At 56.6% G+C, this 43,371-nt stretch carries 36 protein-coding genes and 1 tRNA gene; 19 read left to right on the top strand and 18 right to left on the bottom strand.

Annotated elements, in window-relative coordinates; all coding sequences use genetic code 11:
• Positions 1-759: IS110 family transposase (locus AB1644_05750; protein ID MEW6050549.1), on the top strand; the 759-nt coding region annotated here is incomplete at its 5' end.
• A gap of 305 nt (positions 760-1,064) precedes the next feature.
• A complete protein-coding gene (gene hypE, locus AB1644_05745; GenBank protein MEW6050548.1) occupies positions 1,065-2,132 on the top strand; it encodes a hydrogenase expression/formation protein HypE in 1,068 nt (355 codons plus the stop codon).
• Positions 2,133-3,015: 883 nt separating this feature from the next.
• On the opposite strand, the gene AB1644_05740 is transcribed toward hypE, so the two are convergent.
• Positions 3,016-3,088: transfer RNA gene (locus tag AB1644_05740), tRNA-Glu, on the bottom strand.
• A 147-nt stretch (positions 3,089-3,235) separates the two neighbouring features.
• Between AB1644_05740 and AB1644_05735 the strand changes: the two genes are divergently transcribed.
• The 5 genes from AB1644_05735 (at position 3,236) to AB1644_05715 (ending at position 11,814) form a co-directional block, all read left to right on the top strand.
• Positions 3,236-4,564 (top strand): HAMP domain-containing sensor histidine kinase, encoded by a 1,329-nt coding sequence (locus AB1644_05735; protein ID MEW6050547.1) that lies wholly within the window; start codon positions 3,236-3,238, stop codon positions 4,562-4,564.
• A 2-nt stretch (positions 4,565-4,566) separates the two neighbouring features.
• Complete coding sequence (locus tag AB1644_05730; GenBank protein ID MEW6050546.1) at positions 4,567-5,913, top strand: sigma-54 dependent transcriptional regulator; 1,347 nt, start codon at positions 4,567-4,569, stop codon at positions 5,911-5,913.
• Positions 5,914-6,089: 176 nt separating this feature from the next.
• On the top strand, positions 6,090-7,130 hold the full coding sequence (locus AB1644_05725) for a hypothetical protein (protein MEW6050545.1): 1,041 nt from the start codon (positions 6,090-6,092) through the stop codon (positions 7,128-7,130).
• A gap of 30 nt (positions 7,131-7,160) precedes the next feature.
• Positions 7,161-8,426 carry a hypothetical protein gene (locus tag AB1644_05720; protein ID MEW6050544.1) on the top strand — a complete coding sequence of 422 codons (1,266 nt, stop codon included), beginning with the start codon at positions 7,161-7,163 and terminating at the stop codon, positions 8,424-8,426.
• 787 nt (positions 8,427-9,213) lie between these two features.
• Positions 9,214-11,814: a T9SS type A sorting domain-containing protein gene (locus tag AB1644_05715; GenBank protein MEW6050543.1), complete on the top strand. Its 2,601-nt coding sequence runs from the start codon at positions 9,214-9,216 to the stop codon at positions 11,812-11,814.
• Positions 11,815-12,328: 514 nt separating this feature from the next.
• On the opposite strand, the gene AB1644_05710 is transcribed toward AB1644_05715, so the two are convergent.
• From AB1644_05710 to AB1644_05700, 3 genes are read right to left on the bottom strand one after another with little or no spacing between them, the layout of a single operon-like run.
• Positions 12,329-12,676 carry an SH3 domain-containing protein gene (locus AB1644_05710; GenBank protein ID MEW6050542.1) on the bottom strand — a complete coding sequence of 116 codons (348 nt, stop codon included), beginning with the start codon at positions 12,674-12,676 and terminating at the stop codon, positions 12,329-12,331.
• A 36-nt stretch (positions 12,677-12,712) separates the two neighbouring features.
• Positions 12,713-14,575, bottom strand: coding sequence for a DUF3857 domain-containing protein (locus AB1644_05705; GenBank protein MEW6050541.1), 1,863 nt, complete (start codon positions 14,573-14,575; stop codon positions 12,713-12,715).
• Positions 14,576-14,577: 2 nt separating this feature from the next.
• Complete coding sequence (locus AB1644_05700) at positions 14,578-16,500, bottom strand: DUF3857 domain-containing protein (GenBank protein MEW6050540.1); 1,923 nt, start codon at positions 16,498-16,500, stop codon at positions 14,578-14,580.
• Between the two features lie 188 nt (positions 16,501-16,688).
• Between AB1644_05700 and alr the strand changes: the two genes are divergently transcribed.
• A complete protein-coding gene (gene alr / locus AB1644_05695; protein MEW6050539.1) occupies positions 16,689-17,849 on the top strand; it encodes an alanine racemase in 1,161 nt (386 codons plus the stop codon).
• 98 nt (positions 17,850-17,947) lie between these two features.
• Here alr and rsmB read toward each other — a convergent pair whose 3' ends face one another.
• The 6 genes from rsmB to AB1644_05665 form a co-directional block, all read right to left on the bottom strand.
• The gene (gene rsmB / locus AB1644_05690) at positions 17,948-19,315 is read right to left on the bottom strand and encodes a 16S rRNA (cytosine(967)-C(5))-methyltransferase RsmB (protein ID MEW6050538.1); all 1,368 of its coding nucleotides are present in this window, start codon (positions 19,313-19,315) and stop codon (positions 17,948-17,950) included.
• A gap of 5 nt (positions 19,316-19,320) precedes the next feature.
• Positions 19,321-21,822 carry a TIGR03960 family B12-binding radical SAM protein gene (locus AB1644_05685; GenBank protein MEW6050537.1) on the bottom strand — a complete coding sequence of 834 codons (2,502 nt, stop codon included), beginning with the start codon at positions 21,820-21,822 and terminating at the stop codon, positions 19,321-19,323.
• Between the two features lie 641 nt (positions 21,823-22,463).
• Positions 22,464-23,426 carry a KpsF/GutQ family sugar-phosphate isomerase gene (locus AB1644_05680; GenBank protein MEW6050536.1) on the bottom strand — a complete coding sequence of 321 codons (963 nt, stop codon included), beginning with the start codon at positions 23,424-23,426 and terminating at the stop codon, positions 22,464-22,466.
• A gap of 3 nt (positions 23,427-23,429) precedes the next feature.
• Positions 23,430-23,960: an HAD hydrolase family protein gene (locus tag AB1644_05675; protein MEW6050535.1), complete on the bottom strand. Its 531-nt coding sequence runs from the start codon at positions 23,958-23,960 to the stop codon at positions 23,430-23,432.
• A 3-nt stretch (positions 23,961-23,963) separates the two neighbouring features.
• Positions 23,964-24,761, bottom strand: coding sequence for a 3-deoxy-8-phosphooctulonate synthase (gene kdsA, locus AB1644_05670; protein ID MEW6050534.1), 798 nt, complete (start codon positions 24,759-24,761; stop codon positions 23,964-23,966).
• Between the two features lie 203 nt (positions 24,762-24,964).
• On the bottom strand, positions 24,965-25,339 hold the full coding sequence (locus AB1644_05665) for a DUF4430 domain-containing protein (protein ID MEW6050533.1): 375 nt from the start codon (positions 25,337-25,339) through the stop codon (positions 24,965-24,967).
• A 129-nt stretch (positions 25,340-25,468) separates the two neighbouring features.
• Here AB1644_05665 and AB1644_05660 point away from each other — a divergent pair, with 129 nt between their 5' ends.
• Together AB1644_05660 and AB1644_05655 are read left to right on the top strand one after the other, a co-directional pair.
• Positions 25,469-26,344: a hypothetical protein gene (locus AB1644_05660; protein ID MEW6050532.1), complete on the top strand. Its 876-nt coding sequence runs from the start codon at positions 25,469-25,471 to the stop codon at positions 26,342-26,344.
• 62 nt (positions 26,345-26,406) lie between these two features.
• Positions 26,407-27,528 (top strand): PDZ domain-containing protein, encoded by a 1,122-nt coding sequence (locus AB1644_05655; GenBank protein MEW6050531.1) that lies wholly within the window; start codon positions 26,407-26,409, stop codon positions 27,526-27,528.
• A 36-nt stretch (positions 27,529-27,564) separates the two neighbouring features.
• On the opposite strand, the gene AB1644_05650 is transcribed toward AB1644_05655, so the two are convergent.
• Genes AB1644_05650 through AB1644_05640 form a run of 3 tightly spaced genes read right to left on the bottom strand, consistent with a single transcriptional unit; the run spans position 27,565 to position 29,950 of the window.
• Positions 27,565-28,329, bottom strand: coding sequence for an inositol monophosphatase family protein (locus AB1644_05650; protein MEW6050530.1), 765 nt, complete (start codon positions 28,327-28,329; stop codon positions 27,565-27,567).
• 36 nt (positions 28,330-28,365) lie between these two features.
• The gene (locus AB1644_05645) at positions 28,366-29,418 is read right to left on the bottom strand and encodes a 3-oxoacyl-[acyl-carrier-protein] synthase III C-terminal domain-containing protein (GenBank protein MEW6050529.1); all 1,053 of its coding nucleotides are present in this window, start codon (positions 29,416-29,418) and stop codon (positions 28,366-28,368) included.
• A 46-nt stretch (positions 29,419-29,464) separates the two neighbouring features.
• Positions 29,465-29,950: a DinB family protein gene (locus AB1644_05640; GenBank protein MEW6050528.1), complete on the bottom strand. Its 486-nt coding sequence runs from the start codon at positions 29,948-29,950 to the stop codon at positions 29,465-29,467.
• A gap of 117 nt (positions 29,951-30,067) precedes the next feature.
• Between AB1644_05640 and AB1644_05635 the strand changes: the two genes are divergently transcribed.
• Complete coding sequence (locus tag AB1644_05635) at positions 30,068-31,783, top strand: NFACT RNA binding domain-containing protein (protein MEW6050527.1); 1,716 nt, start codon at positions 30,068-30,070, stop codon at positions 31,781-31,783.
• An 85-nt stretch (positions 31,784-31,868) separates the two neighbouring features.
• On the opposite strand, the gene AB1644_05630 is transcribed toward AB1644_05635, so the two are convergent.
• Positions 31,869-32,399, bottom strand: coding sequence for a cytochrome c family protein (locus AB1644_05630; GenBank protein ID MEW6050526.1), 531 nt, complete (start codon positions 32,397-32,399; stop codon positions 31,869-31,871).
• Positions 32,400-32,644: 245 nt separating this feature from the next.
• Here AB1644_05630 and AB1644_05625 point away from each other — a divergent pair, with 245 nt between their 5' ends.
• The 7 genes from AB1644_05625 (at position 32,645) to AB1644_05595 (ending at position 39,712) form a co-directional block, all read left to right on the top strand.
• Positions 32,645-33,808 (top strand): glycosyltransferase family 4 protein, encoded by a 1,164-nt coding sequence (locus AB1644_05625; protein MEW6050525.1) that lies wholly within the window; start codon positions 32,645-32,647, stop codon positions 33,806-33,808.
• 80 nt (positions 33,809-33,888) lie between these two features.
• Complete coding sequence (locus tag AB1644_05620; GenBank protein MEW6050524.1) at positions 33,889-35,316, top strand: aminotransferase class V-fold PLP-dependent enzyme; 1,428 nt, start codon at positions 33,889-33,891, stop codon at positions 35,314-35,316.
• A gap of 12 nt (positions 35,317-35,328) precedes the next feature.
• Complete coding sequence (wecB, locus tag AB1644_05615; GenBank protein ID MEW6050523.1) at positions 35,329-36,423, top strand: UDP-N-acetylglucosamine 2-epimerase (non-hydrolyzing); 1,095 nt, start codon at positions 35,329-35,331, stop codon at positions 36,421-36,423.
• 177 nt (positions 36,424-36,600) lie between these two features.
• Positions 36,601-37,218 (top strand): LemA family protein, encoded by a 618-nt coding sequence (locus AB1644_05610; GenBank protein MEW6050522.1) that lies wholly within the window; start codon positions 36,601-36,603, stop codon positions 37,216-37,218.
• 7 nt (positions 37,219-37,225) lie between these two features.
• Positions 37,226-37,960 carry a TPM domain-containing protein gene (locus AB1644_05605; GenBank protein ID MEW6050521.1) on the top strand — a complete coding sequence of 245 codons (735 nt, stop codon included), beginning with the start codon at positions 37,226-37,228 and terminating at the stop codon, positions 37,958-37,960.
• 14 nt (positions 37,961-37,974) lie between these two features.
• Positions 37,975-38,607, top strand: a complete 633-nt coding sequence (locus AB1644_05600; protein ID MEW6050520.1) for a hypothetical protein — start codon at positions 37,975-37,977, stop codon at positions 38,605-38,607.
• A 73-nt stretch (positions 38,608-38,680) separates the two neighbouring features.
• Entirely contained in the window at positions 38,681-39,712 is a 1,032-nt protein-coding gene (locus AB1644_05595) for a hypothetical protein (protein ID MEW6050519.1), read from the top strand.
• A 127-nt stretch (positions 39,713-39,839) separates the two neighbouring features.
• On the opposite strand, the gene AB1644_05590 is transcribed toward AB1644_05595, so the two are convergent.
• The 4 genes from AB1644_05590 to AB1644_05575 all read right to left on the bottom strand — a co-directional run bounded on the left by AB1644_05590 (position 39,840) and on the right by AB1644_05575 (position 41,913).
• Positions 39,840-40,160 carry an antibiotic biosynthesis monooxygenase gene (locus AB1644_05590; GenBank protein ID MEW6050518.1) on the bottom strand — a complete coding sequence of 107 codons (321 nt, stop codon included), beginning with the start codon at positions 40,158-40,160 and terminating at the stop codon, positions 39,840-39,842.
• A 15-nt stretch (positions 40,161-40,175) separates the two neighbouring features.
• Complete coding sequence (locus AB1644_05585; protein ID MEW6050517.1) at positions 40,176-40,445, bottom strand: cytochrome c; 270 nt, start codon at positions 40,443-40,445, stop codon at positions 40,176-40,178.
• Entirely contained in the window at positions 40,442-41,155 is a 714-nt protein-coding gene (locus tag AB1644_05580) for a hypothetical protein (protein ID MEW6050516.1), read from the bottom strand. Before AB1644_05580 ends, AB1644_05585 begins: the two co-directional genes overlap by 4 nt.
• Positions 41,156-41,412: 257 nt before the next feature.
• A complete protein-coding gene (locus AB1644_05575; protein MEW6050515.1) occupies positions 41,413-41,913 on the bottom strand; it encodes a hypothetical protein in 501 nt (166 codons plus the stop codon).
• Between the two features lie 805 nt (positions 41,914-42,718).
• On the opposite strand from AB1644_05575, the gene AB1644_05570 reads away from it, so the two are divergent.
• Positions 42,719-42,922, top strand: a complete 204-nt coding sequence (locus AB1644_05570) for a hypothetical protein (GenBank protein MEW6050514.1) — start codon at positions 42,719-42,721, stop codon at positions 42,920-42,922.
• The last annotated feature ends 449 nt before the right edge of the window (positions 42,923-43,371 follow it).

The following is a 43,371-nucleotide window of genomic DNA, read 5'->3' as shown; positions in this document are numbered from 1 at the left end:
ATCGCGGAGAGTCGGTGCAAGACTGACCGGATTGATGCCAGGATATTGGCGGATCTGCTGCGCATAGGGTATTTGCCAGAGGTCTATCAGCCGAGCGCTCGATGTCGGTCGTGGCGGCAACTAGTGTCTGAACATCGCGCTTTGATGTCTGACCAAGTGCGCTTCTGCTGTCGGGCCAGGATGCTTCTGTCTCGGGAGGGTGTGCTCGTGCAGGCGACTGACTGTTTTGGCAAGAAGGGGCGAGCTTCGATTGCGGCTGCGGCTTTGTCACTTCAGACGCGGCGACAGATCAATCGACTCATCAAGCTGTACGACAATTTGAACGAAGAGATGTTGGAGGTCGATACGCAGATCGAGCGGGTGGCAGCCGGTGATCGGATCGCGTCGCTGCTCATGACCATTGATGGCATCGGAGCTTTGACAGCTTTGGCGCTCCGGGCACACATTGGCGATATTCGGCGATTTGGTTCTCCCAAAGCGTTGGCCGCCTACAGCGGCCTCATCCCGTCTCTACGGCAGTCGGCCGAGACGGTTCACCACGGACATATCACCAGGCAAGGACCATCGGTTCTGCGCTGGTTGTTGATACAGGCAGTCCCGCACGCGGTCAGAACGACGCCGTATCTGCGGCGACTGTATAGTCGGTTGTGTTATCGCACCTCAGTCGCAGCGGCGAAAGTAGCGGTGGCCCATGCGTTGATCCGGATCGTGTGGCATGTCTGGACAGAAGCACGTCCGTATTATCGGGTGGCGAGTTAAGCGTACTGATGTACTGTCGGTGGGCCCGAGGCCGAAGCTGGGCAATATGGCCCGTGAGATTGAGTTGGGTACCGACAGGCAGGTCAAAATCATAGGCGGCACGTGGTGCTGGGCCTGAATAGGTGCTTGAGTTCCAGTACGCAGGCAAGAGGAACAAAAAAGGAACTTGACGTCGGCCTTTACATAGGTGCTTCGGCGAAGCGCCTCGCAATGACGGGCATAGATAGATATAGATATTGAGTAGTTGTGTCAGGTCCTGATGTCGTCCGCCCGGGCGACGATGTGACCTGACACACTATAAGACCATGAACAAGCCGCTTGCTCCTGAAGATTTCGCCAACTGCCCCCTTCCCATCAGCGCTCACGACACGGTGCAGCTCAGCCACGGCTCCGGCGGTCGCATGATGAACGACCTGATCACCAAGCTCTTCAATTGGGCGTTCGATAATCCGGCACTTGGTAAGCTCGATGATCAGGCAGTGCTGGAGCCGCCAAAGGGGAAACTGTCATTCAGCACCGATTCGTTTGTGGTGGACCCAATCTTCTTCCCCGGCGGTGATATCGGTGACTTAGCGGTCAACGGGACGGTCAACGACATTTGCTTGTGTGGCGCCCGTCCGCTGTACATGAGCGCCGGGTTTATCCTTGAGGAAGGCCTTCCCCTTGAAGACCTCAAGCGAATAGTACTTTCGATGAAACGTGCGGCGCAGAATGCTGGGGTGTCGATAGTCACTGGTGATACCAAAGTTGTGCCGAAAGGGAAAGCGGACAAACTGTTCATCAACACGAGCGGGGTGGGCGTGATCGAACACAATTGGACGATCTCATCGCGGAACCTTCAGATCGGAGACAAGATCATTCTGAGCGGCTCGATCGGGGACCATGGGATAGCCGTGCTGTCAAAACGCGAGGGGCTGGCATTCGAAACGAGCGTGCAAAGTGACACCGCCTCGCTGCACGAACTGGTGCAGGTTATCCTGATGGCCGGCGACGGCGCTGTGCATGCCATGCGAGACCCCACGCGGGGTGGTGTGGCGGCGACGCTGAATGAGCTCGCTGAGAACTCGAATGTCGGCATTCGCATATACGAGCCGCAGATTGTCGTTCACCCGCCGGTAGCCGGGGCCTGCGAAATGCTTGGGTTTGATCCGCTCTATGTTGCTAACGAAGGAAAGCTGATCGCGGCAGTCGCACCCCATCGCGCCGAGCCGGTGCTGGCCGTGATGCGGGTCCATCCGCTCGGCAAAGAAGCATCGATCATTGGTGAGGTGGTGGCGGCTGAGTCATTCGTACGCGTGACTATGCAGACCCGTATCGGCGGCTGGCGGGTGGTGGACATGCCGGTGGGAGAGCAGTTGCCGAGGATTTGCTGACCGACTTGTCGGTTTTACCGCTGCGCGTCGAATGAGGTTTCGAAGATAACCGGAAGTGATTGGCCAGATCAATCAGTTCACACCCGTTGGGTAAGTTACAAACCGCAATACCATTGAAGAGGGAATCATGTCCGTAACAGTAGTATGTCCTAAATGTGGCAAAGTGATGGTTATTCACGGAGGCTCTGTGGATAAGTGTTCGTATTGCAATGAAACTTTCCCTACCGATTTGAGTCGTAGTGCTACATCGGAGTTGGCATGCCAGAGCGCTCCGCGGCCACTCTTTCTAACTCTCGGTATGATCTGTTCGGGCTTGTGGGGAATAGCAGCCTCCATTCTCCTGATCCTCGCTCCCTTTGACATAGCATCCTATTCGATAAACGACGCACCGGTTAGCGGGGCAGAATTTCTTCGCAGGGCTGGAGTCAATTTTGGTTTCGTTGCTCTTCTCTGCCTCGCCGTCAGTTATGGTATTTGGCGCGAACAACTATGGGCTCGTCCGGCAATGCTGTTCTTTTGGGCAGGAATCGGCGTCACGATAGTCTTGCCAGCGTTGAATGGAACATCAACACTTGATGTGGTGAGTCTTGTTTTCTGTGCTGTTACCTCAGGAGTCGCGGCTTGGTATTTGTATGGAAATGCGAAGGTAAGAGCTTACTACAGGCGTTGGAAAACAAATACGGTGAAAACAAGTCCACGTAGCGCGGAACCGCTTCTGGTTCCGCCGGCATAGGAATGCCAGAACCACCAAGGGGTTCTGCTATATGGCAACTCGGTCGAACAAGAACTCTCTTCACGGAAAAAAGGAGTCGACACGCCGCGTGAGATCCCCAGTCCATTCACCACCCCTCTTTACGCGTCAGAATAAGAGTGGCAAATCCACTGACCCCAACGGGAGTCGAACCCGTGTTACCGCCGTGAAAGGGCGATGTCCTAGGCCACTAGACGATGGGGTCATCGAAATAGAAGCTTCAACCGGCCCCAAGTATACAGATTTCGGGTGGTATGTCAACCGATTTGGGAAATCGAACCAGCCTTTGGCATTATGGCTTGTGCCAATCCAAATGGTTGACTCCACGCCTTGTTAGACAATTACTTCCCCCATGCTGGCCCGCTCCAAACGGTATGTCGCGGTTGCGCTGTTCACGGTGGTTCTGGTTCTGCTTGTGAATCTCGCCTGGTGGTACTATTACCAGCATACCGAGACACTCCTTGAACAGCAACTCGCTCGCCGACTCCGCTCGGTCGCCCAGACCAGTGCGGCAGGCCTATCCGCGGCCGCTGTCGACAGTCTGACCCACGGCAATATCGAGGCGTATCTTGAGGTAAACCGCTACCTGGACCGGATTCGGCTGGAGGACTCACTATCCGAGTTGTTCATTCTCGACGACAATTACAGCTATCTGGCCACCACCTTAGAGGAGCCGGACACGCTCTATTTCCTGGCTGGTCTCAACGGACCGTTCATCGATTCACTCTTTTACAGCAGTCGGCATGCGGCGATCGTGACACCATCGTATCAAACCGGCGCGTTCTACCTCAAATCAGCGTTCGCACCGCTGGTTGATACTATGGGTATTACGCTGGCCGTGCTTGGTGTGGAAGCCAGTGTGGACTATTTCGATTCGCTGGTCAGTCTGAAAGAAAACCTCACCTACGCCACGCTCTTTTCGCTGATCGCGGGGTTTCTATTGGGATTTCTGTTCCTGCTCTTGCAGCGGAACCTCAACCGCGCCGAACAGCATCTGTTTCTGGCGCAGACCCACGGCTATCTTGGTCGGATGGTTGCCGTGGTGGCGCATGAGATTCGGAATCCTCTGATGATCATTCGCGCGTCAGCAGAGCGGCTGCACAAGAAATCACAGGCCGATGAAAGCCGGTATATCATCGAAGAGACGGACCGTCTCAACAGCATTGTCTCCGGATACCTGGAGTTCGCGAAAGCAGAAGGACAGCTCCTATCCGGCGAACCACCGGAGCAGTTCGACCTGACCGAGCTATTGGCCAGCAGCAAACGTCATCTTTCCGAGAAGTATGCATCCCACGAACTGATCTGGTTCGGCAGTCCGCCGTCGTCGGTCATGCCAATGACCGGTCACCCGCGTTCGCTTCGCCAGGTGATCCTGAATCTCCTCATCAACGGCGCCGAGGCTTGCCTTGCCTCCGATAGGCCGATGGCGATCGGACTGTCAGCGGATGAGGTCGGCAACACTGTTATTATCAGAGTTTCTGACCACGGGCCGGGAATAGGCAAAAAAGAGCTTAAGCGGCTGTTTGAACCGTTTTATACTACGCGGCAAACCGGCTCAGGGCTTGGGCTCTATGTAAGCCGCAAGATCATTGAGGAGATGGGCGGAACTCTGAGACTTGACAGCCGTGAAGCTACCGGCACGACTGCTATAATCGAACTGCCGAAACGGACGACAACATAGCCATGGCGCGCATACTGGTCGTCGATGACGAACCCAAAATGACTTCCCTCATCTGCGGAACGCTCGAAGATTCGGGGCATACCGTCACCACCACCACCAAACCAGCCGAAGCGCTAACACTCCTGGCAAAACACGCGTTCGATATTGTCATCACCGATCTCTCCATGCCGGAGATCTCGGGAATGGTCGTACTTGAGAAGGCGCTCGAAAAGGAGGGGACCGAGGTGGTCATGATGACCGCCTACGGGACAGTCGAAAGCGCCGTCAGCGCCATGAAAAAAGGGGCCGCCGACTATCTCCTGAAGCCTTTTTCGCTCGACGAACTCACCCTGTTGGTCAAGAAACTCGTAGATCAGCAAAAGCAGCGATCCCTCAGCGACCACTTTCGACAGGTGGCCGCCGCCGGATTCGCCGACCGGTTTATTGGGACATCACCAGCGGCCGTCAACGTCCGCAGATTAGTTGAACAAGTGGCCCGAACCGAGACCACCGTTCTCCTGACCGGCAAGTCCGGCACCGGTAAAGAACTGGCCGCCCGGATGATCCATGATCTTTCACCACGTCACTCGCAGCCGTTCATAGCCGTGAACTGCGCCGCCATCACCGAGACCCTTTTGGAATCGGAGCTATTTGGCCATGAACGGGGAGCCTTCACGGGCGCGGTGGCCCGCAAACGGGGTCGGTTCGAATTGGCCGAGGGGGGGACGATCTTCCTCGATGAGATCGGCGAGATGTCCCCTAACATGCAGTCCAAGCTTCTTCGGGTCATCGAAGAACGGAAGCTGGTGCGGGTAGGGGGCCTCGATACGGTCGCTATCGATGTCCGGATAATCGCGGCCACCAACCGTGATCTCAAAGAGGCCACCCGGACAGGCGCGTTTCGCGAGGACCTCTATTTCAGGCTGGCGGTTTTTCCGATCAATATGCCATCGCTGTCGGAACGAGAGGACGACGTCCTGGAACTGGCGGAATATTTTCTGGCCCGGCAACAGTTTCCACACGCCCGTCTCAGTGCCGGGGTCAAGGAACTGTTTCGTCACTACGACTGGCCCGGCAATATACGGGAGCTTCGCAACGTGCTTGAGCGGGCGGTGATCCTGGCGGCCGGTGAGCCGCTGGAACCGGAAGATTTTTCGCTTGAGATCGATGATGCTCCCGTAATTCGTGCTCCCGATATCGTGGGAGCACCACATGCTCCCGGTGCGGGACTCGAGCAGAGCGAGAAGGAGATGATCCTGTCGGCGCTGACCCGCGCCAAAGGGAACAAAACCGATGCGGCCAGGCTGCTCAAGATAACCCGGCGGCGTCTGTATAGCCGAATGAAAGTCCATGGGATTCCATTGGAATGAATGGCCTTGCCGCCACAGGTGCGCCACAAGGGACAAACACACGTACCGGATGGTACAAAGTGGCACGATTGAGCCCGTTTGGTAATATGCAACTTACTTGCAGGCAAAGGCTTAGCCGGGCGGCCTTGACGGGCACAGCGTTTGATTGCTATCCTCGTGAATCGAGGTGAATGATAATGAACCGGTTGAAAATACAAATCCTTCTGCTGGCGGCGCTTCTTGTAGCCCTCGCCGTTCCCGCAATGGGCCAGCAGGGAATGGGCCGCGAAGTGGTCCAAATGGAGATGGACCGGACTCAGGATATGCTGGACCGAGCGAAGGAAGTTGCCCGGACCTATGATTGCCCGCTGGCCGCAGCACCTCTTGAACAGGCTCGCAAACGGCAGGAAGAAGCCGAGCAGGCATTCGCGCAGAACACATTGTTGGGTACTCAGACCGCTCATGTGCTCACCCAGCGCGCCCGGGATCTGATCAAGATGGCTCTTGCCAATTGCCGTCAGGCCGAGCAGAACGAAGCGGTCGTACAGCGAATGATGGAACGAGCTGCCGAGTTGATCGATCGCGCCGGAGCCGCTGTCGCCGATAGCCAGGACCGGAACCTGGTAGCGATCTACGAGGCAGCCAAGGACAACCTGACCCGCGCCTGGGAGTTCTACCGCCAGAAACAGTATCGTCCGGCCCTCAAACTGGCCGATCAGGTTGAAAAGATGGCGTGGAAGATCCTTGGAGCGGAGCATCGCCAGAATCAGCGTGAAGAAAGCTACGACCGGCGCCACGAAAATGTCCGCCAACTGCTCGACCGGGCCAGGTCAGCGGTCAGCGACTGCGGTTCCGAATCTGCGCAGACCATGCTCCGTCAGGCGAACGAGACCTTTGCTCTGGCTGAGAATCTGTTTGGACGGGGCCAGGTGGTCGCAGCCCTTCAGACCCTCCTCAAAGCCCGCGAATTCGCTCTCAAGGCCACTCGCGAATGCGAAGGGACAGACCAGCTGCAAGCCCGCCATGACCGCCTCAAGAGACGGCTCGACCAGCTTTCTGACCAGAGTTCCGGTCTGTCCGGAGAATCCCTCCAGAAGGTGCAGGAACAACTGCATCAGGCGGCCGAACAACTCTCACTCGCCCAGGAGGCGCTGAATTCCGGCCAGACTGACAAGGCCATCGCCGCGCTTCAGGCAGCCCAGCTCGTTATTCGCCAGGCGGAGGCCTTTTTCCAATAATCTCCACCCCTCGCTCTTAGGATAGCGGTTTTGACAAGGATCTGGGTCGCGGCAATTTTCCTTGGTATAGTCGGTGGCACGTACCACTCCCCCTCAGCCACCGATTTTGGCATCAAGGCCGGTATCGGCTACGATTTTCTCTCGCAGGAGTACTTCCTGGATTCTCTCACCCAGGCAGGAGTCGATTCCTTCCTGACAGGATGGTCCCTCAAGACGAACTACCTTGATGATTTCCGGGGGATGCTGGAACTCCGCATGAGCTCATCGGACTTCCGCAAACTGGACTTGCGGGCGGTCTATGAACAGGGGTCGGAGAAGCTTCGCCTGAAGCTCTACCCGGCCTGGCGCCCTAAGTTGGGGCAGTTCAAACTCGATGCCAGTGGCGAACTTGACTGGCGGAATCGGTATCGGGGCGAGGTCGAGCCGGGAGACAGCTACCTTTCCGGGACCGGTCGGGCCAAGCTCAAACTGCCGATTGACGAGAGATTCACTCTTTGGGTCCAAGGGCAAGGGGAGCTGGTCAGGTTTGCCGATCCGAGCGCGGTGGCTTTTGATTATCAGCGTTTCGGAGGCAAGCTGGGAACAGATCTGTTCGCCGGGCTGTCGCTGGCCAGCCTCGACGTTTTCTACCTGGCTCGTAACGTGACCGACTCCGGCGACTTGAACTACGCGAACTTCGGGCTGGAAGCCGCCTGGTTGGCATTGGCCAGCCGGGGAGATATTGACTTGGCTGCCCGGTTGGAACGAAAAGACTACCAGCGGTTGGACCGGTCCGACGACTACAGCCGGTTAGAGTTTGGGGGACGGGGCAAGCTGCTTTTGGGGAGCGGCTGGTTTGGGCGGCCCGAAATCGAGTTCGAGGCAAACTGGTTCAATGCTGAAGACCTGGTGAACTCGAACTACACCAAAACCACTGCCTCGGTGGTGGCCGGGTACGGTTTCGATGGCCTGGAGGTTGGTCTGGGCCCTGAGATGGAATGGCTGACGATGGCTCAGGATTCTCTGCAGGACGGGGAGGACTATCTTGAGACGGGGGGAAAAGGGACCATCGATTATTCGAAGCTGGGGAGATTTTTCGGTACTCTGGACTACCATCTGGGATACCGCCGCCTGACCAACCCAAGCGACCTCCAGACCAGTTTCACGTATCAACGGCTAAACCTGATAGGCGACTGGCGAGTAGTGGGAGGGTTCAATTTCAACATCCTGCTGGGGCTTGAGTGGGAGTGGCATACCCGGGCGGAGGACAACAACCGGCTGGTGCTCCTGTCGTCGAGCTTGACCTACGCGTTCTAACGGATCCGACCAACAGACGGCAGATCGTCTGTGAAAATCTTCACAATCTTCTTTTTTCAGCGATGCAGGAAATCAGGAGAGGTCGGATCGCCAAGTTTGTGAAAACAGTCACAATTTTATCAACGCGTTATTCGGACGGGAGAATGCTTCTGCAGGAGGCGTCGACAGTGCCAGGAAAAGCAGATCAGGTCTCATGAACCGGGCCAATGGGCGACTCCAGATGCCCCCTTTTTCGCATGGTACTGTTCTCCGAACGCTGAGGTAGGCTGGCTACCGTGGTTGCGGCTGGACAGGTCAAGGAGCACGATTCCGTTACTACATGCTGTCGTTTTTGGTAATCTGCGTCTCAATTCAAAGATTTCTCTTGACAAAAAAGGGGGGAGGTGCTATGTTGCTGGCGTCTAGGGAAATAGTTGTGTAGCACAAACGCTTCTGTTTTGAGTCCCAAGCACCTTTAACAACGTTAAGCAGAACTTGACGTTGGGCCAACTCGAACGCTTCTTTCAGGTTTCAACAAGAGATTTGTAAACCAAACCGGTGGATTATATCCGGACGGTTTTCGTTTTTTCTCTCATCCTTTTCCCCAGTCTCATTAGAGGAACAGTTCAGCGGTCAATATCTTTTGGGCTTATTGATCAACGAGCTGGGAATCTGGTGATTAACTGGAGGGCTCCGATAGCCGGTCTTCACAGACTAATATCGGAACTACAGGGTCAATGTTTCTGACTAAAGATCAGGGATATTACCCGAAACTTGAATGACCTTTTGGTTATTAAAGGAGCATTAAATGATGCAAAAAAGAAACTTATATTCTTTGCTGCTGATCTCCTTTATAGCGGTACTTGCGTTTTCAACATCGTTTGCTCAGACGGTGACATTCGAATCGAAGAACTCGCTCCGCTGTGATAACGGCGTGGCGAACATCAACCTGAGTGTCGCCGACTCGACAGGCGCGGTCGAAATCGTGTTCGTGATTGCTTCCGGCTCTGGTGGAGCAGCATTCGACAACTGGTCCGTTGCGTTCGATGCTTCGTTCACGAAGCTGAATCTCCGGGTTGTCGATACCACCAGCATGGCGGATCACGTATTACCGGACACGATTCGCATATCTGCTATAAAAACTGGCCCAAGCGACGTTTTATTGGCCGGCAACTATCTGATTGCTAAGGTCAATTTCCATACCAACGATGTGTGCAGCGGCACGGTGACAATGACCGGTTCGACGTTTGCATACGCCGGCGGCGCTTGTGGTTTCGGCTGCGGGATGGCAGTCCCTGTAATCCAGACCCAGTTCGCAAATGCCAGTGGCACCGCAGTTAGCCCAGCGGTGGTCACCACCGGTACCATCACCATCGTCAACACGCTTCCGACCATTGCGTCGATCCCGAATGCCACGCTGCATTGGGGTCAGACCTTTGTCGACACCGCGGTTGGCAGTGATGGCGATCTGGCCAAGGGTTGCGAGGTCCTGTCCTACAGCAAGGTCAGTGGCCCCAGCGCTCTGAACGTGAACTCCAGCACCGGCGCTATTTCCTGGACCACCACCGGCGCGGATGTTTGCACCCATACCGTCACGGTGAAAGTGACCGACAAGTGCGGAGCCTCGGCGCAGACCTCGTTTGATATCTGTGTCCAGAACACCCCGCCGGTTATCACTTGCCCGGCGACCCCGATCAAGATCGTTCTTGGCGACACCGCCTTTGCGACGATCACCGGGACAGATGCCGATTTCGGCCCGAAGCCGCTGATCTACAAAATAGTCAGCTTCTCCGGTCCCGGAACTCCGGTCATCAATCCGGCGACAGGTGCTTTCTCCTGGCCGACAGTATACGATGACATCGACTTCCTCGGTACTTTCACGGCATGCGTCGAAGTGACCGACAGCGCCAACGTCTGCAGCCCCTGCAGCCCGTCGAACGCTGATACCTGCTGCTTTACCATAACGGTAGACTGGGGTAAGGTTGTCATCGAGAAAGTGCACAACCAGATTCAGGGTCAGTACACGACGGTTGACATCACCCTGGGTACCAACTACCCGGTGGGCGGTTTTGACCTCCTGATCCAGTATGATCAGTCGGCTCTGACGTTCACCCAGGCGTTGGTGGGTGGATTCCTGACCGATTGCGGCTGGGAATACTTCACCTACCGCACTGGTCCGTTTGGCAACTGCGGTACCGGCTGTCCGACCGGCTTGATTAAGCTGGTTGCAATTGCCGAGACCAACAACGGTGCCAATCATCCCGGCTGCTTCACCAACTATCCGCCGCCTCCGGGTGTCGATAGCGTGATTGCGCAGTTGGAGTTCCTGGTTTCCAACGACTTCACGCTGGAATGCCAGTTTGTGCCGATCAAGTTCTACTGGCTTGATTGCACCGACAACGCCTTCTCGAACCTCAAGGGTGACTCGCTCTTGATTTCCCGCAAGGTGTTCGACTATGTCGGCGGCGGTGGCTCTGACAGCTATTACGAGATCACCGATCCGACCTTCGGCTTCCCGACCTGGTATGGCGCGCAGGCCGAATGCGATATCGTCAACCCCGACAAGCCGGAAGTCTGGCGTATTATCGACTTCTTTGACGGTGGCATCGACATCGTGTGCGCCGACTCGATCGACGCCCGCGGCGATATCAACCTGAACGGCTTGGCGTACGAAATCGCCGACGTGGTCAACTTCACCAACTACTTCATCGTCGGTCTGGGCGCCTTCACGGTCAACGTGAACGGCCAGATTGCGGCGACTGATGTAAACGCTGATGGTCTGACCCTGTCGGTAGCCGACCTGGTTTACCTGATTCGTGTAGTGGTGGGTGACGCTCTGCCGTATCCGAAGATCAGCCCAGAGGCCGTGAACTACACGGTCGAGAATGGCGTGGTTTCGGTTGAGGGCAACATGGGCGCAGCCTTCATCGTGGCCGAAGGGAACGTTACTCCGACCCTGCTGGCCAACAACATGCTGATGGAAGCCCAGTTCGACGGCCAGAATACCCGCATCCTGGTCTACCCGCCGTTTGACGGTGTAAACCACACTGAGAGCTTCACGGGTGAGTTCGTGACCGTCCCGAGCAGCATCGTCTCTATCGAGATGGCTACTGCCGAGGGCGCTCCGGCGGCTCTGAGATCGGTACCGAAGACGTACTCGTTGTCTCAGAACTACCCGAACCCGTTCAACCCGACGACAACCATCGAATTCGCTCTGCCGGTTGCCGGTTCGTATGACCTGGCGATCTACAACGTGAATGGTCAATTGGTCCAGACCTTCACGGGCACCGCGGAAGCCGGTTATCAGAAGGTTGAGTGGAATGCTTCGAACGTCGCAAGTGGTATGTATATCTACAAGCTGACGTCCGGTAGCTTCTCCGCCTCTCGGAAGATGCTCTTGGTGAAGTAAGCTGTACTTCATCAGGATTTGATTCCTGGAAAGCCCTGTCGCAAGACAGGGCTTTCTGTTTGGTGGGCAGATATGGTGCGCAGGCCCGGGTGTTGTTTGTCCGGTTGTATCTGCACTGCCTGGTCACCAGCATTCCGTAGTGTCGCGGTGAGCGGAGTCGAACCGCGAAGCGAGCCAGCGTTGCTCCGTTTCCCACACTCGGCCTTCGACTCCGCTCAGGCCGACGATACGTGGCTAAGGATCCCTCCCCATGAACCGCAGACCTCCCGGTTGCACTGTGCCGTCAGCCGTCTCTGGCTGACGCCCGCCTCATGCGTGACGGAAGTCGGGCGGAGACGCCCGACTTCACAGCCGCATTCCCGGTCTGCCGGCTGTCGGCACACGAGGACGTGTCCTGTTTATTTGGGTGGGTAGCCAGCGTGCCACAGATGCTCCCGAGAGCATACTGGGAGCATGAGAGAACGGTATCGGGTTTCTCGGTCGAGGCGACCTCGGAACACGACCTACGATTGAGTTAGCTCAGCCTGTCGATTGGCAGCCATCCGGCACGACCGTCAGAGGCAAGGCACCAGACCCAGCCGGATTCTTCAAACAGGACGGTGACACACTCGCCGACGTCGACAGTCAGCTCGGTGGCGTCATAATCGCGGGACATGATTCCCTTGTCACCTTTCCACTCAAGGTACTTTTCCGGCACCCAGCCACTTTTGCCGGATTTTGCCGTACACCAGAGCCAGCCTTGGTACTCCGAGTCACGTCTTCCGACTTCAACTATCTCGTTTTCCGAGACTATCAAGGGGTCGGTATAGGTTGCGGTATGGGCTGATTTGACCAGCCGTTTCTTCACTTCAGACTCTGCCATACTCTTGCTCGCGCTGCTTCATAGCACGAAGGGGCGTCACTTGACAAACACCCTGATAGGGGCATCGATCTGCTTCCGCCGTTCGGACAAGAAAACCCCGAACGCCGGCAACTGTTCAACCGGAACCGATGCTCCCGTATAATTGACGTCGTAGCGAGCAAACGCCGAGTCGTTTCCCCTGCGATATCGCCAGGAAGCGTGTCCGCCGTAAAAATCAGCCGAGAAGTCTGGCGGAAAGAGCATTGAATCGGCCCAGGCGATCAAGGGGCCGGTGACTATGATGCTGTCGCTGATCGTCCTTGCGTAGCCGAGCTGGAGTGGAGTCGTTCGTTCGGTCAGTTTGGCCCCGCCGTAGATATCGCGGTCCGTGAATAGAAACGGCGGGAGGTAGGCGATGCCCCGGAGGCGATCGATTGGCTTGACGGCATGGTACGCGGCCTCCAGGTGCAACGGCACATCGGGGTTGTCCAGATCGCGCAGTTCGAACCTGGCGAGTTCGAACTTTCGAGAGTCTCCCCAAAACCACTCCTTGACATACCGCTCCGTTTTCTCACGGTCAGCCCCCTCGAAATATGCTCTGAGCGAATGGGCATGGTTGCCGGTAACGTCGGCAGAAGCGGCTACGCTCACCCGGCCAGTAGTGTCGATTGTCACCACGGCGGTCCTGCGGACCGTATTCTGCTCGGCCGTGGAGAGCGGGGTGGTCACGACTACTCCTCCCGTATCCGTGATCACCAGTACCGGGATCCCTTCGTCTCCATCGGGAAGATCACCCGGGGGACAGTTGCTACAGGTCGGGTCAAACCAGAGCGTATCGCCACCGACTACGGCCATAGTGATCACATGATTGAACTGGAAATTGACAAACGATGTGTCCAGCCAGCCCTCGCCGGCGGTCATCACCAGGCAAGGGTACGCCTCAATGCCGGAGGCGTGCAGTTTGGCAGTGAGCAGGCAGGTCATGTCCTTACAGTCACCGTAGCCGCGCTGCGCGACCAGGTCGGCGAAATTCGGCTGCCAGCCGCTGAGGCCGATGGACACGGCTACATATCGAGTTGCAGCGGTGACCTCTCGATATTTCTCGCAGGCGATCGAATCAGCAGCGTCGGTGGCAGGCAACGGTGTCGGCAGCGAATCGGCGCCGGTGCGACCGGCTGAGAGCTGTTTCTGCCAGAGACCGACGTTCTTCCAGGTGCGGCCATTGAAGGGGAATCCTTCAAGTTCGAAGCTCTCGGCGGAAAAGGCCAGATAGGCTCCCTGGCGATCCTTCGCGGTTGCGTATGTCAGTTCAGGGGTCGCCGGGATCGAGTCGAATATCCAGCGGAACTTGTGCAGGCCAGCAGCGGCAGTTTCCTCGGGGGTCGTATCGTGGTTGTACAGTTTCCAGAAGATCGGCCGGTCATCCTGGTACTCCAGTTCCACGACGGCGTGCACGACCGGTAGGGATCGTTGTACAATAAATCCTCTCAGGAAAAATAGTGACTGCATGTCGGACTCGGTCTCGTGCTCAATGGTGTACGGGTAGCTTCGTGCCGGGAGTTCCATGTAGTAATTGCAGTTATCGTCGTAAAGCAGATAGGACTGCCCCTGCCCACAGGCCTTCGTCATATCCCCCTTGGATTTTTTCATCAACAGTTTGCCGGAGGCATCGTACTGGCGAATATTGACATTCTTCAGTCTGATATATCTGTTTTCGTATTCAGCTACATATGCATGTTTGTCACCTGAGGGATTGAGCACGGTCAGGCGGCGGAATTCGGCGACATGGACCCGGTTGCCGTCGACCCGGCAGCGATAGGCAATCGAATCGATACGGGCTCCCTTTGGCGGATCGTCTGACGCATCCACAACAACGACCAGGTTGAGCAGGATGCCAAAGGCGATGAAGCACCGGATCACGATTACATCTCCGAAGCCAGAATGACCTCTTCAGCCTGTGCTTTGGCCACTTCATCGAAAAACCGTCGCAGTTCGCGGTAGCGGCCTGGTTCAAACACCGGCTCGGTGACGATCAACCGGGTGTCGACCACGGCCGTACCGTTTTCGAACACACTGGCTCTCTGAAAGGAAATGCCGGGTATCTCCATGATCGTATCTCTCGGCAGGGTCGATGACGTCGCTCCGGTCGCGGAAGAGACCCGGACGACATTGTGGTAGGTGAAGGGGAAATTGAAATCAACCGGGAAACTGCGTCGCTCCCGCTTGAACGGGTTTTCTGCAAAATAGAAGGTTGGCGGGCGAATCAGCGTGTTGTTGTCCAACCTGCGGGCGTAACCGGGAAGAGAATACGTTGCCTCAACAGTCAGATTCCCTGCGTCATTCGTCGAAAACGAATTGCTGTCAAGTTCGGCGTCGTCACTCGCTTTCGACAGGAAATATTTTTTGACGAATTCGTCGGGTGCCTGTTGGTCGAGGAGCTCCCCGTACTGCGGCACGAAATAACCGGTCATCTGGCAGGTCGTCGAACAGCGGGCGTTACCGGAGCTGTCGATGACGATATCGGTGGCATCGAGGCGGTACGTACGCGGATCGGCACGCGTGATGCGAATCAGCTTCGAATCCTTGCCGTCGACCAGGAACCCGGCATCTACGAGGCAGTTCGCCGGTAGGACACTGTAGGGACTGTATTTCGAAGAAGCATCCATCAACATGGCAGACGAATCAAGCTGGGCAAACAGCATGATATGGTTGAATTGCGACCGATGGCAGTTATTCGGGTCAAGTTGGGCGCGATCCCGTGTGGCGACAAAGACCGGCCAGGCGGTGATGCCCGACTTGCGAAGCATTTGAAGCAACAACAGATTCTTCTCGTCGCCCGTGCCGAATCCGTTCTTGAGCAACTGGCTGAGGTTCTTGTTGGTGAACCACTTGCCCTCCGCGTCCGGCTGGGAGCTGATCGAGTCCGAGACGAAATCGTACAAGCGTTCGGCCTTGAGTGATTGGGTGGAATCATTGGCCGTCAGCCGCTTAGCGAGGTCATCGACACCGCCGCCGTACGCATATGCGCCGACAAACTCATCCAGTTCCTTCCCCAAATCGGCCCAGTCCTTCACAAACCTTACGACGCTATAGGGTGTCCGGTATTCGACCAGCTGGCATCGCAGGGCAAAGTAATAGTTCTCACGTGCCGCCATAAATGGTTCGTCGGTAATCGGCGGCAGATTCCGCTGAGTCCATGTGTATTGCTTGATCTTGAGCCCCGGATTGGCCGGATCAAGACACTCGTCTTCGACGGCCTCAGCGGCGCCGCCCGTGGCCCGATGAAGCGAAGAACTGTACACGAACCCCGGTGCCAGTTCGAGCGTGAATTGCGATTCGAAGGTATAAAGGCCTCCCTGGAAGTACCATGGCTTTAGATAGTAATACCGCTGGTTGATGTTGGTGTACTGATATTCGAGTATGCAGCCGCTGTCAACGACCGGAAACGCAAACGTCTTGTAACGTTCGCCGGCTACGGTCTTTGTAAAGATGTCGCGCGATTCAACCTTGACGGTTTTCCCGTCGGGGAGAATGGTCTGAGCCCTCAGATTTGTGAGCTTGTCGCCATCGCGGTAATAAATGTGCCTTTCGCCGATCTCGTCGGCGCCAGCCTTACGGTAGACTTTCAGCCGGACATGACGCCGGATCGTGATAACTTCCTCACCGACGTTGAGCGTACAGCGGTCGAACACGACCGCGGCGTTGATGTCAGCATGGGTGGGCGGCGGCATCAACTGCCACTCCTCGGGTGTGACCTTCCCCCATTTCGAACCGAATGCGCTGGAAACACACAGCACCACAAGAATTGCGGTGAGCGTTGAGTGAACTATGGAACGACACGCCATAGACATGACCCCCGGATAGAAGTTTTCTGACTAATCCTTGTATGGACAGGTTAGTCTATATGACAGTCGTTGTCAACAGCAAATCGACATTGGTAGCTGGGCGACTATCGCCGTACGATTGTCACATTGAAAGGTGCCCGCTATCTTTTTCTTGTCCCGTAGCACCGTTATCCCTATACATTCCCGCCATGAAACAGAAGCGAACGCTGTTGCATTGGATAGAACTGTCGAGGTCGGCGCTTGGGAAGAATGTGCGCACGCTGGCACGACTGGCCGGCAGGGGACGAATCCTGGCGCCATCTGTCAAAGCCAATGCCTACGGCCATGGGCTGCCGCAGATCGTTGGTATGCTCGCTCCCATGACCCAGATCGGGTATCTCTCGGTCCATTCGCTTGATGAGGCGATCGCTTGTCGCACAGCCGGGTGGACACGGAAATTGATGGTGCTCGGACCGATTGCGCTCGATTCTCTGGATGCCGTATTCGAGTATGAACTTGAGCCTGTTGTGTTCACTTCGGAAACATTGCATGCACTTGGCAGGCTGTCGGATAAGCGAAAAACGCATGTCGCCACACACCTGAAGCTCGAAACCGGCACTAACCGGCAGGGGATAACGGAGAAGGAGCTGCCGCGATTTGCAGTAATCTATAAGAAGCACGCACACCTTAAAAGCCCACTCGGCGCGAGCACGCATTTCGCCAATATCGAGGACACCACCAGTCACGAGTACGCGCAGTTTCAACTGGAGAATTTCAATCGAATGGTGGCAACGATGACGCGGCTCGGCATCAAACCGAAGCTCCGGCACACGGCATCATCGGCGGCGCTGATCTTGTTCGACAAAACGCGCTTCGAGCTGGTTCGTCCGGGGCTCGCGCTGTATGGGCACTGGCCTTCGAAAGAGACCTATCTCAGCTATCGCCTGATGGGGCGCTCGAACAATATCCTGTCGCCAGTGCTGCGATGGAAAACCAGTGTGACGCAAATCAAAGAGGTTACGCCGGACAGCTTTATTGGATACGGCTGCACCTATCGCACCACCGCGTGGACGCGGCTCGCTGTGCTTCCGGTAGGATACTGCGATGGCTACGACCGCGCGCTCTCCAATCAGGCGCATGTGCTTATCAAGGGAAGACGGGCGCCGGTGCGGGGGAGAGTCTGTATGAATCTCATTATGGTCGATATCACCGATATCCCCGGTGTGAAGCTGGAGGAAGAAGTGACTCTGATTGGCCGCGATGGGCGCGAACATCTGTCCGCCGAGCAATTGGCGCAGTGGGCGCAGACGATCAACTACGAGATGCTGGCGCGGTTGTCGCCCTTGATACCTAAGGTTGTGGTGAAATAGCATACGTGTGTCAGGTCACACCATCAGCCTGTCGGCGGATGGCAGGACCTGCCACAACTGCAGTAATCCTCTCCCTCCGGGAATTGATCTGGTTCCGCTCAAGTCTCGAGCTTCCTCCGCAACCGGGCGCAAAAGGCGCCATCCATGTCGGTGCATTCTGGGTAGGTCTTTACGAAGCCGCGCTCGTTCACCAGGCTCTTGTCGAAAAATTGCTCGGCCGGGTCAATTTCGAACTTCGAGTTCCGAAGCAGAAATTCTTCGATGATCTGGTCATTCTCCGGACGCATGATGGTACAGGTCGAATAGACCAGCACCCCCCCCGACTTTACCAGGCGTGAAGCCCGGTCGATCATCTTGGCCTGTATTTTCACGAGATTCTCGATATCCTCGGATGATTTTGCCCAACGCAGATCGGCGTGTTTCCCGGCAGTCCCCCAACCGGAGCAGGGCGGGTCGAGCAAAACGCGATCGAATGGCTCAGCGGCAAACTCCGCCATATCCGATGCCACGGGGGCGATGATCCGGATCCCGAGTCGCTGCGCGTTTTCGACCACCAATTCCAAACGCTGGTGCGATTTGTCCACCGCCGTTACGCGCCCCTTGTTGCGCATCCGAATTGCCGCATAGGTCGCCTTCCCGCCCGGCGCCGCGGTGAGATCGACGATTGACTCCCCTTGTTTGGGGTTAAGCAGACGTACCGGCAGCCCGGCCGATTCATCTTGAATAAACACTTTGCCGGTGTGAAGAAGCTGTTGTTCGAGCGGCAATCCGGCCCCCTGAATATGAATGAACTCCGGCAGGTGCCTTCCATACGAAAACTCTATCTGGTTCTCCTGAAGGAGGTGGGCCACCTCATCCGGCTTGGCCTTAAGAAAATTGACCCGGTAGGTGACATGCGGCGCCTTGTTGTACTGCTTGAGGAGTTCCTCAGTACGGGCATAACCGAACTCAGTCAGGCAGTATTTCACAAAATAATCGGGATAGCTGTAAAAATCCCCCAGATACTTGACTGGTTGCTCGTCTTTTGACGCGAAATGCACCTTGTGCGGTTCGCGAAGACGCGCGCGCAGCACAGCATTCACCAGCCCGGCGATGCGGTCATCGACAAAGTGTCTTGCCAGACTCACTGATTCGGATACCGTCGCGGCAGGCGGCACTTTGTCGGTGAACAAAAGTTGATAGAAACCCATGCGGAGGATATTGGCGATCTTGATCGGCAACTCGGCCGAAGGGCGCGCCAGGAAGAACCGGATCTCATGGTCGAGCCGTCGCCGCATCTTGGTGGTGCCATTGACCAACTGCAACAAGAAGCGCAAATCTATCGGTCGGAACTGGCGGCCGTGCGTGACTGCATGTACCGCCCCCTCCGTTTGCTCCCCCTGCTCGATGAGGATGATCGCCTCGAGGGCGGCAGCCCTTACCTGATCGTACCGTTTCGGTTCGAGCGCTTTCTCGGTCGATTCCATGGCCGTCAGATATCCATCCCCTCGATGTGTCGTCCGTCCGGTTCCATCCGGAACATCGTCAGTCGGTGGAACGGCAGTGCGATCGGGTCGGTGATAAGACTTTCTTTCAACAATTCGGCCACTTCGGTCGGCCGGGCATAGCCACCATCCCCCAGGCCAAGCAGCATCACCAGATTGTTGTTTTCGATACTCAATCCGTATATGGCCGGGCGTATGTCCACGCGCTTGGTGGCTTCTTTGGTCGGGCGATCGATCTCGAGCGATGTGGCGGCCATGAGTCTGGATAGCTGCTCATCCAGAGTGCGGGTATCCGACCAATAGTGAACCGGCAGTGTATACGTGACACGATTGAGCTGGGAGGAAAGAGACTCTCCAGCGCCAAGAACGATCTTCGCATCGAGAATATCAAAGCCGGGCGGCATGACCTGTTTGAGATTGTCGATCATATAGGGCATAAGGTTTACCTCAAGGGTAATATCGACAAACTCGGACTCGGACGTGAACCCCAGCGTGAGCGGGGGACCAAACGAGACTTTCATGGTCGGGTTGAACCCCTGACTGTACGCGACGGGGATGCGCGAGCGCCTGATGGCTCGCTCGATCAGGCGAAGGTTGTCGAGGTGTGACATGTAGCGGAATCGAGCGCTCTTTCTCCAGCGAAGTCGGATGCGGTTCTTGGTGGGGGCAGCCACGTTGCGCGAGGGGATCTTCTTTTTGCCGCGTCCAAACTCCTGGGCCGATTCGACCGCCTCTTCCGGCGCAGCCGTCATCGCGTGCGGTGTGAACTCTTTCAATTGCATCGAAGTGCGCTGCCGCTCTGCCATGAGATGCTCGGCGGAAATCCCCTTGTCGATATGCGACCACGGCAGTTCGCGCGAAAACGGGATTGGCCTGAGAGATTCAGTGACGCTGATACCGTGACGCTCAAAGGTCGCAAGCCAGGTCTCGAACCGGAAATCCTCCGTCCAGCCGTCGAACCGGCAGCCTTGGCGATGAGCGTCCTCGATAGCCGGACATAATTCACGTCCGCCGCGTCCCAGAATCGCCTGCAACACGGCCAGCCGGGGATTGTTGACCTTGAAACTGACATTCCCCAGCCGCGTGTGTCTCTTGATGGCGTGGATCTTCTGATCGACAACATCTTCCGAGATCACCCCGTCCCACTGAAACGGCGTGTGCGCTTTGGGGACGAACGGCGAGAGGGTAACGTTAATAGATCGCCGCCCGGTGAACTCGTTGGCCACGCCAGCAACTGCTCGGCAGATATTGGCGATGCCCATCAGATCGTCGTCGGTCTCGGTAGGGAGCCCGATCATGAAATAGAGTTTGATCGTGTTCCAGCCCTTGGCAAAAGCGAGGCGCACGGTGTCATAGATTGCCGCATCCGGGAAATTCTTGCGGATGAACAGACGAAGCCGCTCGGTGCCAGCCTCCGGTGCGATCGTGAGACCGCTCTTGCGCACCCGCTTGACGGCATCGAGCAATGCCGGTGTCACTGACCCGGGACGGAGCGATGGCAGATTGATGCCAACTTTCAACGGCTCAAGACGACGAGCAAGTGTCGTTGCTAACGGTTCCAGCTCGGGATAATCGGTCGCGGAGAGAGACATCAGCCCAACATCTTCATAGCCGGTGCTCGCAACCTGGGTCTCCACTTGATACATGATCTCATGTTGCGTGCGAAGACGCACCGGTCGGTAGATTGCTCCCGCCAGGCAGAACCGGCACCCCTGTGGACAGCCCCGCATGATCTCTACGCCGAGATGCGTATGGACAGTTTCGATAAGGGGGACCAACGGTTGGTCGGGATAGTATTCAGGCTTCAGTTCTCGGATGACACGCGCCTTGATTTTCGCCGGCGCGAAATCGGTCAACGGCTTTCTGGTTGAGTCGTAGAAGCGCGGGATATATACCGATTCCACATTGCGTGCGATTGCCGCCAGTCTGGCTTCGCGCAACTCGCCCCGGTGTTCCAGCAGGATCGCCAGCATATGCGGCAGTCCCTCTTCGGCATCACCGATGAAGAACAGGTCAAAGAAATCCGCCATCGGCTCAGGATTATAGACCGCCGGTCCGCCGGCCATGATGATGGGGTGGCTGTCGTCGCGATCTTTCCATTGTAACGGAATGCCGGCCAGGTCGAGCATGCCAAGCACATTGGTGTAGACTGTCTCGTCGACGAGTGTGAATCCGAAGGCATCGAACTCCTGTGCCGGACGCCATGATTCCAGCGAAAACAAGGGGATTCCCTTCGCCCGCATGAGTTGCTCGGCGTCCCTGTCAACCGCAAACACCCGTTCGCAGAGAAACCGGTTGTCCTGATTGACGATATGATAGAGCATCTGCAGACCGGGATATGACTGGCCCAGCTCGTACTTGTCCGGATAGGCGTGAAGGTAGCTTAGTCGACCGGCCGGTTCTTTGACGATCTGCCCCAACTCGCCGCCGGCATACCGCCCCGGTTTGATGACAAAGGGGAAAAACTGAGTTTCGAGCAGTTCTCTCATGTGAAACTATGTGCTACGGTTACAATGAATCATCGACAAGATAGGGTCTGGTCAGGCGAGGCGCAAGGGGGGAAGCGTGCGACAGCGAAGCCGTGGAACAAGCGACCATGTGCTTGAGCCGTAGGTCGCGGTTTCATGCGGTCGGCAGGATCAGCACTCCAGAATGTAACGTGAATCGTGCCGCGCTTCCGACCAGCAATCTCATTACCGCTCCAGCATGGAACCCGACATTCCTGTTGGAGCCCTAGTGGGTGTCGGGTTTCTCGCTTTGTTCTTGTTGGAGCCGCTGTGTTGTACCCATGTTCTTCACGCTACGCTTGACGATTCATGTCTTGTCGACCGCTCAAAACGCCGACCTACAATTTCCACATTCAGCAGCTGCCGGGCCCGACACAACATCGGAATGTCGCGGACCAACAGCAAGGGGACTGTTGAAAAAGTGGCGGGTCACACGGCCGTGCTTCAACGCCAGCATACACCGTCATCGTCGCACTGAGCAAAGTCAAAGTGCGGCGATGATATAACTTGCGGCCGCAAGACCCGCCACAACGAACGATTGCTACTGACTTCGGAACAGCATAGTCTTTCAACAAGCCCCAAGCTGTGGGGTACCCGGGCAGGGTTGTCGGAGAGATGCCGGTCTACACCAGCTTCGACTTGAGAATATCGTGCAGGTGTATCACACCGGCCAGGCGGCCGTCGGAATCAACCGTCGCCAGTTGCGTGATTGCGTGCTTCTCCATCACGGCGAGAGCAGCATCGAGGATGGCGTCCTGCGAAATAACCTTCGGTTTTGGAATCATCACATCGCCGGCCTTGAGCTTTGCAAAATTGGCACCCTTTTCAATCAGACGCCTCAGGTCGCCGTCGGTAAAAATGCCGGTCGGTTTGCCGGAACTGTCGGTTATTAGCACACACCCCAGCCGCTTGCCGGTCATTTCAAGGATCATCTCGGAGAACGGTGCCTCCGGCTTGATTAGAGGAATGGCTTCGCCGGCATGGTGAAGCTCGGAAACATGTTTGAGAAGTCGCCGTCCGATGAAGCCGGCCGGGTGATAGGCGGCGAAATCCTCGGGCGAGAAATTGCGCGCTTTCAAGAGTGCCACCGCCAGTGCATCCCCCATGACCAGTGCGGCGGTTGATGACGATGTCGGCACCAGATTGTTGGGGCAGGCTTCGGCGGCCACCGAACAGTCGAGAAAAAGGTCCGCCTTATGATACAGCGGCGAGCCGACCGTGCCGCCCAAAACAATGATTTTGATACTGAGCCGTTTGGCTGCGGCGATGATCGTGTCCATCTCCTCCAGATGTCCGGACTTGGAGATCAGCATCAGGATATCCTCTGGTCGGATCAGGCCAAGGTCCCCATGCAACGCTTCGGCTGGATGCAGGAAGAACGAAGAGATGCCGGTCGAATTGAAAGTGGCGGCGATCTTCTTGCCGATCAACCCGGATTTCCCCATACCGGAAACGATCACACGCCCTTTGCAATCCAGGATGAGTTCGACCGCCTCGTTGAAATGTTCGTCGATACGGTCAGCCATCTGGGCGACTGCGAGCGCCTCCGTACGGATCACTTCTTTGGCGTATTCCCGAAGGTCCATAGCTTAATAAATATACTGTTCCGGATTTTTGTCGACAGCTTCAAACCAGCATTCGAGAATCTCGCGAACCGCGCCGGCGCCGCCGATCGTGTTTGTCACATACAGTGCGATCTCCCTCAGTTCCTTGGCGGCGTTGTTGACCGCGATCGGTAGACCCACCTTCCGAGCCAGCGCCAGGTCGAGGATCTCGTCGCCGACCGACGCGACATCGGACATCGTTATGCCCAACTCATCGAGCGAAGGTTTCAGCATGGCGACCTTGTCCGGGTTCCCCTGCATGACGCGCTTTACTCCCAGCTCTTTCATGCGGGTGTCGGTGGCCGGGGAGTAGCGGCCCGAGACGATCGCGATCTCCAGCCCGGCCCGCATGGCCAGTTTCATATAGAAACCGTCGGCTATATTGAACCGCTTCATTTCAAAGCCATCGGGGCCGAACAACAGCGCGTTGTCGGTCAAGACGCCGTCGACATCCAGCGCCATCAGTTTGATCGCTTTCAGCCGCTCTTTGAATTGTTCGCGAGTCAGTTTGGTCATAGTCTATTGTACCGCGTCGCGAACACGCAGGCACGCCTCAATCAGTTTTGGCATTTCATCCAGCGGCACCATTGCGCCGGCATCGGAGAGCGCGCTCCGGGGGTCGGGATGAGTCTCGATAAACAGTCCATTGACTCCTACTGCTACGGCCGCCTTGGCCAGCGGGATCGAGTACTGCGGCTGTCCGCCGGAGACAGTGCCGCCGCCACCCGGTATCTGGAGCGAGTGAGTGACATCGAACACGACGGGGAGCCCGGTCTGACGCATGATGACGAGTGAGCGAAAGTCCACTACCAGGTTTCGATAGCCGAAGGTCGTTCCCCGCTCGGTGAGCATGGTCTTTTTTGTACCGGTCTTGGCGGCGATCAACGCCATATCTTCTGGCGCGAGAAACTGCCCTTTCTTGATATTCACCCATCTCCCGGTTTTCCCCGCTGCCACGACCAGGTCAGTTTGCCGACACAGGAACGCCGGGATCTGGAGAACGTCCGCCACATCGGAGGCTGCGAGTATTTCGGTGGTTTCGTGAATGTCTGTCAGGATCGGAAGTCCCAGGCTCGCCTTCACCTTGGCCAACACCGACAAGCCTTCATCAACTCCCGGTCCGGTGAACGATGACGCTGAGAGGCGGTTGGCTTTCTTGTACGAAGACTTGAAGATATAGGGGAGCTTGTGTCGGTTGGCAAGTTCGGCGAGCCGTTCGGCAACAGTCAGACAGAGCTGCTCCGATTCGACCACGCAGGGTCCGGCGATCAGGAACAGCTCGCCATTTTCGATCCGACTGAAAACATTGCTTGTCATGTCGCGAAATATACGAGGGGACGGACAAAAAGAAAGTGCGGATTGCAGCCTGTCGGCGCAGGCCGTCACAGGCGCGCTCTAAATCCGCTCAGCGCGTCACGCTTGTGTGGCCCCCCCCGCATGCGGTCATTTTCTCGTTGCTCCAGGTCCGCTTCGCGAGGCTTCGGAGCGTGTGACCTGACTCAATCGACCTGCTCGTCACACTATTGCTTCGTCTTGCGCAGGTGCCATCTGACGCGGTCGCCCGTACGCGTAAGCATCTTGTCGCTGGCGATCTTGGGCATCGTGTCGTTCACCGAGTACACCCAGTACGCGGCCGAGCTGTTGGCAACCGAATCGATCGACCGGACGAACATTCCCATGGCCGTGGATTTGAATTCGAGTTCATGTGAAGAGCGCAGCAGATCAAATACCGAGACCGAGTCGCGCCCCGCCAGCTCGATCACGACACTGTCCGCGGATGCTTCCGGTGGCGAGCCGGCTCTGTTCTCGTTCTGTCCGCATCCTGTGAGCATCACCGCGAGCACCAGCGCCAGCAGACAGGTGGGATGACGATGGATCAGGGGCAGGGGTGGCATGGCGGCAAGAAACGACTGTCCAGTGTCGTTGGCAAGCAAACTCTGGTTGCCAGTTTGAGTTTGCGCCCGGTTTTAACGGGCGTGTATATTGGCCGAGCGAATCGCCGTCCGCTCACATCCGGGAGGTGTATGATGGATTATGGCAGGCTTCTGAATCATTCGTGGAATCTGGCATGGCGTTTCAAGAGCCTCTGGGTTCTGGGCATTTTTGTTTCCGGCGGGGTGCCGTTCAGCATGAGCTGGCAGGATGATACCCGCACGCTCAGTCAACTCGGCGCCTCTGACGCCGTCATCCTGACACTTTTCGTGGTCGCCACGACACTTGCCACGATAAGTCTTATCCTTTATTTCCTGACCTCAGGCAGCCTTATCGACGCGGTCAACCGCATCACCCGTGGCGGCAGCTACCGCCTGGGGGAGTCGTTTTCGAATGGCTTCCATTTCTTCTGGCGTATGGTAGGGCTTGGTCTGCTGGCCTTCATGTCGATTCTGGTGGTGGTTGCAGTGTGCGCCGTCCCGGCCATACTTTTGTTTCTCGTGAGTACCGTCCTTGGAGTCATATCGCTGTTCATTCTGGTGCCCGTGGCGATAGCAGGGATTTTCGTCGTGGCCGCCGTCTATCAACTGGCGGAGCGGGTGGTGGTGGTGCGCGATAGTGTGGTTGGGGACGCCATCGATGAAGCCTGGATGCTGTTCCGCCGCCATCTCGGGCAAAACGTCATTCTTACCCTCATGTACCTGTGTATCTCGCTTGGATTTGGCATGGTGTTCATGATGCTGGCGGCGCTGGTGGCGGTCCCGTTCGTGGTGATGGCACTGACTTCGACCGCCGGACTTATCCTGGCGCTTGCATTCGGTATTCCAGCCGTTCTGCTGGTGGCGATTCTGGTCGAAGGGATCTCTGGAGCCTTCACCAGCGCCATGTATACACTGTTTTATTTCGAACTCCTCGGTTCCCCGGCGACGCCCCCGGCAACCGCGCCATCCCACGGCGTGACCGTATGAGATATTGCCTTGCCGACCGGTTGGGGTCGCTGTTATTTGCCCCCATGCCAAGATTGCGAACAATGATCGTCATCGTATCACTGGTGCTGTCGGCGATTGCGTATGCCGAGGAACCGGACTCTCTCCGACAGGACCGATCCATGTTTATACCGGAGGTCCATATCAATGACCGGGCGGTGTCTCTGCAGGCGGAATTGTATCCCGAGGTATATGCGAACGGATCGGCCGCCGGAGACATGGCCTGGGTTGCCGCCAATAGCAGTGAGTTGTCCGCTTTCTGGAACAACTTCGGGGACTCCGCCCTGGTTCTGCTGGCCAGACTGTCCGGGCTGCAGTGGCGGGAGACCGGGTTCGACATGTATCTCCTGAGATATTTCCCGACCTCAGGCTCGGCTGAGCCGCTGCTTCTGCCGATCGGCGGTGTCCGCCAGGGGTCGTTAATCGAGGCTGTGCCTGTCGGTGCGGTGTCGACATTTAACCTGATTTTCCATCTGTCCGAACGGATGCTGGCGCAGGCGACCCGCCCTGATGCCTCGGGCTTCTTCTTCGTGGCGAATCATCCCCTCATGGATCCCACGCCGTTTCGACGGCAGCAACTGGCGATGCTTCTGGCGCTGGCCGCCGGTCAGGAACTGCTGGGATCCGATTCGACCAGCGCTGCATATGAGTCCATATTCTGGCGGCGGCAATTCGCGGCTCGACCACTGTTTGAGCAATATTTTAAGACCAATTGGATATTGAAACCGGACCATCCGCTGGCGCGCTGGCTGGCCGATGAACCCGCGACCTCAGAACTCGTACTGGCCACTGCTTTACCGGAGGAACCGTCGCTCGAACGCAAGCCGCGGCGGCAATTCATCGAGGGGGTCCCGCTCAAGGGGGAATTCGGTTTCGCAGCGCGGATGAACAGCAGCAACCGATTGATTGTTGAGAAGATCGATGAAACACGATTGGCGTATCTGTGCGGCCTGCGACAGGGCGATATCATCAATCAGGTCAATGGCCGGCGGGTGGCGTCGCAGCGCGAATTGATCGAGGAGATCCTCAAGGACTTTGAATCATCAGGTGCACTGCTTCAGATTGCGCGCGGCTCCGCCAAACAAACGATCTTCCTTCGACCCACCAAATCCGCTCCAGCTACCGTCACGTCTCAGGAACCGGCTTCCGATTCAATCCGACGCTGACAACTCGGATTCATATCTCAGTGGTACAATCACCGGTTAAGAACTCATTCGGCGCATGACCGCCTGGTGCAGTCTGCCGTTGGTGGCCACGAATGATGATATGCCAAAATCGAACGGGTTTCCCTGGAGGTCGCAGGTTGCGCCGCCGGCTTCACGGATAATGCAAACAAATGGTGCGACATCGACCGACTTGATAGCCGCCTCGATCACGATGTCGAGTTTGCCGCACGCCAGCAGGTGGTACGGCCAGAGGTCGCCGAAAGCCCTTTGGCGTTTGCATGTCTGGATGAGCTCCACTATCCGCGGCTCCATGCCAATCTGCTTGAAACTGCCGAGCGAACCATAGCTGATCATGCTCTGGTCCAGTCGGCTCGTCGACGATACGCGCACGCGTTTGCCATTGAGAAATGCACCGTGCCCCTTGTGGGCCCAGAGTCGTTCCCCCATCATAGGCATATTGGAAACGCCGAGAATCATTTCCCCCTCGTGCCAAAGGGCGAGCAGATTTCCCCACAGCGGTATTTGACCGACAAAGTTCTTGGTGCCGTCGATCGGGTCGATCAGCCACATAAACTCGACCGACCTGCCGCCCTTGCGCCCAAACTCCTCTCCCAGAATGCCGTGTTCGGGAAACGCCTCACGAATGATAGCGGCAATCTCCCTCTCCGCTGTGCGGTCCGCGGCGGTTACTGGCGTGTTGTCTGATTTGAGCCGCGCACGCGGTCGTTTGTGATAGGAGGAAAGCGTGATCTTCTCGGCGACGGAAATCGCCTTCAGAGCAACATCAAGAAACTTCGACATCGATCTCCCGGAGCCGAGCGAAGTCAAGCCATGCCATCACAGCTTGACCAGCAAAGATTCCGAACAAAACCCGGGGCCGAGCGAGCTGAGAAGGCCGTGGCCCGCCCGGCCAATGCCGTTCATCCGAAGATACCGCTCCAGCACGAACAGGACTGACACCGATGACATGTTGCCGTAATCGCGAAGAACCGAGCGCGATATCGCCAGTTCACCGTCGGAGAAGGCCAGCGCCTTTTCATATGCCTCGATCACTTTGGTGCCGCCAGGATGAAAAAGCCAGGCGGCAATGTCTCCTCGCGTCAGGCCGTGCCTGTTGAGAAATCCGTCGAGATCGCCGGCGGCGTTGGCAGCCACAATATCCGGAATGCGCTGGGCAAATATCACCTGCATCCCCTGCGACACGATATTCCAGCCCATGACATCGAGCGAGTCCGGGTAGAATCGGCTCTGCGTGCCCAGGATCTCAATCCCCGGTAGCTCAACCTGGTCGCCGGCCAACAGAACTGCGGCGCTCCCTTCACCAAACAGCGCTGAGGCGACTAAATTGGACCTGGAGAAATCATCAGGCATGAATGTCAGGCCGCAGAGTTCGGTCGCGACCACCAGGACTCGTTCGGTCGGATGTCCCAGCAGATAATGGTAGGCGTGCGACAGCCCGGCGACGCCGCCGGCGCAACCGAGTCCCCATACGGGAGTGCGGCGGATGTTGGAGCGCATACCGAGCAGGTTGATAAGGCGGGCATCGATTGACGGCGTGGCCAGTCCGGTCGTATTGATGTAGATGATATAATCGATCTGGCTCGCTGAGATACCGGCCGAGGCCAGCACGCCCCTGGCGGCCGCAGCCGAGAGAGCTGTAGCGGACTCGATGTATATGTGGTTCTTCTCGTCAAACGAATGCGGCGTGCGAAACCAGTCCAGGGAGCAGGAAAAGTAGCGACTTTCGATACCGGCGCCGGAGAACACCTTCAGCAGGCGATCGATGTCCGGCAGGAATTGCGAAAAATGTTCTCGCGCGAACTGCTCGGCGGACTTCTGGTCGAACCGGTTCGGCGGTACGGCTGTATGTACGGCGCAAATTCTCGGCATGCTTCCTATACTCACGCAATACGGTCGTGTAACACCATCGCCTGTTTCATCCGAACATCCGGTCGCGGCCGAGCGCCCGCCGGATCATGGCGATCTGTCCGGCATGATAGAAATCGTGCGCGGCAAAGAACAGGACACCATCCATGGCGTTCTCATCCCAGCCCGGGCGGATAACATTGACGCGTTCGAGCGCCCCCTCGTCGCACGTGGCCACGAATTCCTCCAGGGCGGCGTGCAGCGCGTACAGCCGTGTCCGTATGTCGGCGATCGACGGGTACACCGAGATGTCGGCGGTGACGGTCGCCCCGCGCGCAAACATCTTCATCCACTCTCCCGGGTAGTCCGGTTTCACCCCCGCAACGGTAAGAGCGAATGCAGCCGTGGTGCTGATATGTCCAACCAGGAATTTGATATGATTGGGATTTCCAGGCAGACAGACGATGGCTTCCTCTTCACTGATGTCGTCGACAAGCTTCCTGATCGAGCCGTGGACGGTCTTCAGGTGTCCAAGCAGGTGCTCTTTTTTGGTCATGTATTGGTCTCCTCAGGCGACGGCAGATGCCGAGACGGCACCGCCCGGTTAGTACTTCAATATAACGATTTCCCGCCCCGATCGTGCCCGCGAGCGTTATTCAGAGCGAGATATTCTTTGTACCTTGGCGCCGCTGCGAACGGTCGCTATATTCGCGCCATGCAGACAGCGCTCCATATCACGGCCTTGGTGGCAGAATTGAAGCAGGAGATTCACGACGGACTTGTTGTCAGCACCGAGTTCTACAAGAAAGAGCGGTCCGCCTATGTTGTCATCAAGGGCCAATCTGGCCTGTGGGCGCTCGGGTTCGTCTATCACCCGGCGGGACCCGGTTTCTTTGCAGTCCCCGCCTCCAAAGTGACACCCGAGACCTCGGAAAAGCCGTGGCCCTTCTTTGAGATCGTCGGCGGCCGGATCACGTCGATCTCCCAGCGCGATACCGATCGTATATTCACCTTCACGCTGGTTCAGAACGAGAGAGTGCGCCATCTGTCGTTCGAAGCGATCGGCCCGAACGGTAACATCTGGCTCCTTGACGAGAAAGATCGGAAACTGGCGACGCTTCGCAAGCGTGAATTCACCGAGGGGGAACCGTACACCGTTGCCGCGCCGGCTGACCGACTGGCTCCTGCATCGGTAACGCCAAAGATGTTGAAGGACCGTTTCACGGCTGAAGATCCCGGTCAGCCGCTCGTGATGCTTCTGGAAAAGCAGATCGCCGGGTTCAACCGGACGCTGGCACGGGAGACCGCTCGACGGGCAGGCGTTGAGCATCTGCATGTTTCAGACCTTTCCGACGATGGCGCTGCCCGTATCAGTGATACCGTTCGAGAGATAGTCGACCGATTTCGGCGTCCGACCGCCGGGTATCTCCATTCCGTGGCCGGACACCTGGAGGCATATCCGTTCAAGCTGGCGATAGCGGGCGACACGCCGGAGAAGTTCAAAACGTTATCGCTCGCCGTGCTGGCGATGAGCCGGCGCAGGCAGACCCATGTCGAAGATGCCGATGAGCGCAAGACGACTCTGTCCCAGGTCGAGAAGGCGGTGCACAAACTGAGCCGACGCATCGAAAAACTTCAACACGATGTTCACGAGGCGGCTGACTTTGAGCGATTCAAGAAACAGGGAGAGCTGTTGCAGATAAACTTCGGCGACATCAAAAGGGGGATGACATCGCTTGCCGTGACGGACCTGTACGGCGACCGACCGGAGACGGTGAGCATTCCGCTCGATCCGGCGCTGTCAGCCAAACAGAACGTGGAATCGTATTTCAAGCGATATCGCAAAGGGCGCGAGGGGCTGCATCTGCTCAAACGTCGATTGGAGATTTCCCAAGCGGAACTGAAGGAGCTGGAACTTCTGCAGCGCGAACTTGAGGCCAATTTTGAGACCACAGCCGCCACGCATGCAACCGTCATTGCCGCGCTGCGGCCGCATGTAGTCGAAAAAGGGGAGGTGGCGCCAAGACTCCCATATCGGGAATACAAACTAAGCACGGGACTGACCATCTTCGTAGGGCGGGACGGCGCCGACAATGACCGCACGACCTTCGAATTCGCCCGGCCGTACGAGCTTTGGTTTCATGCGTCGCAATGCCCGGGGTCGCACGTGGTGATAAAGTACCCGAACAAATCGTTCCAGCCTTCAAAGGCAGAAATCGAAGAGACGGCCGCAATCACGGCATTTTTCAGCAAAGCGAAAAACGACACCTTGGTGCCGGTGGCATATACGGAGAAGCGATACGTACGCAAACCACGAAATACCAAGCCGGGGCTGGTGGTGATTGAGCGTGAAAAGTCGGTTATGGTGCGCCCGCGAAAGCCGGACTGAACCTACAGCCATTGTGGCATCGACGAAAAAAAGAGCGGCCAGATCGGGCCGCTCTCTGCTTTTCATGCAATGATATCGAAAGAGTCTACTTCTTCGCCGGCTCGGCCGCAGCCTTCACCGGATGGACTTTGTCCTTCATCGTTGCGAAAGTGAACTCTTTGAAGTTCACGTTCCCTTCCTTGGTGTGGCACTTCACGCAGTTAGCTTCGACCGGATAGATGAGGCCGGCCTCGACCGCCATCTTCTTGTACGCAGCCGGATCGGCAGCCCACTTGGCTTTGCTCATGATGGTCGGCTTTTTATATTCTGAACCGGCACCGTGGCATGCTTCACACTGCACGCCATTGAGTGCTGTCCCCTCGGCGGTGGCGCCGGTGACATGACACTTGGTGCATTCGGGTTTCGCCTGTTCTTCGGGCTTCAGCGCTTCAAACGCCTTGGCATGCTTGGTGGTCGACCAGGCCTCATACTCGGCCTTGTGGCACATCTTGCACTTCTCAGCGCCGACATACGCTGCTTTGGCTTTCTCCGCCGCCGGAGCAGCCGGTTTGTCCTGCGCCATGACTATGCATGCGGCAACCAGGACCATGATCATGATGATCAGTAGTTTCTTCATTCAGTACCTCCTACAAAAGTCTCTCGTTGTTTATACCCTTAGAAGCAAGAATCATTTCAGCCTTTTCGGATAAAGAGGATAAAACAGGCGAACATTGGTGTCAAGCTCTTCTATGGCGTCGTGCAAAAAAACATACACCGCAGAATTATTATCTTGCCATTGGGACGAGGAATTGCTACACTCACGACAATAGGAATATGCATATCCTGATAGTGACACAGCACTTCCCTCCTGAGAGAGGCGCCGTGAGGCGTCTTTTTGAGTTTGCGCGCTATTTCGCTGCCAATGGGCACCAGGTATCGGTGCTGACAGCCATCCCGAACTATCCGGACGGCATCGTGCCGCCCAAATACCGGGGCCACTTCTTCCAGTCCGAACTGATGGAGGGCGTGAAAGTGTACCGGACATGGGTCTTGGCGGCACCGAACCGGTACCCCGGTAAACGGATGATCGGTTTTGTGACTTTCCTTGTAACATCTTTGCTCAATGCCTTTCGTATCAAGGGGAAAGTCGATATCGTCCTGGCTTCAACGCCGCCCGTTAATACGCCGCTCATTGGCTGGCTTCTGAGCAAGCTTCGCCGCTCGCGGCTGATAATCGAAATACGAGACCTTCAGCCGGAATCGGCAGAGGATTTTGGCAATCTGAACCGCTCAGTGTTCACCCGGGCGCTCAAGAAAATGATGCACGGGCTGTACCGGAAAGCCGACCTGCTCGTGCCGGTGACCAATGGCATGGCGGAATATCTTGAGGGGCTGGGACTTCCAAGAGGCCGCATTGCCACTATCAAGTCAGGATTCTCAAGCGAGTTCGCTACCGCCGGATTCAACGGCATTCGAAAGAAATTCGGCTGGGAAGAAAAGTTCCTGGTGCTGTACGCCGGCACACTGGGCTGGGCGCACTCACTGGAGACCGTCATTGAAGCCGCACGCCAACTCAACGATCAACCCGATGTGTGCTTCGTGTTCGTCGGGGATGGTCAGAAACGGGATGCCCTGGAGGGAATGGCGCACGATTACGGACTGAAGAACGTGGCGTTTGTCGGTTCGCAACCGCTGGAAACCATTCCGCACTTTCTCAAAGCCTCCAACGTGTTGATACACAGTTTGAAAGATGCACCCGTGGCCAAACGGGGCGTGCCATCCAAGCTGTACGAATACATGGCCTCCGGCCGTCCGATCGTGTTCGGCTCGCGCGACAGCGAAGCGATCAGCGAACTGGAGAAAGCGGGTGGTGCGCTCTGGTTCCCGCCCGATGAGCCCAACCGCCTTGCCGATATCGTCCTGCAGTTGAGATCCGGGGAGATCGATGGGGACAGCCTGGGGAGCCGGTACCTGACGTACGCCACCAAGCATCACCGCCGCGAGCTTTGGGCGCGTAAATACCTCGATTTGCTCGAGACCCTCTAACCTTATCTTTTCAGCCCCTTTCGTTCCGCCGCTTATTTCCATATATTCGGTCTGCGCATGACCATTGACTGGAGGCTTGCATGAGCACATCACCGGTAGCACCGGCCGTAGCCGACAAAGTACGCATAGCTGATCTTCCTCGTTTGTTGATCGGTGCCGATACGGTCGTACCGACCTTGCATGGTCCCCGGCCATACATCAATTTCGACAACGCCGCGTCGACGCCTACATTTGTGCCGATCGCCGATGCCGTCAACTCGTTCCTTCGCTGGTACTCGAATGTCCACCGGGGCACCGGATTCAAATCGCAGTTGTCGAGCTGGATATTCGAACGGTCCCGCGATCTGGTAGCACGGTTCGTCGGTGCCGACTTGAGAGACCAGGTGGTAATATTCACCAAGAATAGCACTGAGGCCATCAATAAGCTGGCCAACCGGCTGCCGCTTGAGCGCGGAGATGTGATCCTTACCACGCTGATGGAGCACCATTCCAACGAACTGCCGTGGCGACGGGTCGGGCGGGTCGAGCACGTGGGGACGAACGACGACGGCACAGTCTGTAAGGAGCACTTTCTCTCGCTTTTGAAGCGTCACGGCGCCAAGGTGAAGCTGGTCGCGATCACCGGCGCATCGAACGTCACCGGCTATATCAACGACCTCGATTTTTTTGCTCGCGCCACACACGATGCCGGCGCGAGGATCCTGGTCGATGGCGCCCAGTTGGTGCCGCACCGGCCGGTCAATATGAAGCCGCACGACCCCGAACACCGGATTGACTATCTGGTGTTCTCCGGCCACAAGATGTATGCGCCGTTTGGCGTAGGGGTGCTCGTAGGAGACAAGCGGACATTTGAGCAGGGAGAGCCGGATGCGGTCGGCGGGGGCGTGGTCGATATCGTGACGCTCGAGGATGCCTACTGGACCGACCTTCCGGAGAAGGAAGAAGCCGGCACGCCGGACATTATCGGCGTGGTGGCTCTTGGCAAAGCGATCAAACTGCTCGAATCGCTCGGTTGGGAAGCGATCATCGAGCACGAGTCCAATCTCACCGCCTACGCCTTGACCGAGCTGGAAAAAATATCCGCGGTTAACCTCTTCGGCGATACCGACCCCGCCAATGCCCGCAATCGCCTTGGCGTGATATCAATGAACGTGGGGAATCTGCCGCACGCGTTGGTGGCGGCGATCCTGAGCTATGAGGGGGGAATCGGCGTACGGTCCGGCTGTTTCTGCGCGCACACCTACGTGAAGACGCTCTTGAGAGTCGGCGAGAGGGAGGCGAAAGAACTGGAAGACCAAATCCGTTCACGGGACCGCTCGAATATCCCGGGTACTATCCGCATGTCGTTTGGGCTGTACAACACCAGGTCCGAAGTTGACACATTCGTGACGATGATCCGCAAGATCGCTTCCGGAGACTACTACAAAGGGTACCGCCTTGACCGGGAGAAGGGGGAATATTATCCGCCGGAGTTTCATCTCCCATTTGAAGACTACTTCCGACTGTAGGCCGCGCCATACGTGAGCTCACGCAGGAAGATCGTCACGGTCGTGGGGGCCCGACCACAGTTCATCAAAGCGGCCATGGTCAGCCGTCGGATCGCGGCTCACCCAGAACTTCGTGAGGTCATTGTCCATACCGGGCAGCACTTCGATAACAACATGTCGGCGGTGTTCTTCGAACAACTGGGGATACCGTCGCCTGCATACAATCTTGAAGTCAACTCGCTCAGTCACGCCGCCATGACGTCGCAGATGATGCTCAGGCTGGAACCAGTGCTGACTGCGGAGAAACCGGATATCGTGTTGGTCTATGGTGACACCAATTCGACACTTGCCGGGGCGCTCTGTGCGGCCAAGTTGGGCATACCGGTGGCGCATGTCGAGGCTGGGCTGCGCAGTTTCAATCGAAACATGCCGGAGGAACTGAATCGAGTAACGACCGACCATCTGTCGTCTCTGTTGTTCTGTCCTACCGATACCGCAGTCCGAAATCTTCGCCAGGAAGGCGTGGAGCAAGCGGGCGCCCGGATCGTGCAGTGCGGCGATGTTATGCTCGATGCCGCCCGATTCTATGGTCAATTTTCCGCAGAGCATTCCGACATCATCAAGCGCCTAAACCTCCGACAGTTTGCGCTGTGTACGCTGCATCGCGCCGAAAACACCGATGACATAAGCCGGCTCACTTCGATCGTGGAGGCACTGGAGCAGATACACCGGGAGACGCCGGTCATTCTGCCGCTTCATCCGCGGACTCGTCGAGTGCTGTCGGAGCATGGGCGCCCGCCCGCCATAACAGTGATTGAACCGGTCACCTATTTCGATATGCTTGAACTGCTGAAGGCGTGCAGTATCGTGTTGACCGACAGCGGCGGGCTTCAAAAAGAAGCGTATTTTTTCGGCAAACCGTGCGTGACCTTACGCGATGAAACGGAATGGGTTGAGCTGGTGGAGTGCGGGGCCAATGTTGTTTCCGGAGTCGATTCGAGCGCGATTCACTCGGCAGTTCGCTCGATGATGAACCACCGTGCCAACTTTTCGAGGTCGTTCTATGGTGATGGTCATGCCGCAGAGCATATTATGAAGGAGTTGTCAGTAGTCGGGCCTGTTGCGTAAGGTCCTGGCATCCGCCGCCAGGCGGATGATGTGACCTGACGCGCTTCCCCTTTCCCTTGACTCCGATTTTAGAAACATCCTATCATTGTCAACGTATTTGTCCATCTGACAGACAGATTCGACAGCCCGGCGGCAGGAATGTCGTCCGAACGCTTGTCGTCATGAAAGGAGACGAATGTGAAAGTTTTTCTGGCCATTCTTGCGGTGTTACTGCTGGTCGTGATCGTCCTCGGCGGCGCCATCTGGAGCGCGCGCGGCGGTCTGATCGACCGTTCACAGGGTGTCGATGAAAAGTGGGGACAGGTGCAGAACGTCTACCAGCGTCGGTTCGACCTCGTGCCGAACCTGGTCGCCAGCGTGGATAATTTCATGCAGCGCCAGCAGCAGACCCTCACCGATGTTATCGCCATGCGGCAGCGGGTGATCGACCTCAAAAGCGCGGCCGAATCCGCTCTCAACAGTGGCAACCCGCTTCTTTTGGACTCGCTCGCCGGGCAGCTTTCGCGTCAGTTGAATTCGTTCATCAATGTGGTCGTGGAGCGGTACCCCGAGATCAAAGGGGACCAGATGTACAGCGACCTGCTGGTGCAGCTCGAAGGGACGGAGAACCGGATTGCGCAGGAGCGCCGCGTGTACAACGAGGTCATCCGCGAGTACAACGTCTATCGCCAGAAGGGCGTCATGGCGTTGATCGCCGGATCGATCTTTGGCTTCCCCTACGAAAAGGCGTTTTTTGCCGCCGATGTTGAAGCGCAGAAAGCGCCCAGCGTGAAAGATGCATTCAACAACAAGTAGCCACTTGTTGGTCCGGGCATTTCTGGTTGCATCGGTGGCGCTGTTGCTGCCGGCACTCGCTCTCGGAGTTGCCATTCCTGCCTACAAGGGACCGGTCACTGATCTGGCCGGTCTTCTGAGTGCTGGGGACAAGCAGCAGCTCGAGACCAAGCTGCTTGACTACCGAACACAAAGTACCAACGAGATCGGCGTGCTGATTATGCCGAGTCTCGATGGAGAGCCGCTCGAAGATTTCGCCCACGATGTGTTCAAACAGTGGGGGATCGGCAAGGCGGCCAAAGATAACGGCGTGCTCTTGATCATCGCGTTGGAAGAACGTCGTGCTCGCATTGAAGTCGGCTATGGTCTTGAGGCTGAGTTGACCGATGCCGAGAGCGGGCGGCTGGTCAACCGCAATTCGCCGATGTCGCAGCGGTTTCGGCAGAAGGAATACGCAGGCGGGATTGATGTCGCCATCGACGGCATCATCATGGGGATCGGCGGCGAATACAAGCCTCCGGCGCTTGGTGACAAGTCCGAAGATAACGATAAGCAAACGCCCCGCGTGCTCGCTCTGCCCGGACTTCTGTTCCTGTTCTTTCTCGTCATGGCGCTGCGCAAAGCGCGGCGATTTGGCGGCTGGCACACTGGCTCGTTCGGCGGCGGATTTGGCGGCTTTAGCGGCGGTGGTTCAGGCGGAGGCGGCGGGTTCAGTTTCGGCGGTGGTTCCTCGGGTGGCGGCGGCGCCAGCGGCGGATGGTGAGGGTGGAATACGATATGCCCACGTTAGTTGACAAGTATTTTTCCGAGGCGGACCTGGATGCCATCCAGCAGGCCGTGACGGCAGCGGAGAAGAAATCCAGCGGCGAATTGGCTATCAAGCTGGCCCCGCAGTCTCGGTCGTGGCTTCTGGAGCGGGTCGTTGTATCGAGCCTGGCAGCCGTCGTTTGTCTGGTAGTGTCACTGTACCTGACCAAAGAATCGAACTGGGGGACCTATCTCAACTTCACCCAGGGGGCACTCTGGAGCATTATCGGTTTTTTAGCCGGCTACTTCGGGCTCGGGAAGCTGCTTAAGAGCGAAAGCCGACGCCGTCGCGCGGTCTGGAACAATGCGCTTCACCTATTCTATAAGCTCAAACCGACTCGCGGGCATACCGGCGTGTTGATCCTGGTATCGCTCGAAGAAGAACAGGCGGCGGTTATTGCCGACGTCGCCATCGCGACCAAGGTCCCCAAGGACTACTGGGACGAGCCGCATGCCATGATCATGGAAGGAATCAGGGCCGGTCGCCACGCCGAAGGAATGGTCCAGGCCGTCACTGCAATCGGTAATGAGCTGGCGCGTTTCTTTCCGCACCATGATGACGACCGCAACGAGCTGCCGGATCGTCCGCAGATTATCGAATAGTCGTCCGGATACGTTCGCCGCCCCCGATTGCTTTGAAGTTGAAGTTGGTGCCGTGCCGCCGTAGTTTGGTGCCATGACATTCCTCGTCCGAATCTGCATACTCTCCACCATACTCTTCGTTCTGGCATCCTGCACTGTCGGCGCCACGCCGTATCCGGACACCACTCGGGTCAGTGAACTTCAGACCATTCAGCATTTCGTTTTCAACGACCAATTCCAGCAGGCAGACTCGGCATGCGCCGTCTATTGTGCGACCTATCCGGATGATCCGATCGGCTACTTTTTCAACGCCGTCACACTAATGGCCGAAATGATCGATCAGGAAGAAGAGATCTCGCCGCTTCGGTACGACAGTCTCCTGGACCGAGCCGAGGCGCTGGCGAACGAAGGATTGGTCTCGAGTGATCGACAGTATCGCTCCTGGATGTATCTGATCCGTGGGCACGTGAAAGCGTACCGGTCCATCTATGCCTCTCGCTTCGGTTCGTTCACGTCGGCGGTTCGGCTGGGACTCGGAGCCAAAGGGGAATACATGAACGCGCTGAGAGAGGACAGCGCCAACTACGACATCTACGCCGGGCTCGGTTCCTACCATTACTGGAAATCGGCCAAGGCCGGGCTGCTTAGGTGGCTCGGCTTTTTCCGTAACGACAAATCTCGCGGCATTGCGGAATTGTCACTGGCCGTCGATTCTTCTCGCCTCTCTCGTGAGATCGCTCGCAGCTCGCTGATTTGGATCTGGATCGACCGCGAGGAGCGTGACTCAGCCATTGCGGTCGCTCAAGAAATGATCGCCCGGTATCCTGAAGGGAAATCGTTCCACTGGCCGCTCGCGCAGGCGTGGTTTGAAGAAAAGGAGTTCGGACGCGCTCTGGAGACGTACGCCATTCTGCGAGAGCATCTTAAGAACGACCCCGGCAACTACTACAACCTGATCGAGTGCGATGCCGCCATCGTCCGTTGTCTCGAATCACTCGAGCGCCGGGATGAGGCCCGCACCGCCGCCGCGCGATTGTCAGAATATATCGATCAGATGCTGCAGAAAACTCGTCGGCGACAAAAAGGGGAGATCGGCTACCTCAGGCGAGTCGCCTCCGGCAAGTGAGTGAGGCAGTCATGCCATTCTGTTCAGTTGCAGCTTCTCATGACAAACACCGGAACCGCTAGCCACAGAATTCCCTTGAGGGCGAAGAACAGCAGCGCCCCCCACCCGAATCGGCAGAGCCACCGCTTCATTCAGCGATCACCTCGTACATGATGAACCGAGAATTCATCGGGGGCTCTTCAGCCGCCTCCTTGGCTTTCTGTATATCATCAAAACCTCGACAGTGTCCGCGCCAGAAGGCGTCCGAGCGCGACCAGGCCTGAAACGATTCCCGGTTCTCCCACTCACTTTGCACCAGGTACGGCTCGCCGGCGGTAGTAGGACGTAAAACTTTCATTCTGATGAAACCGGGCATCTCGTCAATCGCCTGAACCCGAGATGCAAGCAGTTCTTCAAAGCGCTGGCGGTAGTCCGGTCTGCAGGTTATAAAATTAATCGCTACAAACATCGAAACTTCCTTGGCCTAATTCGAAGCTCTCAGATACTCCGTTATCTGCGCAATTGTCTCTGGAGAAAGTTTCGCCTTCTCACCATACCGCCGGACCAGCGCCGGCCACTCCTCATCGGTCTTCTTCGATGGTTTCGGCAGCGAATGACAGGTCTGGCAACTGCGCCGGAATGCCATTTCACCGGGCGACTTCTCCTCGCCGGAGCCGGTTGGGCCGCACGCGATCATTAGCAATGAGACTACCGCTGCCGCGCATGCGGCATGAATCAATCGTCCGGTTCTCACAACCCAACTCCCATAAGGAACCTGACACGGGCGTCATCGCTGTCATCTGTAATCCCCCAGGCGTATCCGACCGTGTAATAGATCTCACCGGAAGCGAATGAAATAGTTGGTCCGAAATACGACGAGGTCTCGTCATCGCCGGCGTCGATAAATTCGTGACGACTCGTTGACTCGATGCCGACTGTCCACTTGTATGACAATTCGTACGACAAGCCGGTATCGAATCCAAGTTCGTGCTCGGCTTCACCCGGCGCCCAGAAAACCTCGTACACCGGATTGAGCGCCAAATTGACGCGGTCGAAATCGCGCGCAAGCAACAGCTTGAATTCCGCCTTGTTTGGCTCTTTCAAATCGATCTTTCGATTGTACTCGACATACGCCGTAGCCGCGAACGGAAGGCGCCCTGCTTCCGCTAGACGATACCGCCCGCGAATCTGGAGTGCATCCCACTTAAATGATCCCCCTTCCTTCTGCGAAAATATCTGATAGATGGCCAGGTCAGCACGAGGGGAAAGGCCATGTTCGATCTCGATTCGATACTCCCAACAGTCGTTCTCCGCCAACTTCGTGGTTTGGTACAGCTCAAGCTCACTGGCATCGGCCGCAATTGTTTGGGTCCCGTAGGCCCAGACGTACTTGCGACGGTCCGCTTGGCTTGAAGCTGCCGTGATAAGAGTGAGTGTTGCCAGCGCGATAAGGGTGGTTTTCACACGATCCTCCTGATTTCAATAAGCGTAACTAAATGAAAATGATTTTCATTTTCATTTGATAATTGGGAGGAAGTTTATCTGCATTTCCCTAAGCTGTCAAGCGTATTTTTCTGAAAAGTCTGGAGTTAAGGTGCCAGAGCTGTCTTTTCAGACAAATTGTTTCCAGTTGGCCCTTGGCTAACAGAGAGTTAGGGGCGTAGGGTCGGCTGATCGGCCAACTTGGTTCGAATTTTTGAAATGTCCTTAGTAAGTATCAATCAAAGGCCGATCCCAACGAGAAATTGAAGTTGCGTGTCATCACCGTCGTCAGTCAATGCCCGCAGGTACCCGACCAGAAAGCTGATCCCTTCAGCAGTAAGCCCGATTGTTGGACCAAAATGCGACTCTGTGAGCGATGGATCCGAGTTGGCGAATTGATGTCGAGTCGTCGATTCCACTGCAATGCTGAAGCTCTCGGAAACCTGAACTCCTATACCGGTGTCAAATCCAGCAATTGTTACAGGGCTGCCTGGAGCCCAGGTCATTCCATATACAGGATTTAGGGTGACGGCGACCTTATCGATTTGGCGAGACAAAATCAACCGGGCTTCAAGTTGATTTGGCGCCGTAAGGGATAACCGGCGACTGTACTCTACTCGCAACGATGCATCCACCGGCGAGCGTCCAGCGCCAACGATTTGAAATTGCCCGTGAATCTGGAATGCGTCCCACTTGATAGGCTCGTCCTCCTGTTGCGTGAACACTTGTGCGATCGTCACACAGGCCCTCGAGGAAAAGCTGTTGATGAAATTGATCCCGTACTCGAAACTTCTCGTACCAGACACACCGGTAGTATGATGCAGCTCCAAGTCCGTGCAATGCGGGTGCATCCCTTCGGACAAGTCAATCCAAAGAAACTGGCCAATTGCCTTCGGGCACGAGGTGGCGATAATCAAGGAGGTGGTAGCGACTGTCTTCTGAAACGTGCTCGTATCTGACTCCCAATATCAAAATCTCTCGATGACAAATGAAAATGATAATCATTTTCACTTCAGTATCGGGGGCAATTTTATCCTCATTCCGAAGTTGTGTCAAGCGATTTTTTTATCAAGGAGTCTATGGCGGGTGGTGAAGATGCCCCGATTCTGGGGTGCCTTGCAAGGAGGGAGGCAAGAACGACTTCGGTGCTCCTTGGTCCAATTCGACTGGCGTTAACCGACTATTTCATAGGGGAAATGATACAAATAAAAACCCCAGGCAGGTTGCTCGGCCTACCTGGGTGGACGATATTAGGTAATCCACAGAAAGAGTAACACTTTCCGATTGCACGAGCAAGATAACCATTATCCCATAGCTGTCAAGCGAAAAAAACAGGATTTCCACAAAAAACTTTAGCCGCGGAGAGGCTGGGATTGGCACACGACCGACCGGCCAGGAACTGTTGAATCGGAGACCCTTACGGATTTGGAGCAACCCCCTATGTACCTGGCCAAACTCAATGCTGGTGGTACCGGCACCCGAATGCTGTTGCCCGACGTTCGACAACGTGCCCAAGGTGCGAGGTCCAATTAGCGGCATTTTGTAATGTCGGGCGTCTCCGCCCGACACCTGGGCGAATCACGAGGCAGCAAGGCCGAGACGCCTGACGGCACAGCACCTGTTCAGGTGCCGATTGTGCCGGATGGATTTTTCGGACTTCGCACCCAAGACAAAGACTTCTTCTGCATGCTGGAAGTTGACCGGGCGACCGCCCCATTAACCAGAATCCGGACAAAGCTGGAAGCGTAACTGGATTTCTGGCAATCGAAGTCGTTACTCGCTGGCCTCAAGATTCCGACGTTTCGACTTCTCTGGATCACTTCGAGTGAGCAGCGGCTTCAAAACCTCCTGCAAGTGGTCCACGACTTAGCCGACACAAACCCGCGAACTGACATCGCCTTTCTGACCACGCAGGATCACGTCCAGCTTGACCAGCCGGAGCATATCTTGGGGAAAGTCTGGCAGATTGTTCACAGGACAAAAGTACTGCCGGCCAGCCCGTTCCCCACCATTCCTTTTGAACGCTCGCGATCGCACCAGGTAAATCACCAGTGTGCGAACCAGAAGCCTGAGCTAGTGTCCTGTATCTAACGCTTCTTTACATTTGGATATTTTCTTCATGATGGCCTCGACCGAGGCGGTCCAGACGAAGGCCTTGGGGTGCTGGTTGTGGGAGTCGATGTAATCACGTATAGCTC

The organism is Candidatus Zixiibacteriota bacterium, assembly GCA_040753875.1.
Taxonomy (GTDB): Bacteria; Zixibacteria; MSB-5A5; order GN15; family FEB-12; genus DATKJY01.
Note: the sequence above shows the minus strand (reverse complement) of the source record. Positions and strands in the feature narration are given on the sequence as shown.

Bases quoted from the DNA above. Each gene is read 5' to 3' on its own strand.
- hypE (MEW6050548.1), top strand. From the start codon at position 1,065: ATGAACAAGCCGCTTGCTCCTGAAGATTTCGCCAACTGCCCCCTTCCC.
- AB1644_05735 (MEW6050547.1), top strand. From the start codon at position 3,236: ATGCTGGCCCGCTCCAAACGGTATGTCGCGGTTGCGCTGTTCACGGTG.
- AB1644_05730 (MEW6050546.1), top strand. From the start codon at position 4,567: ATGGCGCGCATACTGGTCGTCGATGACGAACCCAAAATGACTTCCCTC.
- AB1644_05725 (MEW6050545.1), top strand. From the start codon at position 6,090: ATGAACCGGTTGAAAATACAAATCCTTCTGCTGGCGGCGCTTCTTGTA.
- AB1644_05715 (MEW6050543.1), top strand. From the start codon at position 9,214: ATGATGCAAAAAAGAAACTTATATTCTTTGCTGCTGATCTCCTTTATA.
- AB1644_05710 (MEW6050542.1), bottom strand. From the start codon at position 12,676: ATGGCAGAGTCTGAAGTGAAGAAACGGCTGGTCAAATCAGCCCATACC.
- AB1644_05700 (MEW6050540.1), bottom strand. From the start codon at position 16,500: ATGGCGTGTCGTTCCATAGTTCACTCAACGCTCACCGCAATTCTTGTG.
- alr (MEW6050539.1), top strand. From the start codon at position 16,689: ATGAAACAGAAGCGAACGCTGTTGCATTGGATAGAACTGTCGAGGTCG.
- rsmB (MEW6050538.1), bottom strand. From the start codon at position 19,315: ATGGAATCGACCGAGAAAGCGCTCGAACCGAAACGGTACGATCAGGTA.
- AB1644_05685 (MEW6050537.1), bottom strand. From the start codon at position 21,822: ATGAGAGAACTGCTCGAAACTCAGTTTTTCCCCTTTGTCATCAAACCG.
- AB1644_05680 (MEW6050536.1), bottom strand. From the start codon at position 23,426: ATGGACCTTCGGGAATACGCCAAAGAAGTGATCCGTACGGAGGCGCTC.
- AB1644_05675 (MEW6050535.1), bottom strand. From the start codon at position 23,960: ATGACCAAACTGACTCGCGAACAATTCAAAGAGCGGCTGAAAGCGATC.
- kdsA (MEW6050534.1), bottom strand. From the start codon at position 24,761: ATGACAAGCAATGTTTTCAGTCGGATCGAAAATGGCGAGCTGTTCCTG.
- AB1644_05665 (MEW6050533.1), bottom strand. From the start codon at position 25,339: ATGCCACCCCTGCCCCTGATCCATCGTCATCCCACCTGTCTGCTGGCG.
- AB1644_05660 (MEW6050532.1), top strand. From the start codon at position 25,469: ATGATGGATTATGGCAGGCTTCTGAATCATTCGTGGAATCTGGCATGG.
- AB1644_05655 (MEW6050531.1), top strand. From the start codon at position 26,407: ATGATCGTCATCGTATCACTGGTGCTGTCGGCGATTGCGTATGCCGAG.
- AB1644_05650 (MEW6050530.1), bottom strand. From the start codon at position 28,329: ATGTCGAAGTTTCTTGATGTTGCTCTGAAGGCGATTTCCGTCGCCGAG.
- AB1644_05645 (MEW6050529.1), bottom strand. From the start codon at position 29,418: ATGCCGAGAATTTGCGCCGTACATACAGCCGTACCGCCGAACCGGTTC.
- AB1644_05640 (MEW6050528.1), bottom strand. From the start codon at position 29,950: ATGACCAAAAAAGAGCACCTGCTTGGACACCTGAAGACCGTCCACGGC.
- AB1644_05630 (MEW6050526.1), bottom strand. From the start codon at position 32,399: ATGAAGAAACTACTGATCATCATGATCATGGTCCTGGTTGCCGCATGC.
- AB1644_05620 (MEW6050524.1), top strand. From the start codon at position 33,889: ATGAGCACATCACCGGTAGCACCGGCCGTAGCCGACAAAGTACGCATA.
- AB1644_05600 (MEW6050520.1), top strand. From the start codon at position 37,975: ATGCCCACGTTAGTTGACAAGTATTTTTCCGAGGCGGACCTGGATGCC.
- AB1644_05595 (MEW6050519.1), top strand. From the start codon at position 38,681: ATGACATTCCTCGTCCGAATCTGCATACTCTCCACCATACTCTTCGTT.
- AB1644_05590 (MEW6050518.1), bottom strand. From the start codon at position 40,160: ATGTTTGTAGCGATTAATTTTATAACCTGCAGACCGGACTACCGCCAG.
- AB1644_05570 (MEW6050514.1), top strand. From the start codon at position 42,719: ATGTCGGGCGTCTCCGCCCGACACCTGGGCGAATCACGAGGCAGCAAG.